This is a genomic window from Streptomyces sp. JNUCC 64, assembly GCF_054484115.1.
The window spans coordinates 3,166,594-3,224,264 of the sequence record NZ_CM137015.1 but is presented as its reverse complement, the minus strand read 5'-3'; the positions used below and the strand labels follow the sequence as shown (position 1 = coordinate 3,224,264).

The window sequence follows — 57,671 nt, the reverse complement described above, 5'->3', positions numbered from 1 at the left end:
GCCGGGACTGCAACCAGGCCAAGGCCGACCGCTTCCCCCTCACCATCGCCCTGCTCCTCGTCGCCGCTCACGGTGAGCGGCCGGTGCTCACGGCCGACGGTGTGAGCGCTCACGACGGCCCGGCCGTGCTCACGGACCGGCCCGACATGTTCACCGGGACGGCGGGCGTGTTCACGGACCGGCCGGTGGTGTTCACGGGAGACGGGTCCGGTGTTCACGACGGGCGGTGCGTGAGCGCGGTGAGCGCGCCGGGTGCTCACGGTGAGCGGCTCGTGCTCACGGACCCGCCGGACGCGTTCACGGGGACGCCGGGCGTGTTCACGGCGAACGGGTCCGGCGTTGACGGCGGGCCGTCGGCGCTCACGGTGAGCGCCGTGAGCGCCCGTGGTGAGCGGCCCGTGCTCACGACCGACACCGTGAGCGCTCACGGCGAGCGGCCGGTGCTCACGGACCCGCCGGAGGTGTTCACGCCGGTGCCGGTGCCGGGGCTGACGTTGGGGGTGTGGCGTCTTCTGGCGTGGCTCGCCCACGTTCACGAGTCGGCGGGCCCGCCGTTGTGGGGTGTCTCTGACCTGCGTGACCGTCCGCGTCACACCGTCCGTCACGCCTCCCGTCACGCCGAGTGTGACGCGTCCCGTGACGGTGTGACGGTGTCCCGTCCGGGCGGGTCACGCCCGGGGCGGTCCGGCGGCGCGGCCGGAGGGGCGGTGGCGGCGTGAACGGGGAGAAGGAGTCGGTGAACGCTGCGGCCGGGTCGGTGAACACGCGGCAGCCCGCCGCAGGACCGGGTGGTGGTGAGGGGAAGGCGCCTCCGGCGGCGGCGCGGATCGTGTCCATGGCGCGTGAGCGGTACCGGTTCGTCCTGTCGACGGACAGCCGCCCGTACGCGGTCGCGCTGGACGGTCCGAACGTGGCGTTGCCGCTGCGGGGGAAGGCCGGTCTGCGTCAGCGTCTGGCCCGCCTGTTCGCGGACGCCTATCCGGGGGAGGTGGCGTCGCAGTCGGCGCTGGCGGACGCGATGACGGTGCTGGAGGGCATCGCGGAGGACACCGACCCGGTGCCGGTGAACCTGCGGGTGGCCCGCACGCCGGACGGCGCGGTCGTGGTCGACCTCGGGTCTGCGGACGGCCGGGCGGTCGTCGTGTCCGGCACCGGCTGGAACGTGGTGGACCGGGCGCCGGTGCTGTTCCGCCGCTCCGGCGCGATGGCCCCGATGCCGGAACCCGTCCTCGACGGCGACGGCCTGGCCGCGCTGCACGGGCTGCTGAACATGGACGGGTCCACGTTCCGCCAGCTCGTGGGCTGGCTGGTCGCCGCGTGGATCCCCGACATCCCGCATCCGGCTCTGGTGTGCAAGGGCGAGCAGGGGACGGGGAAGTCGAAGGCCGCGCAGATGTTCATCAACCTGGTCGACCCCTCCCCGGCCGCGAAGAGGAGCCAGCCCAGGGACGAGAAGGCGTGGTCGCGGCAGGCGTTCAGCTCGTGGGCGCTGTGCCTGGACAACGTCTCCACCATCCCGCCGTGGCTGTCCGACACCCTGTGCAAGGCCGTGACCGGTGACGGCGTCGTAGACCGCGCCCTCTACACCGACGACGACGTCGTCGTCCTCACCTTCAAACGCGTCCTCGCCATGACCACCATCGACGCCGGAGCCCTCGCCGGGGACCTCGCGGAACGGGTCCTGCTGCTGGACCTCCAGCTCATCGACGACACCCGCCGCCGCTCTGAGGAGGAACTCGACCTCGCCTTCAAAGAGGCGCGGCCCGCCGTGCTGGGGGCGTTGTTCGACGTGCTGGCGTGTGCGCTGGCGGTGCTGCCGGGGGTGCGGCTGGAGTCGATGCCCCGCATGGCCGACTTCGCCCGCGTCCTCGCCGCGGTCGACCAGACGCAGGGCTGGAACACCCTCCGGGACTACCTCGCCACCTCCGCGAACGTCGCGACGGACGCGTTGGAGGGCGACCCGTTCGCCATGGCGCTGGCCGCCCTGGTCGACCGGGCGGGCACCTGGCAGGGCACGGCCGCACAGCTGTTGGACACGTTGCCGGTGCCGGGGCCGGTCCGGCCGCCGACCTGGCCCAAGGACGCCACCCGCGCCGGAGGACGCGTCAAACGCCTCGCCCCGCTCCTGCGGTCCATCGGCATCACCGTGGACGACACGCAGCGTAGTCCCGGCAGGCAACGCCACCGCCTCTACATCCTGGCCCGCGCCGAACCCGAACCCCCGCCGTCCGACCCCGGCCAACCGTCGCTGTGGCCTCAGACCGCCCCCATCGGCCAGGGCTACACCGTCCCTGAACAGCCCTGACACCCCGCCGGGTGGGGCCGCCGAGCAGCGGCCCCACCCGGAGAGGGCGCGGACGCTAGCGGCCCGCAGCGTCCGCCAGTGTCCGCACAGCGTCCGCACCTCACACCCCACCTGACCTGCGCAAACAAGCGCCGTCGGACGCTGGGACGCTGCGGACGCTGGAATACACCAACTCTCCAGGACCACCACCCCCGCACCCCGCTCCCACCGTCAGACGGACACGAGGAGTCACCCCGCCATGGCCAGCGACCGGCCCACCGACCCCCGCGCCACCCTGCGCGGCGGCCTCCCCGACCGCTACCTCACCCCCGAAGACCTCGTCACCATGTTCAGCCTCCCGAGCGTCGAAACCGTCTACGCCTGGCGCCGCAAACGCATCGGACCGCCCGGCTTCCGCGTCGGCCGCTACCTCCGCTTCAACCCCACCGCCGTCCACACCTGGGAGACCGAACAGACCGCCCTCGAACCCACCGACTGACCCGGACACCACCCGGCGCGGACGGCGGCGGTAAAGCCCCCGGGCCCTACCTCGGGCGCCACCACCAGGGGGCGCCGCGACCACCCAACGCCGCCCAACCCCGAAGCCCGGGTAGAGGCACCCCTCTACCCCGGTAGAGGGGTGGGCAATGGGCCCTGACCTGGCAGGTAGCGGGGGTAAAGGGGGGCCCGGACCCGCCCCCGTGAACCCGTCCACGGCCCTCGCTAGGTCTAGCGGCCCCGCCCGCTAGACCTAGCACCCCCACTAGCGGGGCATTAGGGCGCCGACCTGCGGCCTAGCACCTAGCACCCCCGCCCCCGCACCCCGTGCACAGCGGCCCCGGAGCTCCCGGCACGGGCGCCCGCCCCACCGCTAGACGACCCGCCGACCGCGCCCACCACCCCAGGGAGACGGCGCCGCCGGGCCCAGGGAGGCAGGGAGAACTCCCTCACCGCCTCCCTGCCCCGCCTCCCTCCCGACGACCTGCGTGAACCGCCCCTCAGGGAGGCAGGGAGCCACCCCGGAGGCCCCCGCCAAACCCCCTCCCGGCGGCCGTCCGCACACCTCCTCGCCGCCTCCCTCCGGGCCCCTGACACCTCCTGACAGTCACACCCGCCCTGACACCCAAACCCCTAGACGGGAGCGGGTGTCAGGGGCCGTGACACCCGCCCTGACACCACCGCCTGACACCCCCTGACACACCCACCCGACACCCCTCCGAAGGCAGACACAGCCCATGGCCGGCCACGTCCAGGACCGCTGGTACAAGACCGAGAAGAACACCGACGGCGAGGAGACCCGGACCCGCAGCGACCGCTACGGCACCGGACTCCGCTACCGCGCCCGCTACGTCGGCCCCGACGGCACCGAGAAGTCCAAGAGCTTCCCCGACGGACAGAAGCGCCTCGCTGAGAAGTGGCTGTCCGCCATCGAGACGGACATGGCCCGGGGCCAATACACCGATCCCCGCGCGGCGCGGACCACGTTCAAGCAGTACGCCGAACGTTGGGTGAAGACCCACACGGGGGAGATCAACAGCCGTGAGGCTGCGGAAAGGCGCCTACGACTGCACGCCTATCCCCATATCGGAACGCGTCCCCTCGGGTCATTCAAGCCCGAGCACATCCGCGAACTGATCGCCGAGCTGGACAAGACGGTTCCTGCGGAATCACATCGGCGGATCATCGTGGGGACCATCTCCGCCGCGTTGAACGCGGCCGTGGACGATGGGTTGCTGAACAAGAACCCGTGCCAGGCGCGGACTGTGCAGCTTCCCAAGTCCGGCAATCCTCACGTCACCCCGTGGACGGCGGACCAGGTGTTCCGAGTGCGGGCGGCCCTCGACCATCGCTTCCGGGCCACCGTGGACACCGGCGCGGGCTGCGGACTGCGGCAGGGTGAGATCTTCGGTCTGTCCGTCGATGAACTCGACCACGAGGGCGGTTGGCTTCACGTCGGGCATCAGCTCAAGCGCATTCGGGGCAAGTACGTGTTCGCGCTGCCCAAGGGCGGAAAGGCCCGAGACGTTCCGCTTCCCGGTGCTGTGTCGGCGGTGCTCCGGGATCACGCGAAGGTGTTCCCGGCGGTCGACGTGACCCTGCCCTGGCGTACCCCGGACGGTCCACCGGTCACGAAACGGCTCCTGTTCAGTGGTGTGGAGGGCAGGCACGTCCGCGTGAGCCACTTCAACGATTGCCACTGGAAGCCCTCTTTGGCCGCTGCGGGGGTCATCCCGGTGCCGGAGCCGGGCGCCCGTTACGCGTCGGCCCGCGAGCACGGCATGCACGCGCTCAGGCACTTCTACGCGTCCGTCCTGCTGGACGCGGGGGAGAGCATCCGGGCGTTGAGTGCGTACCTCGGCCACGCTGATCCGGGGTTCACCCTGCGTACGTACACGCACTTGATGCCCAGCAGCGAGGGGCGCACCCGGAAGGCCGTGGACGCCCTCTTCCTGGCCGCTGCTTCCCTGCTTTACGGCCCACAGACGGCCCCGGACGCCTGGCACGGCCCGAAGTAGCGGGAAACTCGCTGGTCAGAGCCCTGATGGTGCCGAGGGCACGAACTTCGTCTACTTCTGGCCCATCTACACGGCCCAGCCCATCCCCATCGACTCCTGGCGGGCCCGGATGTGGCTCGACACCTGGATCTGACGCCCGGCCGGACCGGGTGACGGGGGAAGTCGACGGTCGGCGGGCGGGGAACGGGGGAAGGAGGCGACGGGCGGCGGGCCATGGCGAAACGCCAGATTCGCCACCCCCGAAGCGGCTGCCTGCGGTTTCCCCTCCACACCCCCGTCACATCGGCACGGTTCGCGAAGGATTTCATGTAGATCGTCCGGATGCGCCCGATAAGAGAGTCGCGAACGACCGCTTGATGAAGCCGGGCGACTGCGGTTACCTCGTCTTCCGGCGGCACGCGCCTCCGCGGCTCGGTGGAGCCGCTGCCCCGCGGCCCGCCGCCGGGGCGGGGGCGCTCCTCCACAGCGGTCCTGGCTCCGGGATGCCGCCCGAAGCCAGGCCCGTGCGCGGGGGCGGAACGGGCCCGGCCGAGCATCCGTCGGCCGGGCCCGTTCCTCCGGTCCGGCCAGCCGTCCAGTCCCTTCCGCCGCGTCACATGAAGTGTCCGACGCGTCCCGCGATGGCGGTGATCGCCGAAGGAGCCGACACCGTCCGCCGGTCGTCGTCCGACCGGGCCCAACGGCTCGTCCTCCTCCTGATTCCCGACCTCTCCACCTGGTCCGGACTCCTCTCTCCCGGCCTCCCAACAGCGTTGGGACCTGCCGTGCGGCAGGCGCTCGTGAGGGGGTGAGGCGGCGGACTTCCGCAACCTATCGCCGCCCCGGCGCGCTCCAGCGCGGGATCCGGCGTTCGCCACTGTTCGCCACCCCGTCCTGGGAAAGCGCCACCTCCCACCGGGGGGGGGGCGACCGCCGGGGACCGGGACCACCGGAGGACGGGGACCACCAAGGGGCGACCGGGGAGGCGGATCGGAGGACCGGAGTCGGCCCCGCCGGAGCACCCGGCCCGGCCGACTAGGCTGGAAGGCCGGTCCGCCCCCGGCGGCGGCGCCGGTTCACCCCCGTGGCAGGAGCGAAATGGCAGTCAACCTCGTCAATGTCGAGTCCGTCGGCAAGGTGTACGGCACCCGTGCCCTGCTCGACGGGGTGTCGCTCGGCGTGAGCGAGGGGGACCGGATCGGCGTCGTCGGACGCAACGGGGACGGCAAGACCACCCTGATCCGGATGCTCGCCAAGCTGGAGGAGGCCGACACCGGACGGGTCACCCACAGCGGTGGACTCACCCTGGGCGTGCTGACCCAGCACGACTCCCTGGACCCGGCGGCCACCGTCCGCCACGAGGTGATCGGCGACCTCGCCGACCACCAGTGGGCCGGGAACGCCAAGATCCGCGACGTGCTCACCGGACTCTTCGGCGGACTGGACCTGCCGGGCTTCCCGGACGGCCTGGACACCGTCATCGGCCCGCTCTCCGGCGGTGAGCGCCGCCGGGTCGCCCTCGCCAAGCTGCTCATCGAGGACCAGGACCTCATCGTCCTCGACGAGCCCACCAACCACCTCGACGTCGAGGGCATCTCCTGGCTCGCCGCCCATCTGCGGGCCCGCCGCTCCGCGCTGGTCTGCGTCACCCACGACCGCTGGTTCCTGGACCAGGTCTGCACCCGGATGTGGGACGTCCAGCGCGGCACGGTCTACGAGTACGAGGGCGGCTACTCGGACTACGTCTTCGCCCGCGCCGAGCGGGAGCGGATCGCCGCCACCGAGGAGGTCAAGCGGCAGAACCTGGTCCGCAAGGAGCTGGCCTGGCTGCGCCGGGGCGCCCCGGCCCGCACCTCCAAGCCCCGGTTCCGGGTCGAGGCGGCCAATGAGCTGATCAAGGACGTGCCGCCGCCCCGGGACACCTCCGAGCTGATGAAGTTCGCCAGCTCCCGGCTCGGCAAGACCGTGTTCGACGTGGAGGACGTCACCGTCGAGGCCGGGACCAAGACCCTGCTGAAGCACCTCACCTGGCAGCTCGGCCCCGGCGACCGGATCGGTCTGGTCGGCGTCAACGGCGCCGGGAAGACGTCCCTGCTGCGCGCCCTCGCGGAGGCCGCCCGGACCGGGGGCGAGGTCCAGCCCGCCGCCGGACGGATCGCCGTCGGCAAGACCGTGCGGCTCGCCTACCTCTCCCAGGAGGTCGCCGAACTCGACCCGGAGCTGCGGGTCCTGGAGGCCGTCCAGCGGGTGCGGGAGCGGGTCGACCTCGGCAAGGGCCGGGAGATGACCGCCGGACAGCTCTGCGAGACCTTCGGCTTCGGCAAGGAGAAGCAGTGGACGCCGGTCGGGGACCTCTCCGGCGGTGAGCGGCGACGGCTCCAGCTGCTGCGGCTGCTGATGGACGAGCCCAACGTCCTCTTCCTCGACGAGCCCACCAACGACCTCGACATCGAGACCCTGACCCAGCTGGAGGACGTCCTCGACGGCTGGCCCGGCTCGATGGTCGTCATCTCCCACGACCGGTTCTTCGTGGAGCGCACCACCGACACGGTGTGGGCGCTGCTCGGCGACCTGACCATGCGGATGCTGCCGCGCGGCATCGACGAGTACCTGGAGCGCCGCGCCCGGGTGGCCAAGGCCGCGCCCGCCGCCGAGCGGTCCGCCGTCGCCGCCCAGTCCGCCCCCGCCCCCAAGGGCCCGTCCGCCGCCGAGACGCGGGCCGCGCAGAAGGAACTCCAGCGGATCGAGCGGCAGGTCGAGCGGATCTCCGGCAAGGAGACCGCGCTCCACGAGCGGATCGCCGAGCACGCCACCGACTTCGAGAAGGTCGCCACCCTCGACGCCGAACTGCGCGCGCTCGTCGCCGAGCGGGAGGACCTCGAAGCGCGCTGGCTGGAACTCGCGGACGAGGTCGGATAGTCCCTCCCCGGGGTTCAGCGGGCCCGGGCCCGGTCTTCATGTCCTCGGCTCGCTCCGGGCTCCGGGACCTGGTCCCGATCGCGCCACGGAGGTCGGACGGCGGCCGGACGATCCGGCCGCCGCGTCGTCCGCGCGCCCTTCCCGGTGGACCCCTCCGGTACACCTGGCGCACGGGTCGCGGAGGGGGCGTGAAGGGGGCGTAACAAGGGGATCACAGGGCCGTCCGCCCTTGGGCACAGGTGCTGTCCGGCCCGGGAGCGCCGGGACGCGTGGTGATAGAAAGAGCCACCGAGACCGGAAGCTGAGCACGTTCACGTACCGCCAGGCGCGCGGCACATCATGGGGGAGCGCTGATGAGTCAGCCGTCCGAGGACCGCACGCCCGCGGAGGGCTTCGGCCCGCCGCCGAACGATTCCGGCCAGCCGGGGCCCGTTCCCCCGCCGCCTCCGTCCGGTGCGCCCGGGCCCGGTCCGTCCGCGTCCGGTCCGGCGGGGTCCGGCCCGGCTGTGTCCGGTGCGCCTGACGCACCCGGTGGGCCCGCGCTTCCCGCGCAGCCGCCGTCTCCGCCCCCGGCGCCGGGGTACGGCTACCCGCAGGGCCCGCCCGCCGGCGGCCCGTACGCGCCGCAGCCGGGACAGCCCGCGCCGCAGCCGGGCCCGTACGGCGCCCCGGGCCCGTACGCCCAGCCCCCGCAGCACGCCCAGCCCGGACAACCCCAGCAGCCCGGACAGCCGGGCCACCCGGGCCAGCACGGCCCGTACGGTCAGCAGCCGCTGGGACAGCCGGGCCCCTACGCCCAGCCCGGTCCGTACGCCCAGCCGGGACCGTACGGCCAGCAGCCCGGCCACCCGGGGCAGCCCGGCCAGCCCGGTCCCTACGCCCCGCCGCAGCCGTACGGCCAGCCGGGCCCGTACGGTCAGCAGCCGTTCGGGGCCGGGGGCTACGGGCCGCCCGGCGGGCCGGGGCAGCCGTCCCCGGGCCCCGGCGGACGGAACCCCTTCCGGGGGAAGGCCGCGATGGCGGTCGCCGCCGCGGTCGCCCTGGTCGTCGTCATCGGCGGCACCGTGCTCGCCCTGCGGGACGGGGACGACGGACCCGCCGACCCGCCGGAGAAGGAACCCGTCGCGGGCGCGAGCACCGACCCGAAGCCCTCGCCGTCCGCCTCCGTGGACCGGGGCGACGGCACCGGCGCCGACGGCGGTGCCGACACCGTCGACGTCGGGGAGCTGAACGAGGGCCGGAAGGACGGCGAGGGCAAGGTGCTGTGGTACCGGCCCGCGCCCAAGGTCCCCGGCTCCGGCGCCGACGCCCCCGGCATGTGGGTCACCGACGGGCTCGTCGCCAAGGCCGCCTACAAGCAGGTCACCGGTCACGACGCGCGCACCGGAGCGCCCCGCTGGACGGTGGACCTGCCGCAGAAGGTCTGCGCGGTGACCCCGCAGACCACCCGTGACGACAAGGTCGTCGTCGCCTACATGAGCGGTGTCAGCAGCCGCGCCAAGTGCAACCAGCTCCAGCAGATCGACCTCCGTACCGGGGACCGGGGCTGGACGGCGAAGGTGTCCGAGGGCGACCTGTTCGACAGCGCGCTGTCCATCTCACTGAACCTCGTCGGGGACACCCTGGTCGTCGGCCGCTCCATGTCGGGCGTGGGCTACGACGCCCGCACCGGAAAGCGCCGCTTCGACCTCCCCAAGTACGGCGGGGACTGCTTCCCGGACGCCTTCACCGGGGGCGACAAGCTGCTCACCGTCGCCGGGTGCGGTGCCGGGGGCGACAACGCCCGCGACGAACTGCGCGAACTGGACCCCGCCACCGGCAAGGCGCGCTGGACCAAGCCGTTCCCCAAGGGCTGGAAGATCAGCCGGGTGCTGTCCCTGGACCCGGTGGTGCTGCACCTGACCAACGACGACAAGAAGCAGTGGAACATCACCGCGCTGAAGGACGGTTCGCCCACCGTCCGCTCCCAGCTCTCCCTGAAGGAGCCGCCGGAGCCGGAGTGCGGCTGGGCGGGCGTCGACCGCCAGCTCCAGGACTGCCTCGGTGTGGCCTCCGACGCCGACACCCTCTACCTGCCGTCCAAGGCCCGTGACGGCGCCAACGAGATGATCGCCGTCAACCTGGACACCGGCCGGGAGAAGTGGCGCGCCAAGTCCACCGGCGGCCGGACCCTGCTCCCGCTGCGGGTGGAGGACGGCCAGGTCATCTCCTACGAGAAGCCCACCTACGACGCGGGCGGCGCGGTCACCGCGACCCCCGTGGGCGGCGGCACCCCGAAGAAGCTGCTCCAGAACCCGGGCGGCGGGGCGGCCACCCTGGAACGCGGCTTCTTCCAGCGGCAGCTCGCCTACGAGGACGGCCGTCTGTACCTCTCCTCCACCCTGCTGACGAGCACCAAGAACGGCGCCGAGCAGAAGCTGATGCTGGCCTTCGGCCCGTGACCCCGTCCGCGACCCCGTCCGCGATCCCGTCCATGACCCCGCCCACGCCTCCGTCGGAGATCCCGCCCGTGGCCGCGTCCATGGCCGCGTCCGTGACTCCGCTCCCGGTCCGGTCGGCGATCCCGTCCGTGCCACCGCTCCCCTCCCCGCCCCCCCACCCCCGATTCCGTCGTCCCCGTTCACGAGGTAGACACGTCATGAGCCACCCGTCCCAGCCGACCGACCCGCCGGGCGAACAGCCCGGGAACGCGTCGCCCGAGCAGGGCGGTGCCGCGCCCGTGGGCTTCGGCAAGCCCCAGGACCCGCCGCCGCCCGGCGGAGGGTTCGGCGCCCCGCAGGACCCGCCCCCGGGCGGCTTCGGCGCGCCCCCGCCCCCACCGCCCGGCGGCTACGGCCCCCCGGCGCCCCCCGGCCCTCCGGCGCCCCCGACCGCTCCGGCAGCCCCGGCCGGTCCGGGGTACGGCTATCCGGGCCCGCAGCAGCCGGGCCAGCCCGGTCAGCCGGGTCAGCCCGGGCAGTTCGGCCAGCCCGGCGGGTTCGGCCAGCCCGGGCAGGCACCCGAGTATGGCCAGCCGGGGCAGTTCGGTCAGCCCGGCCAGCCGCAGCAGCCGGGCGCCTTCGGGCAGCCGGGTCAGCCTGGCGCCTTCGGTCAGCCCGGCCCGTTCGGCCAGCCGCAGGCCCCGGCCGCCCCGGGGTACGGCTACCCCGGCGCCGCCCCCGGTCAGCCGCCCGGCCAGGGCTACGGCTACCCGGGCGCGCCCGGTGGCCCCGGCGGCCAGCCCGGGTACGGCCAGGGACCGCAGCCCTACGGGCAGTACGCGGCGCCCACCGTGCCCGCCGCCCCGCAGCCCGTCGGCTCCCCGTCCGGGCGGTCCGGCGGACGCGGCCCGATCGCGCTGATCGTCGGCGCGGCGGTCCTCGTCATCGCGCTGATCGTCGGCGGAGGCATCGTCTACTCGTCGTCCAAGGACGACGACAAGGGCGGCGACAAGAACACCTCGGCGGGCGAGAAGGACGGCAAGGACGGGAAGGGTGAGAAGGGCGGTGACGGGTCCGGCTCCGGCGGGGGCGGCGCTCCGGCCGTCTCCGGCGGCGACCCGAAGGAGGAGGCGCCCTCCAACACCAAGGCGAAGCCGCTGTTCCAGGTGGCCGCGCCGGTCGTCAAGGACGACAGCAGCATCACCGTCGCCGGTTCCTGGCTCACCGACAAGGTGTACGCCAAGTCCGGGATCGCCGAGGTCGTCGGCTACGACCCGGCCGGTGGCGACAAGCGGTGGACGGTCGAGCTGACCGGCCCGGTCTGCGCGGCGTCCCGGCACGTCACCGCCGACAACACGACCGCCGTCATCGCCCAGCCCGCGATGCCCACCAAGGCCAAGCGCTACCACGGCTGCACCCAGGTGTCGGTGCTGGACCTCGACACCGGCAAGCTGCTGTGGACGAAGACCGCCAAGTCCGCCGACCGGGTCGTCTCCTTCGACGAGGTCACCATCGGCGGGGGCACCGTCGCGGCGGGCGGCTCGGCGGGCGGCGCGGCCTGGACCGCCGCCGACGGCGCCCAGCTGTGGGCGCCCAAGCTCGGCGAGTCCTGCTACGACGCGGGGTACGCGGGCGGGGAGAACCTGGTCGCGGTCCGCCGCTGCGGCAGCTTCGACAGCCGCCGTCTGGAGATCCAGAAGCTGGACCCGAAGACCGGCAAGCCGAAGTCCACGTACAAGATGGCCACCGGGATCAGCTACGCGAGCGTCGTGTCCACCAAGCCCCTGGTGGTCGCGGCGGACGTGGGCGACTCGGCGGGCGACGGCAGCGGGATCTCCGACTTCTTCGCCATCGACGAGGAGACCGGGCGGCTGCGCTCCAAGTTCACCGCCGAGGGCGACAAGTACGCGGCCCGGTGCGACGCGACCCGCGTCGAGCAGTGCAAGCTGGTCGCGGTCGGCGGCGACCGGCTCTACCTGCCGACCGAGAAGCACGACGGCTCCAAGGAGTTCACCGACACCAACGAGGTCGTCGCCTTCGACCTGAACACCGGCAAGCTCGTGGGCGCCCGTGCCGACGCGGGCGACGGCTACGTCATGACGCCGATCCGGATGGACGGCGGCAACGTCCTCGCCTACAAGCGGCCCCCGTTCGACAAGGGCGGTCAGGTCGTCAGCCTCGACGGGAAGACGCTCAAGGAGACCGTCCTGCTGGAGAACCCCTCCCAGGAGTCCTCCCGCAAGCCCGAGCGGTCCTTCATGCCGGAGTACGCGGAGTACGTCTTCGGCGGCGGACGCTTCTACATGAGCGCGCTGTACGTCAGGAAGCCGTACAGCTCGGACGACGACCTCTATCTGGCGATGGGATTCGGTACCCGCTGAACCGACGGCCGCCCCGCGTCCACGGGACCGCCACCCGCCCGAGCCCCCGTTCCCCGGCCACCCGCCGGGGAACGGGGGCTCAGGCGCGTCATGGGGGCGCACGGAGGTGCGCACCCGCGCACAGTCATCGCCGTGCGTACCGGGTGTTCGGGGCGATTCGGGCGTTCCGGTCCGGGTGGGAGGGTCCGGGGCGGGTCTCGTGGGCGTCGAGGGCCGCCGGGACGCCGTCGTCCGTGCGCACCGGGTGTCGGGACACGCTCGGAGGTATTACCGTCGGCTTCTCATCCGTAACGGCAACGTTCCGTCGAACAAGCGTGTAGCTTCCGGATGACGAGGGCAGGGGGTCCGGATCTGTGGGGGACCGGGCGGCGAAAGTGGGGGGTAACACTGTGGGTGTGCGGCTCATGGTGGTCGATGATCACAGGCTGCTCGCGGAGGCGCTCGCCTCCGCGCTGAAGCTGCGCGGCCACCGGGTCCTGGCCGCGGCGGCACCCGCCGCGGGTGCGGCGGAACTGGTGATCTCGCGGGCACCGGAAGTGTGTCTGCTGGGCACCGCGGCCCCGGCGGAACCGGGCGTCTTCGATCCGGTGGTCCGCATCAAACGGGACCGTCCGCAGGTGGCGGTGGTGGTCCTCGGGCCGGTGCCGTCGCCCCGGGGCATCGCGGCGGCCTTCGCCGCCGGAGCCTCCGGTTACGTGCGGCACGACGAACGGATCGAGGGCGTCGAACGGGCCATCATGAAGGCCCGCGCGGGCGAGTCGGCGGTGGCGCCGCAACTGCTCCAGGGCGCGTTCAGCGAGCTGCTGAACCCGGCCGCGCAGCCCGACGACGAGGGCCAGCGGCTGCTCCAGATGCTGACGCCCCGTGAGGTCGAGGTGCTGGTCCGGGTCGCGGACGGCGAGGACACCCGGCTGATCGCGGCGGGGATGGGCATCGCGCCCTCCACGGCGCGCACCCATGTGCAGCGGGTGCTGATGAAGCTCGGGGTCGGCTCCCGGCTGGAGGCGGCGGCCCTCGCGGCACGCACCGGACTCCTCGACCGGGCCGGACCGGTCGCCCCCTCGCGCGGGGCGACGCTCCAGCCGGGCACCTCCGGGCTCTGACACCCGCGGGTCCGGCGCCCGCTGGTCCGGCGCCCGCAGGTTCGGCTTCCGCTGGTCTGGCGCCCGCGGGTCCGGTGTCTGCTGGCCTGACGCCTGCTGGCCTGACGCCCACCGGTTCGGCGCCCGCTGGCCTGGCGCCCGCAGGTTCGGCACCGGTTGGCTTGACGCCGACCGGTCCGGCATCCGCCCGTCTGACGCCTGCCGGTCCCGCACCGGCTGGTGTCCGGTGCCCGCCGAGCCGACGCCCGCCGGTGTGTGACGCCCGTTCCGTTTCCCGGTTCTCCGGCCCGTGTACCCGGTGGTCTCCGTCGCCCCGGCACACGGGCCGGTGTCCGTTCCGGTTGGGTGACGCCAGGGGCGCGCGAACCGGCGCACGCGCCCATCCACGCGGTACCGCGCCCGGAATCCGTTCGCGTGGACGTTCGAGGGTGGGGGTGGCGGGGGAAGTGCGGGCGGGCGGAGGTCCGGACCCGGGAAAACGGTTCCGCGCGTCCGGGAGCGAGGTGGTGCCGTACCCGGCCGGGTGGTCCCGCGACCGGAAGCCCTTCCGTTCGACCGAGGCGCCCCGATGTCTCCGCGAGGGCATCGGCAGCCGTGCGAAGCCCGACGGAGAGTCCCAGCTCAGCCCGGCGCGAGCGCCCGGACGGCATGGTTCCGCGCTCCCGGGCGCCCCTCGAACACGCCCCGTCCGCGCGTCCGTCCACGCGTCCGTCCGGGACTTGTCCGGAGCCCCCGCCGGTCCCGGACGAAGACCCTCCCGCCCCCGTCGCGACACCGCGTCCGCAGGCGGCCCGAGGCTCTGAGCCCCTGTCACTCCACCCCCCGTCTTCTCACAGTTGTTTGATTATGGTGACCTAAATCCGCCTCTCCCTTGACGCTCCCGTTGACCCCATGGTTTATTGTGTTGAATTCTGTTGGATCACTCGGGGCTCGGCAGGGCCGCCGACGAGGAGCGCCGCAGTGAAGAAGACGTCGACCCGGCTGGCCGACGGCCGGGAGCTCATCTACTACGACAGCCGGGCCGACACGGTCCGTGTGACCAGCGACCCCCGCCCCCCGGCGGCCGTCGCGACCGCCTCCGAGATCCGCCACGACCCCCTGCTCGACGACCACGTCGTCATCGCCTCGCACCGCCAGGACCGGACCCACCTCCCGCCCGCCGACGAGTGCCCGCTGTGCCCCTCCACCGGCGACCGGCCCACCGAGATCCCGGACAGCTCCTACGACGTCGTCGTCTTCGAGAACCGTTTCCCCTCCCTCGCCGGGGACGCCGGACGCTGCGAGGTGGTCTGCTTCACCCCCGACCACGGCGCCCGGTTCGCGGACCTCAGCGACGAGCGGGCCGCCCTGGTCCTCGACGCCTGGACCGACCGGACCGCCGAACTGGCCGCGCTGGACTCGGTGGAGCAGGTCTTCTGCTTCGAGAACCGGGGCACCGAGATCGGCGTCACCCTCGGCCATCCGCACGGCCAGATCTACGCGTACCCCTTCACCACCCCCCGCACCGCCCGGATGCTGCGGTCCACCGCCCGGCACCGCGCCGCCACCGGCCGCAACCTCTTCGACGACGTCCTCGCCCGGGAACGCGCCGACGGCTCCCGGATGGTGCTGGAGACCGACGACTGGGCCGCCTTCGTCCCGCACGCCGCGCACTGGCCCTACGAGGTGCACCTCTACCCCCGGCGCCGGGTCCCCGACCTGACCGCCCTGGACGACGCCGCCCGCGCCGGTTTCCCCCGGGTCTACCTGGACCTGCTGCGCCGCTTCGACCGCCTCTTCGGCCCCGACGCGCCGCCGACCCCGTACGTCGCCGCCTGGCACCAGGCGCCGTTCACCGCGCCCGGGGAGCGGGACGACTTCGCGCTCCACCTGGAGTTGTTCACCGTCCGCCGCACCACGGGCAAGCTGAAGTTCCTCGCCGGTTCCGAATCCGGTATGAGCGTGTTCATCAACGACGTGCCGCCGGAGGAGGCGGCCCGCAGACTGCGAGAGGCGGCGGACGGGTGACCCCGGACCGGAACCGAGGACAGGACCAGCACCCGGCCCAGGACCAGGGCCCGGACCAGGCACAGGGCCGAGGCCCGGAACAGGCGCGGGCACAGCGTCAAGGCCCGGACCAGGCGCAGGTACAGGGCCAGGATCCCGACCAGGCACAGCGCCGATGCCCGGACCAGGCGCGGGACCGGCAGGGAGACGGTGGGGCGGCCCCGCCCCCCGGCCGCTACCTGGTCACCGGGGGCGCCGGGTACATCGGCGGTGCGGTCACCGCGCTGCTGCTGGCCGCCGGGCACCGGGTGACCGTCCTGGACGACCTGTCCACCGGCTTCCGGGCCGGGGTCCCTGCCGGGGCCGCGTTCGTGGAGGGACGCGTCCAGGACGCCGCCCGCTGGCTCGACGGCTCCTACGACGGGGTCCTGCACTTCGCGGCCTCCTCACAGGTCGCGGAGTCCGTCGCCCGGCCGGAGAAGTACTGGGAGAACAACGTCGGCGGCACGATGGCGCTGCTCGCCGCGATGCGGGACGCGGGCGTGCGGCGGCTCGTCTTCTCGTCGACCGCCGCCACCTACGGCGAACCCGTGCGGACGCCCGTCGCGGAGACCGACCCCACCGTCCCCACCAGTCCCTACGGCGCGACCAAGCTCGCCGTCGACCACATGATCGGCGGCGAGACGGCGGCGCACGGCCTCGCGGCGGTCTCCCTGCGGTACTTCAACGTGGCCGGGGCCCACCGCGCCCCGGACGGCACCCTGTACGGCGAGCGCCACGACCCGGAGTCCCATCTGATCCCGCTGGTGCTCCAGGTCGCGTCGGGCGGACGGGACGCCGTGCACGTCCACGGCGACGACTACCGCACCCCCGACGGCACCTGCGTCCGCGACTACCTCCACGTCACCGACCTGGCCCGGGCCCATCTGCTCGCCCTCGGCGCGGCCGTCCCCGGCGAGCACCTGATCTGCAACCTCGGCAACGGCAACGGCTTCTCGGTCCGCGAGGTGATCCGGACGGTCCGCGAGGTGACCGGCCACCCGGTGCCCGAGGTGCCGGGCCCGCGCCGCCCCGGCGACCCGGCCGTCCTCGTCGCCTCCGCCGCCACCGCCCGCGAACGCCTAGGCTGGCGGCCCGAACGCCCGGACCTGGCGGACATCGTCGCGGACGCCTGGGAGTTCGCCCACCGCGCCACGACTCCCGGGTCCGGCCCCACGGAAGCGGCCACGGAAGCGGCCACCGAAGCGGCCACCGAAGCGGCCACCGTAACGCACGCGCCTCACGCACCCGTGCCCGAAGCCGTCGCGCGGACCTTCGAGGCCCTGTACGGGCGGGCCCCCGAAGGGGTGTGGGCGGCGCCCGGCCGGGTCAACCTCATCGGGGAGTACACGGACTTCAACGAGGGGTTCGTGATGCCGCTCGCCCTGCCGCACACGGTGGTCGTCGCGGCGGCCCGGCGCACCGACGGGGTCCTCGCGCTGCACTCGGCCGGGGCACCCGACCCCGCCGAGCCCCCCGTGGAACGCCGCGCCGCCGAACTCGCCCCGGGCGACGGCCACGAGGGCTGGACGGCCTACCCCGCCGGGGTGCTGTGGGCGCTCGCGGACGCCGGGCACACCGCCGTCCTCGGGGGCGCGGACCTCCACTTCGCGTCCACCGTCCCGACGGGCGCGGGGCTCTCCTCGTCCGCCGCCCTGGAGGTGGCCACCGCCCTCGCCCTGGACGCGCTGTACGGACTGGGGCTCGACCGGCCGTCGCTCGCCCGGCTCGCGCGCCGCGCCGAGAACGCCTACGTGGGCGTGCCCTGCGGGATCATGGACCAGATGGCGTCCGCGTGCGGCGAGCCCGGCCATGTGCTGCACCTGGACTGCCGGGACCTGACCGTGACGCCGATCCCCTTCGACCCCGGCGCGCACGGACTGCGGCTGCTGGTGGTGGACACCCGGGTGCGGCACTCCCTCGGCGACGGGGCGTACGCCGACCGGCGCGCGGCGTGCGAGAAGGGCGCGCGGGAACTGGGCGTCTCCCATCTGCGCGACGTTCCCCACGACACGCTCCCCGAGGCCCTCGCGCGCCTCACCGACGAGCGGGTGCGCCGCTGCGTCCGGCACGTGGTCGGGGACGGCCGACGGGTCGCGGAGACCGCCGCCCTGCTCACCGAGGGCACTCCCGGGGCGCTGCGCGCGCTCGGCCCCGTCCTCAGCGAGGGCCACCGCTCCCTCAGGGACGACCTACGGGTCTCCTGCCCGGAACTGGACCTCGTGGTGAGCGCGGCGGAGACGGCGGGCGCCCTCGGCGCGCGGATGACCGGAGGCGGGTTCGGCGGCTCGGCGGTGGTCCTCACCGAGGTGGCCGACGCGGACCGGGTCACCGAAGCCGTACGGTCCGCCTTCGCCCGCGCCGGGTACACCGCCCCCCGGGTCTTCGAGGCGACCCCGTCCCCGGGCGCCCGCCGCCTCCGCTGACCCGCCCCGCCCCACGGCCCGCTCGCAGCCCGGGCCCCGTAGCCCGGGCCCCGTAGCCCGGGCCCCGTAGCCCGGGTCCCCGCAGCCCGGGCCCGTCCGACGGACGGCCCCGCCGGACGCCCCCAACACCGCACCCCCGTGATCGTCCTGACGAACGGTCACCTTGCGATTTGTCGACTTCTGTCTCAATACGAAACATCAGGCCCGCGTTAAACGGCGAGGTCAAACAGTTCTCCAAATCGGCTTCCCCTCCCGCCCGGCGGCCTTACCCTGATGGGCAGCGTCGGTGGGGGCCGACGCGGATCAAGGGGCGACAGTCGGGTACGACGCCCGAGGCGGGGGTAGCAGTCCAAGGCACGGCGGCGGCCGTGCGGCTGCGGCGTCCCGTGCCCGGACCGACCGGGTCCGGGTTCCCCTTGGGTGCCGCATCGTTCAGGCCGTCCCCCGAAGGGGGTTTTCTGTGGTTCGTATCCGAGTGCTGGTCGTCGACGACCATCGCATCTTCGCCGAGTCGCTCGCGGCGGCACTGGCCGCCGAGCCCGACGTCGAGGTGTCGGCGGCGGGAAGCGGTCCGGCGGCCCTGCGCTGCCTCGACCGCGCGGTGGCCGACGGGCGCCGGTTCGACGTCCTGCTGGTCGACGCCGACCTGGGCGCGGCGGCCGTGGGCGTGCTGCCCGGGGCCCGGCCCGCCGTGGTCGCCGACAACGGCTCCGACGGCGGCGGTGGCCCGGCGGCCGACGGGATCTCCCTCGTCGCCGCCGTACGGCAGGCCCAGCCCGGCGTCCGCACGGTGGTGCTCGCCGAGAAGGACGACCCGAGACGCGCGGCCCAGGCGCTCCAGGCCGGAGCCGGTGGCTGGGTCGCCAAAGACTGCTCGCTGTCCCGGCTGCTGAACGTCATCCGGGGCGTGCTCCGGGACGAGACACATCTGCCGCCCGCGCTGCTCACGGGCGTGCTGCGGGAGCTGACGGCCGCCCGCAAGCACCGCACGGAGAGCGAACGGCTGGTCGAGTCGCTCACCCCGCGCGAGCGGGAGGTGCTGCGCTGCATGGTCGCGGGGCTCGGCCGCAAGGCGGTCGCGGAGCGGCTGTTCCTGTCCCCGCACACCGTGCGCACCCATATGCAGAACGTGCTCGGCAAGCTGGGGGTGCACAGCACCCTCGCGGCGGTGGCCCTGGCCCGGCGGGCGGGCGTGGGCCCGGTCGACCTGGAGGCCGCTTCCTGACCGACCCGCCCGGGCCGGGCCCTGTTCCGGGCCGGTCCCGTCCTGTCGCGCCCGGGTCCCGTCCCGCTCCGGGCCAGGTCCCGGCCGGGGCCACCCGGACGGGGGCGGGGACGGGACCGCCTGATCGGAAGAGCCGTCCGATCAGCGGGCCCGGATCGCAGGGGGTTCCGGATCGCAGGGGTCCCGTATCGCAGGGCTCCGGATCGCACCGCCCGCCGGATCGGCGCGGGCCCGGCCGCCCGGACGGGGAGCCGCGAAGCCACGAAGCCGCGGATAACCGCCGTAGCGGCCATAGCGGCCGTAGCCCCGGGAACCGCCGGGTGACGGTCAGCCGGGGATGTTGTCGAACGGGGCGGTGAGCTGGCGCAGCAGCGCGGCCAGCTCGGCGCGCTGGGCGCGGGACAGCTCCGAGAGGATCGCCCGCTCCTGGTCGAGGAGGCCGGACAGCGCCAGGTCGGCGCGGTCCCGCCCCTCGGACGTCAGCCGGACGAGGACACCGCGCCGGTCCGTGGGGTCGGGCAGCCGCTCCACGAGGCCCTTCTTGGTGAGCCGGTCGATGCGGTTGGTCATCGTGCCCGAGGTGACCAGCGTCTGCGTCAGCAGTTGCCCCGGCGACAGCTGATAGGGGGAACCGGCCCGGCGCAGTGACGTGAGGACGTCGAACTCCCAGGGCTCCAGGTGGTGTTCCGCGAAAGCGAGTCTGCGCGCCCGGTCGAGGTGCCGGGCCAGCCGGCTCACCCGGCTGAGCACTTCGAGGGGTTCCACGTCGAGATCGGGGCGCTCCCGGCGCCACGCCGCGACCAGCCGATCGACCTCGTCCTCCATGGCGATCAGTGTAGTAGGTCTGTCGATGTGAAGTCTCTTGATGTCAAGATAGGCTGGTGGCGCGGGGGACGGTCCGCCGCTCCGCGAGGAGGTCGTCATGCCCGCCGCCCCCGTCTGGGACCCGCGCCAGTACCTGCGCCACGCGGACCACCGCGGCCGGGCCTTCGTGGACCTGCTCGCCCGGGTGCCCGAACCGTCCGTCGCCGGGCCCCTCCGCGTCGCGGACCTCGGCTGCGGCCCCGGCAACGTCACCACCCTGCTCGCCGACCGCTGGCCCGCCGCGCGGATCACCGGATACGACAACTCGCCCGAGATGCTCGACCGGGCCGCCGCGCTCGCCGGACCCACCGCCGGGGGCGGCACCCTCGACTTCGCCCACGCCGACGCGGAGCGGTGGTCCCCCGACCCGGCCGAGCCCTACGACGTGATCATCAGCAACGCGCTGCTCCAGTGGGTGCCCGGCCACACCGACCGGTTCGCCGACTGGATCGCGGGCCTGGCGCCCGGCGGCACCTTCGCCTTCCAGGTCCCCGGCAACTTCGGCGCGCCCAGCCACGTCCTGCTCCGCGAGGTGGCCGACGGCCCCCGCTGGCGGGACCGCCTCCACGGGGTGCTGCGCCACGGCGACGCGGTGCACGAGCCCGCCGCGTACCTGGACGTCCTCGCCCGCCTCGGCTGCGAGGTGGACGCCTGGGAGACCACCTACGCGCACGTGCTGACCGGGGAGGACCCGGTCCTCGACTGGGTCATGGGTACCGGGCTGCGCCCCGTCCTCGCCGCCCTGGCAGGCGACCCGCCCGCCCGGGACGCCTTCCTGGACGAGTACCGCACCGCCCTCCGCGCGGCGTACCCGGCCGCCCCGTACGGCACGGTCCTCCCGTTCCGCCGGATCTTCGTGGTCGCCCGCCGCGCCTGACCGCCGGAGGCCGCCGGGCCCCGGATGCCAGGCGGGCCGGGAGGCCGGGGGCCGACGCGAGGAGCGGCGCCACGCGCTCAGCCCCTCCCGGCCCTCCCCGGCGCGGGGCGCGGGGTCTCGGACCTCCCGCTGTGGCCCAGTTCGGGCCCGAGCCCGAAGTAGTGCCGGAAGTTGTAGATCAACGGACTCCACGCCCCCGGCTCGATGTGCTGGGTTCCCGGCACCACCAGCTCCGGGTCGGCGTGCACCGCCAGCACCCGGGCCTCGACGATCAGGAAGTCGCCGTCGCTGTCGTCCCCGACCCGGGAGGCCCGGGCCTCCAACTGGATCGGGCACTCGGCCACCCGGGGCGGTCGCACCGTCCGCGACGGCTGCGCCCGCAGACCGGCCGCCGTGAACTTGTCCGGCTCGTAGCGCGCCCGCCCCGGACCGCTCCCGGCCACCGGCGGCCGTCCGGTGAGACCGCCGAGCCGTTCGACGGCGGCCCACTGCGAGGGCCGGGGCAGGTTGATCACCAGCTCCGGCCGCTCCGCCAGGTTCGCTCCGGTCCGGCCCTCCTTCCCCAGCCCCATGACCACCACCCGCCCCAGGGCCCACGCCGAGGAGATCGGCGCCAGGTTGTACGTGCCGTCGGGGTTCTCGGTGGTCAGCAGCACCACGGGGGTGCCGAAGTAGAGGATGCTCGGGGTGATGGTCAGATGGCTTCCGGTGTGCTCGGACCGGATCGTCGCGGTGTTCATGCGGCGACCGTAGGACGCGGACGGTTCGGCCACTGCCGAACCGTCCGCGTGCGAGCATGAACGACGTGAACAGGGACGAGACGGACAGGGGCCCCCGGAGCGGGAACGGGCCGCACGGCGACGACGGACGGGGCCTCGCGGGCATCGCCGCGCTCCTCGCGGACCGCACCCGCGCGGCCTTCTGCCTGGCGCTGCTCGACGGCCGGGCCTGGACGGCGGGCGACCTCGCCCGGCACGCCGGAGTCGCCCGCTCGACCGCCACCGAACACCTCAACTCCCTGGTCGGCGCCGGTCTGCTGACCGAGGAACGCCAGGGCCGTCACCGTCACGTCCGGCTGGCCGGGCCGGAGGTGGCCGAACTGGTCGAACGCCTGGCCGCCCTCGCCGACGCGATGACGGTGACGGCGGCGACGGCTCCCGCCTCCCTCTCCGCGTCCGGCCGCCGCCGCGCCCTCGCCCGGGCCCGCACCTGCTACGACCACCTGGCCGGGGCGCTCGGGGTCGCCATCACGGACGCCATGACCGAACGCGGACTGCTCGACTGGACGCACGGCCTCACCCTCACCCCGGCCGGTACGGCCTGGCTCGGCGAACTGGGCGTCCCGGCCCCCTCCCCGGCCACCGGCACCCGCCGCCCGGCCGTCCGCTCCTGCCAGGACTGGACGGAACGCCGTCCCCACCTGGCGGGCGCGGTGGGCGCCGCCCTCTGCCACCACGCCTTCCAAGCCGACTGGGTGACCCGGGTCGGCACCACCCGCGCCGTCCGGCTCACCAGCACCGGACGCGAGGCGCTGGCCCGCCACCTGGGACTGACGGACACCCCGTAGGCCCGGGACCGGTCGTCAGCGCCCCGGGGACGTGCCGCGCGCCCGGCCGGTGCCCCGCTCGCCCCCGGCGACGAGGACGTGACGGGGACAGACGTGATGGGCGACGGACCCGCTGTACCCGATGACGACGGGAACGGTGGTCCAGCACCCGCAGACGTAGCAGTGGGCACCGGTCTCGGCGGGCGGACCGTCGAGGAGGGCGTCACGGATCACGCGGCGGCCGTCCCGGCCGCCCGGGCCCGCGCCTGGTGGACGCCTTCTCCCAGGCAGGGGTAGTCGTAGCCGCGTTCCGCGAAGGCGGTCGCGTAGAACCGTTCGCGTTGCTCCGGAGACAGGTACCGGGCTTCTTCGGCGCGGAAGACGGCGAGTGCTTCGGCTGAGCTGGGACCGGTCCAGGGCCGCCGCCAGGGGTCCGGTTCGGGGGTGGGGATGGATACGGGGACGGGCCGGGGTTCGGGTCGGGCGAGGTGGTCGGCGGTGTGCCGTCCGGGACGGACCCGGCGGGTCAGCGGCAGGCGTGCGAGCACCCGTACGAGGGCACGGGCGATACGATCGCGCATACGTCGGTCAGCTCCTATGCAAGCTGTCTTGGCGGAGCCCCGGGTGGACCGTTCGAGCGGTCCGCTCGGGGCGTTCGTGTGTGGTGGGTCAGGTGAGTGCTCGGCGGTGACCGTCGAGGAGTGCGGCGAGCGGGGTCCGCCGGAGGTTGCCGGTGGGGGTGTCGGGGGAGAGCGGGCAGCCGGTGAGGTTGCCGTTGGGCTGGACGGTGAGACGGCCCCGCGCGTGATGGGCGTAGGTCTCGTCCAGCCCCGGTCCGGGTGGCGCGTCCCGCCCTTCGCCCCAGGCGCGGTCGATGGCGACGCGGGTGACGCCGAGGTTCGTGAGGTCGGCGCGGGCCCAGCGGATGCGCTGGCCGTGGAAGGTGTCGGTGATCCGGGCCCGGAGCCGGACGCCGCGCTGGACGGCTTTGCGGATGTTGTGCCGGGTGTCGCTATGGCTGCCGGGGTGCCCGGTGAGGTGGTCGTGCTGGTGGGCGGAGTCACTGTGGTACCCGGTGGTGACACCGATCCCGGGCCGGGTGAGCAGCTCCCACCACCCGTCCCGGACGTGGACGAGGTCGGTGTACAGCTCGACGGTCATCCCCGACGACAACGCGAGGTCCACGAAGTCGGTCCAGTGGGGGTGGAGGGTCGGCTCCCCACCGATGAGCCGGAGGTGCGGAACGCCGAGAGCTGCGGCGTCGGTGATGACGCGCCGCCAGTCGTCGGGCGTCATCGTCCCGGGCACGGCCCACGGCTCCGGCTCGGACAGACAGTGCGCGCAGTGCCTGGGGCAGCGCCCGGTGATCTCCAGCTCCAGCGAACTGATCCCCGCGAACACCCTTCGCGGCGGGGACGGTTCATCAACCAGCGTCATGGGCGGTTCCTTGTCACTGTGTCAAGGTTGGGGGTTACGGTCACGGTGTCGGGCCGGGCGGTGAGGACGTACCGCTCGCCGAACTCCGCCGCGACGACTTGGACGGTGCCTCCGTCGCGCAGCCGCCGTATCGCGGGGGAGTGGTCCCCGCTCAGGGCCCAGGCGCGGAGGCGGGTGGGCGCGTCGCCGGGGAATTCGTGGTCCGGGAAAGGGATCTCGTTCAGCGCGTCCGGGTGGATCGGCCCAACGTCCGGGTCGGGGTCGAGCCCGTCAGCGATACGCACCGCCTGCCTGCGGAGCCAGCGCAGGGCCCGTCCCGGGTAGGGGCTGGTGAACGTTCCGAGGACCATCCGGGTGTCCCAGTCCCCGTAGACCGAGGACCACTCGGCCACCACCTCGGCCAGGTACCGGGGCGACGGCTCGGGAGGCTGGCTCACGTCGTGACCCCTGGCAAGGTACTCGGGTCGACGTCCTCCGGCGGGTCCCACTGGACCGTCTCGAACAGTGCCCGGTCGAACCGGCGATGACCCGTCTGCTGGAAGTGAACCTCCATCCACCGCGCCGCACCCTCGGCCGTACGGAACTCCGGACCGGGCGGCGGGATCGCGTCGCACTGGGGGCTACCGGAAACGCACTGCGCATACGCGCTCGCGCCCCAGAACTCCAACCGCCGCAGGCTCCACTCGGTATGGCGAAACCGCCTGCTCACGGCTACACACCTCCCCGACTGCTGTGAAGGTTCAGTTCGTTCAGCGCGGGGCGGATCTGGTCCAGGACCGTCGCCGGACGCACGTCCTCGCGACGCGCCGTCCACTCGACCCCACCGCCGGGCGGGCGGAGATAGACCGGACCCCAGGTGATGTCCATGACCCTTCCCACCACCCCACGCACGCTGTCGAACGCGAGGCCACCAATCGCGAGTTCGTCACCGCACATGACGTGCGCCCCCGTCTCTCCGCATCGCCTTCGACGCTTGCTTCATGGGTTCCCACCCTTCTGCGAGAGCTGGACAGGTGGACCATTCCACCGGTTGACCTGTCCAGTCAAGGAAGGCAAATGAAAACAACCCCTGCCGAAACAGGGGTTGTTGGGTGTGATGACGTATTTTCAGCCAGACCCGGTCACTCCGACCGCATGGCGTACTCCTCGGTCCGCGCCCATCGCCCGGAGGGTGTCACGCCCACCTCGTAGGCCAGCGGCTTGCCGTCCGAGTCGTAGGAGATGTGCCGCACCTCGGCGACTGCCTCTGGCCCGGTGAGCCCCAGAACGCGCAGCTCATCGTCGGTGGCGAGCCGTGCCGTCCACCAGTCGCGTCCCGTTTGCGGTCGTCGGCCGGTCTGCATTTCCACATAGCGGGTGGTGCCCTCCCGCACCCGCTCCCGCTGCAACAGCCGAGGCGCGGCGTCGGCCACCTCGGTCGTGAACCACGAGGTGGACATGGCCGAAGCCTTGTCGCCCTCGCGGGTGACGCGCTGGCGGCGTACGACGCTCGCCCCGGCCTCGACTCCGAGGGCAGTGGCGACGTGTTCCGGCGCCTCGGTGAGCTCCGCCACGAGGATCTCGGCGTACTCGCCCGCCGTGTAGATGTTCCCCGTCGCCACGGCGGTCTGGTACCGCTCGCCCGCGCTGCGCGCCAGCGGCACCCTCGGCTGAACCGTGGTTCCGACGCCCTGACGGGAGGCGATCAGACCCTCCTGCCGGAGGACCTGGAGTGCCCGGACGATCGTCGGGCGGGAGACGCTCCACCGGTCCGTCATCTCGCGTTCGCTCGGCAGGCTGTCACCCGCGTTGAGCTCGCCCCGCACGATGCGGCCCCGGATCTCAGCCGCGATCTGTTCGTACTTCGGCAGTGCCATGCTCGGATGCCCCTTGATGGTTGGCCAGTTGACTTGTCCAGTAGGTCATGGTGCCGCACTGCCGGGGAGGGAACCAAGCCGGTATCCCGGACACGAGCGGATACGGGGAGCGGGGTGAACAACACAGCCTCGGGCCGGAACGGACTCGCCCACCTGCGAAGCCGATGCCCCGGGCATGGGCCGGGCTTCGCGGAGGCATTCAGCGAGGCCCCACCATCCACGGCGTGACCGGCACCGTCCCCGTCCCGCGACTCCAAGGACCCCGAGCGGCCCCATGCTCCACCTCCGCGCCGATGCCCTCACCTCCTTGGTGATGGGCGTCAAGACCAAGACGCTCGACACCGTTCAGTCGCACCACGCGCGCACCCGCACGACCCCGCCGGTCCTGTCACCGGGAGCGGCAGGGCGGTCCCGATCTCCTGTACTCCTTCGGTACCGCGAACCCCGCACGGGCCGTCGCTGGCTGTGCCAGGCTCTACGCCATGCGGGAGATGTCGGAGGACGCGCGCGAGGTGCTGGTACTCGCCGTCGAGGTCGCGCGGCTGCGCGACGCCCCCGTGTGCACGAGCCGGGACGTGGCCCTCGCCGTGATCGCGTACCGGCTGATGCTGGCGGAGCGCGAGCCGGAGGTGCTTCTCCCCAGTCTGTCTCCCGAGGCCCTGCCGCTGGACCTCTCCTTGGAGGAACTGCTGAGCGGGACGCCGGGCGCCGTGCCGCTGTCCGAACTGCGGGAGTTGGCGCTCCGGGAGAACCCGGACTTCGCGGAGTACCTGGGAGCGTCCGGGGAGGACTCGTGATGATTCCGGAGGAGACCGTGAGGGAGGCCGTACGTGCGCTTGGCCGGTGAGGAATGGAGCCGTCGGTTCGCGGGGATCGCGCGCGAAGCCTGGCGGCTCGAAACCCTTCCGCAGTACCTCGTACCGCAGGAGGCGGAGGAGTTCTCGGCCTTCCGGGAGGGACGGCCGCTGACCCCGTACACCGCTTCCCCGTACACGGAACGGGTCGCGCGCCAGCGGGCCGAGGGGAAGCGGAACGGCCGGGTGCACATCGTGACGCGACCGCTCTCCGCCTACCTGCGGTTCGAGTTCAGCCGGTACTACGAGGTGCACGTCCGGGCGGGCGACGACATCCGGATCCTCGACGTGACCGGTCGGCCGAACCCTCTGGAGGGGGTCCAGGACTTCTGGATGTTCGACCGGTCGGAGGTGGTCCTCATGAACTACGAGGCGGACGGGACGCAGATCGACCGCGAACCGTACGACGGGGACGTCTCCCCCTTCGCCGGGTACCAGCGCACGGCGATCGCGGAGTCCGTCCCCTTCGAGGAGTACGTGAACGGTGGCGGTCGTCCGGTCTGACCGCCCCGGGACGCGCGCCGGGGGGCCGCGCACGGGAGGGTCCCGTACGCGGCCCCGCCGTCACGACTTCCGGTGACCCGTCAGCCGGGGCCTGGGCTCCAGGCCGTCCAGGCCGTGCCAGGCCAGGTTGACCAGGTGCGCGGCCACCTCCGCCTTGCCGGGGCGGCGGACGTCCAGCCACCACTGGCCGGTCAGCGCGACCATGCCCACCAGGGCCTGGGCGTACAGGGGGGCCAGCTTGGGGTCGAAGCCCCGGCTTTTGAACTCGCGGCCGAGGATGTCCTCCACCTGGGTCGCGATGTCCGAGATCAGCGAGGCGAAGGAGCCGGTGGACTGGGCGACGGGGGAGTCCCGGACCAGGATGCGGAAGCCGTCCGTGTACTCCTCGATGTAGTCGAGGAGCGCGAACGCGGCCTGTTCGAGGAGCTCGCGGGGGTGCCCGGCGGTGAGGGAGCCGGTGACCCCGTCGAGGAGCCGTCGCATCTCGCGGTCGACGACCACCGCGTAGAGGCCCTCCTTGCCGCCGAAGTGTTCGTACACCACCGGCTTGGAGACGCCGGCCTTCGCGGCGATCTCCTCCACCGAGGTGCCTTCGAAGCCCTTCTCCGCGAAGAGGGTGCGACCGATCTCCAGCAGTTGCTGGCGGCGCTCCGCGCCGGTCATCCGGGTGCGGCGGGCGCGCCGCGGCTTCTCGCTGGAGGTGCTGGAGTCGGTCGCCACGCCGTCCATCATGCCGCGTCGGCGGTTTCCGGCTGGCGCCGGGCGTCGATCCGGGACTCCGACGGCCACCGCACGTCGTACGCCCAGCCCAGCTTCTCGAACCAGCGGATCAGCCGGGCCGAGGAGTCGATCTGCCCGCGCAGCACCCCGTGCCGGGCCGAGGTGGGGTCGGCGTGGTGCAGGTTGTGCCAGGACTCGCCGCAGGACAGCACGGCCAGCCACCACACGTTGCCGGAGCGGTCCCGGGACCGGAAGGGGCGCTTGCCCACCGCGTGGCAGATCGAGTTGATCGACCAGGTGACGTGGTGCAGCAGCCCCACCCGGATCAGCGAGCCCCAGAGGAACGCGGTGAAGGCGCCCCACCACGACATGGTGACCAGTCCGCCGATCAGCGGCGGCAGCCCCAGCGAGACGATCGTCCAGAACACGAACTGACGGGAGATGCGGCGGATCGCCGGGTCCTTGACCAGGTCGGGGGCGTACTTGTCCTGCGGGGTCCGCTCCTCGTCGAACATCCAGCCGATGTGCGCCCACCACAGGCCCTTGACCAGCGCCGGGACCGTCTCGCCGTACCGCCACGGGGAGTGCGGGTCGCCCTCCGCGTCGGAGTACTTGTGGTGCTTGCGGTGGTCCGCCACCCAGCGCACCAGCGGACCCTCCACCGCGAGGGAGCCCGCGACGGCCAGGGCGATCCGCAGCGGCCGCTTCGCCTTGAACGAGCCGTGGGTGAAGTAGCGGTGGAAGCCGATGGTGATGCCGTGGCAGCCCAGGAAGTAGAAGAAGACCAGCAGTCCCAGGTCCAGCCAGCTCACCCCCCGCCCCCAGGTCAGGGGGACGGCGACGATCAGCGCGAGGAACGGCACGGTGATGAACAGCGCCAGGGCGAGCTGTTCGACCCTGCCCTTCCGGTCGCCCCCGAGGGTCGCGGAGGCGGGCAGCGGATCGGGTCCCCCGGGCGCCTCGGGGGCGTCTTCGAGAACGTCGGAGCGGGTGGTCATGGGGAGTTCCCTGAGGGGTCGGAGACGGGGGAGGGGGACGCGCGGGCCACGTTTCCTACGGTTGCGTAACCTACGGCGACGTAAGTATGGCAGCGCGCGGCCCCTCGGCAAGAGGCCCTTGGACCGCGCGTCCGTCCGGACACCTATCCTTGGAGACGGCCGGACAGCGTCGTCCGCTCTGTGTTCGACCCGGGCCCGTGAGCGGCGCCAGCCGCCCTCACCACCGACGACCCGGGTTCCCCTCCAGAAGCGCCTCAACCCGCAAGGAGCCGCACCTGTGAGCAGTGCCGACGACCGCACCCCCACCACCAGCCCCGAGCTGCGCGCCGACATCCGCCGACTGGGCGACCTCCTCGGCGAGGCCCTGGTCCGCCAGGAGGGCCCCGAGCTCCTCGACCTCGTCGAGCGCGTCCGCCGTCTCACCCGTGAGGACGGGGAGGCCGCCGCCGAGCTGCTCGGCGGCACCGAGCTGGAGACCGCCGCGAAGCTGGTGCGGGCCTTCTCCACCTACTTCCACCTGGCCAACGTCACCGAGCAGGTGCACCGTGGCCGTGAGCTGCGGGCCCGCCGCGCCGCCGAGGGCGGTCTGCTGGCCCGTACCGCCGACCGGCTCAAGGACGCCGACCCCGAGCACCTGCGGGAGACGGTCGCCAACCTCAACGTGCGCCCCGTCTTCACCGCGCACCCCACCGAGGCCGCCCGTCGCAGCGTCCTCAACAAGCTCCGCCGCATCGCCCGGCTGCTGGAGACCCCGGTCCTGGACTCCGACCGCCGCCGTCACGACGTCCGCCTCGCCGAGAACATCGACCTGGTGTGGCAGACCGACGAGCTGCGGGTGGTCCGCCCCGAGCCCGCCGACGAGGCCCGCAACGCCATCTACTACCTGGACGAGCTGCACGCCGGGGCCGTCGGGGACGTGCTGGAGGACCTCACCGCCGAGCTGGAGCGCGTCGGGGTGAAGCTCCCCGACGACACCCGCCCGCTGACCTTCGGCACCTGGATCGGCGGCGACCGCGACGGCAACCCCAACGTCACCCCCCAGGTGACCTGGGACGTCCTGATCCTCCAGCACGAGCACGGCATCAACGACGCCCTCCAGCTCGTCGACGAGCTGCGCGGCTTCCTCTCCAACTCCATCCGCTACACCGGGGCCACCGAGGAACTCCTCACCTCCCTCCAGGCCGATCTGGAGCACCTCCCCGAGATCAGCCCCCGCTACAAGCGGCTGAACGCCGAGGAGCCCTACCGGCTCAAGGCCACCTGCATCCGGCAGAAGCTGGAGAACACCAAGACCCGCCTCGCCAAGGGCACCCCGCACGCCCCCGGCCGCGACTACCTGGGCACCGGGGACCTGCTGCGGGACCTCGCCCTCGTCCAGACCTCGCTGCGCGAGCACCGGGGCGCATTGATCGCGGACGGCCGGATGAACCGCACCCTGCGGACCCTCGCCGCCTTCGGCCTCCAGCTCGCCACCATGGACGTCCGCGAGCACGCCGACGCCCACCACCACGCCCTCGGCCAGCTCTTCGACCGGCTCGGCGAGGAGTCCTGGCGGTACGCCGACATGCCCCGCGAGTACCGGGCCAAGCTGCTCGCCAAGGAGCTGCGCTCCCGCCGCCCGCTGGCGCCCACCCCGGCGCCGCTGGACGCCGCCGGACAGAAGACCCTCGGCGTCTTCAGCACCGTCAAGAAGGCCCTGGAGGTCTTCGGGCCCGAGGTCATCGAGTCGTACATCATCTCGATGTGCCAGGGCGCCGACGACGTCTTCGCGGCGACCGTCCTCGCCCGCGAGGCCGGACTGATCGACCTGCACGCGGGCTGGGCGAAGATCGGCATCGTCCCGCTGCTGGAGACCACCGACGAGCTGCGCGCCGCCGACGTCATCCTCGACGGCATGCTCGGCGACCCCTCCTACCGGCGGCTGGTCGCCCTGCGCGGGGACGTCCAGGAGGTCATGCTCGGCTACTCCGACTCCTCCAAGTTCGGCGGCATCACCACCAGCCAGTGGGAGATCCACCGCGCCCAGCGGCGACTGCGCGACGTGGCGCACCGCCACGGGGTGCGGCTGCGCCTCTTCCACGGCCGGGGCGGCACCGTCGGCCGGGGCGGCGGCCCCTCGCACGACGCGATCCTCGCCCAGCCCTGGGGCACCCTGGAGGGCGAGATCAAGGTCACCGAGCAGGGCGAGGTCATCTCCGACAAGTACCTGGTGCCGTCGCTGGCCCGGGAGAACCTGGAGCTGACCGTCGCGGCGACCCTCCAGGCGTCGGCCCTGCACACCGCGCCCCGCCAGTCCGTGGAGTCCCTCGCCCGCTGGGACGCGGCCATGGACGTCGTCTCCGACGCCGCCCACGCCGCCTACCGCTCGCTGGTGGAGGACCCCGACCTGCCCGCGTACTTCTTCGCGGCCACCCCCGTCGACCAGCTCGCCGATCTGCACCTGGGGTCCCGGCCGTCGCGCCGTCCCGACTCCGGCGCCGGACTCGACGGGCTGCGGGCCATCCCGTGGGTCTTCGGCTGGACCCAGTCCCGCCAGATCGTCCCCGGCTGGTTCGGCGTCGGCTCCGGGCTCAAGGCGCTGCGCGAGGCCGGGCTGGACACCGTCCTGGACGAGATGCACGAGCAGTGGCACTTCTTCCGCAACTTCGTGTCCAACGTCGAGATGACCCTCGCCAAGACCGATCTGCGGATCGCCCGCCACTACGTCGACACCCTCGTCCCCGACGAGCTGAAGCACGTCTTCGACGCGATCGTCGCCGAGCACGAGCTGACCGTCCGCGAGGTGCTGCGGATCACCGGCGGGGAGCGGCTGCTCGACACCCACCCGGTGCTCCAGCAGACGTTCGCCATCCGGGACGCCTACCTGGACCCGATCTCCTACCTCCAGGTGTCGCTGCTGGCCCGCCAGCGGGCCGCCGCCGAGCGCGGCGAGGAGCCGGACCCGCTGCTCGCGCGGGCCCTGCTGCTCACCGTGAACGGGGTCGCCGCAGGGCTGCGCAACACCGGCTGACCGGTCTCAGACCGTGACGACGGCCGCCGTCAGCAGCGCCAGCGCGGCGGCGGCCGTCGCCCACGCGGTCCGGGGCGCCCGGACGCCCCCCGCGATGATCACCGCGGCGAGCAGCAGCGCGCCGCCCAGCGGGACCCACGCCCGCAGCAGCCCGGAGGTGCCCGCGCGGACCACCTGATCGGTGTCCGGCTTCACCACCACCGCGATCCGCTCGCCCGGGTCGGCGCCCACCGACCCGTCGAGCACCACCCGCTCCCGGGCCCTCGACCCCGCCGACAGGGGGGCGTAGCTGCCCACGCACTCCTCCGCGTCGCAGCCCCCGATGGTCATGGTGCCGCGCTCGCGGCCCTTGGTGAGCATCACGTGCTGGGCGGTGCCCCAGGACGCCCACACCCCGGCGATCAGCAGCAGCAGCGCCACCACGCCCATCACGGTGCGGCCGGCCCAGGACACGGCGATCCGGCCGGGGTGACGGGAGGAAGCCCTGTGGCCCGTGCGGGCACGCGTCGCCATGGCCCGGATCTTTGGCCATCCCCGGGTGCCCGGTCAACCGCCTCCGGCGACTTGTCCGGGATGTCCGCCGAGGTCCGGGCCCTTCCCCCGTCCGGCGGGCCACCTCGGTCGTCGTACGGCCTTGGCCGTCGTGCGGACGGCCTCAGCCGTTGTACGTGCCCTGTGCCCGTTCCAGTCCCTCCGCCAGCAGGCACTCCACCGCGTCGGCGGCCCGGTCCACGAAGTAGTCGAGTTCCTTGCGCTCGGCGCCGGAGAAGTCCTTCAGCACGAAGTCGGCGACCTGCATCCGGCCGGGCGGCCGTCCGATGCCGAACCGGACCCGGTGGTAGTCGGGACCCATCGCCTTGGTCATCGACTTCAGCCCGTTGTGGCCGTTGTCGCCGCCGCCGAGCTTCAGCCGCAGCGTCCCGTAGTCGATGTCGAGTTCGTCGTGGACGGCGACGATCCGCTCGGTGGGCACCTTGTAGAAGTCCCGCAGCGCCGTCACCGGGCCGCCGGACAGGTTCATGTACGACAGGGGCTTGGCGAGGACCACCCGGCGGCTCGCCGGGCCGGGCGGGCCGATCCGCCCCTCCACCACCTGCGCCTGTCCCTTGGTCGCCCGCTTGAACGTGCCGCGCATCCGCGCGGCCAGCAGGTCCGCCACCATGAACCCCACGTTGTGCCGGTTCATCGCGTACCCCGGTCCGGGGTTGCCGAGCCCCACCACCAGCCAGGGCGCGTTGCCGTCGTCCGTCATCGTCTCCCGTTCCTCCTCGTGCCGCGCGTGCCCCGCGGGCCGCTACGGCCACAGCCGCCGCCCCGGGGGGACGACGGCTGTGGATCTGCTCGATGTGACGTCCGCCGGGGGCGGACGCCGTGCCCCGCCTGCGCGGGGCGGGTGGCTCACGCCTCGGCGGACTCGCCCTCGGCGGCCTCGGCCGGGGCCTCCTCGGCCTGCGCGGCCAGGATCTGGATGACCACCGCGTCCTCCTCGACGGCGAGGGAGACGCCGGAGGGCAGGACGACGTCCTTGGCGAGGATGGAGGCACCGGCCTCCAGGCCCGCCACGGAGACGGTGAGCGCCTCGGGGATGTGGGTGGCCTCGGCCTCGACGGGCAGCGCGTTCAGCACGTGCTCGACGAGGAAGCTGCCCGGGGCCAGCTCGCCCTCGGTGTGCACGGGGACCTCGACGCTGACCTTCTCGCCGCGCTTGACCAGCAGCAGGTCGACGTGCTCCAGGTGGCCCCGGACGGCGTCGCGCTGGACGGCCTTCGGGATCGCCAGCTCGTTGCGGCCCTCGATGTCCAGGGAGATCAGGACGTTGGGGGTGCGCAGGGCGAGCAGCAGCTCGTGGCCCGGCAGGGTCACGTGGACGGGGTCCGTGCCGTGGCCGTACAGGACACCGGGGACCTGGTGCTCACGGCGGATGCGGCGGGCGGCGCCCTTGCCGAACTCGGTACGGGTCTGGGCGGCGAGCTTGACCTCGGACATCAGCACTCCTCGTAGGGAAGAATCGATCACGGCCGTCACCCGGCCGTACGACTGGCCTGCTACGAAGAGCGCGTCGATAACGGACCGCCGCACATCAGAAGTGCGGCCTCCCTCGCCGAGCAACCTGGTCAGTCTACTCGGCGGGCGGGCCGCACTCCAAAAGGATCAACCGGGGCCGCGCCGGTCGCACCGGCCGGGACGTCCCGGGCGGCGTCCGCCGACGACCGGGACCGCCCCCCGGTCCACGGACCGGACGGGAGCACTGCCGGGCGGGGCGGTACCGGACGGGAGGCGGCGGACCCGCGGCGGCTCCCGCGGTCCGTTCCGGTGCCTCCCGCCCGGCCGGGTGCCTACTGCTCGTCGAAGAGGCTGGTGACCGAGCCGTCCTCGAACACCTCGCGCACCGCGCGCGCGATGGTCGGCGCGATGGACAGCACGGTGATCTTGTCCAGCTCCAGCTCCTTGGGGGTGGGCAGGGTGTCCGTCAGGACGAACTCGCTCACCTTGGAGTTCTTCAGCCGGTCGGCGGCCGGGCCGGAGAGCACGCCGTGGGTGGCGGTGACGATGACGTCCTCGGCGCCGTGCGCGTAGAGGGCGTCCGCCGCCGCGCAGATGGTGCCGCCGGTGTCGATCATGTCGTCCACCAGGACGCAGACGCGGCCCTTCACGTCACCGACGACCTCGTGCACGGTGACCTGGTTCGCGACGTCCTTGTCGCGCCGCTTGTGCACGATCGCCAGCGGGGCGCCCAGGCGGTCGCACCAGCGGTCCGCGACCCGGACCCGGCCCGCGTCCGGGGAGACGACCGTCAGCTTGGAGCGGTCGACCTTGGCGCCCACGTAGTCGGCGAGGACCGGCAGCGCGAACAGGTGGTCCACCGGGCCGTCGAAGAAGCCCTGGATCTGGTCGGTGTGCAGGTCCACCGCGAGGATGCGGTCGGCGCCCGCGGTCTTCATCAGGTCGGCGATCAGCCGCGCCGAGATCGGCTCGCGACCGCGGTGCTTCTTGTCCTGCCGGGCGTACCCGTAGAACGGCACGATCACGGTGATGCTCCGCGCCGACGCCCGCTTCAGGGCGTCGATCATGATGAGCTGCTCCATGATCCACTTGTTGATCGGAGCGGTGTGGCTCTGGATCAGATAGCAGTCGGCGCCACGTGCCGACTCCTGGTAGCGGACGTAGATCTCACCGTTGGCGAAATCGAACGCCTTGGTCGGCACGATGCCGACTCCCAGCTGGTGGGCTACCTCCTCGGCCAACTCGGGGTGGGCGCGGCCGGAGAAGAGCATCAGTTTCTTCTCGCCGGTCGTCTTGATCCCGGTCACAGCACAGTCTCCTCGACGTGTTCGCAGCTGCTCACCCGTCCGCGTCCCGCACCGACGAGTCAGCCGAATCAATGCCCCAATCCAGCGGAATGAGTGCACCTATCACGGTACGCGCTCCACGGCGTACCCGAATCCGGTCAGCTTTCGCCGTCGGCCTCGCGGGTAGCCGCCTCGGCCGCCTTCGCGGCGGCGCTCCCGGGCCGCTTGCGGGCCACCCAGCCCTCGATATTCCGCTGCTGACCACGGGCCACCGCCAGCGAACCCGCCGGTACGTCCTTCGTGATCACGGACCCGGCGGCGGTGTACGCCCCGTCCCCGATGGTGACGGGTGCCACAAGCATGTTGTCGGCGCCGGTGCGGCAGTGCGAGCCCACCGTGGTGTGGTGCTTGTCCTGTCCGTCGTAGTTCACGAACACGCTCGCGGCGCCGATGTTGGTGAAGTCGCCGATCGTCGCGTCCCCCACGTACGACAGGTGCGGCACCTTGGTGCCCTCGCCGACGGTCGCGTTCTTCATCTCGACGAACGAACCCGCCTTGGCCGAGGCCCCCAGCCGGGTGCCCGGCCGCAGATACGTGTACGGGCCCACGGACGTCCCGGCGCCCACCTCGGCGCCCTCCGCGACCGTGTTGTCCACCCGGGCGCCCGCGCCGACCACGGTGTCCCGCAGCCGGGTGTGGGGGCCGACCTCGGCGCCCTCCGCGATCCGGGTCGCGCCCAGCAGCTGCGTCCCCGGCCACACCACGACGTCCCGCTCGAAGGACACCGTCACGTCGATCCAGGTGGAGCCCGGGTCGATCACCGTCACGCCGTCCAGCATGGCCCGCTCCAGCAGCCGCGCGTTCAGCAGTCCCCGCGCCTCGGAGAGCTGCACCCGGTTGTTGATCCCGGCGATCTCCCGGTGGTCGGCGGCCACCGACGCGCCCACCCGGTGCCCCGCGTCCCGCAGGATGCCGAGGACGTCCGTCAGGTACTCCTCGCCCTGGCTGTTGTCCGTGCGCACCCGTCCCAGCGCGTCCGCGAGCAGCGTGCCGTCGAACGCGAACACCCCGGAGTTGATCTCCCGGACCGCCCGCTGCTCCGCCGAGGCGTCCTTGTGCTCCACGATCGCGGTCACCGCGCCCGAGGCGTCCCGCACGATCCGTCCGTAACCGGTGGCGTCCGGCACCTCGGCCGTCAGCACCGTCACCGCGTTGCCCTCGGCCTCGTGCGTCCGCGCCAGCTCCCGCAGGGTCGCGCCGGTCAGCAGCGGGGTGTCGCCGCAGACCACGACGACCGTCCCGGCCAGGGGGCCGCCCAGCTCCGCGAGACCGGTACGGACCGCGTGCCCGGTACCGTTCTGCTCCTCCTGCACCGCCGTGCGGGTACGGGGGTCCACCTCCGCCAGATGCGCGGTGACCCGCTCCCGCGCGTGCCCGACGACCACGACCAGGTGCTCCGGCTCCAGCTCACGGGCGGCGGCCAGCACATGGCCCACCAGGGAACGGCCGCAGATCTCGTGCAGGACCTTGGGTGTGGCCGATTTCATACGGGTGCCCTCACCCGCTGCGAGAACGACGACGGCGGCCGGGCGAATGGCGCTCACGGTATGCCCTTCGGCTTTCGGTGCGGTGCGGACCCCGGCAGGATACCGGGGCGTAGGGAGCCGGAAACGGGCGCGGGCCCCGAACCGTGGGGCCCGGGGCCGGACGGCCGGGACGGCCGGTGACTCCGCCACCGGACGGCCGGGGCGGCCAGTGGGCTCCGCCGGCTGGATTCGAACCAGCACTACAAGGCTTCAAAGGCCTGCGGGCTACCGTTACCCCACGGCGGATCACTGCCCCAGACCTTACCCGAGCCGGATGTTGTCCCCGGCACGTTTCCGGCCCGTCCCACCGCCCGTTGAGCGGTGGATGGCCGATCCCTTGCCACCGCGTGCCATCGGGCGACGGCACCGGAAATCCGCCGGGGCCACCGGCGCCCCCGCCCGTACGCTGGGGGCATGACCATGACGGGGGAAGAGCACCACGCGGCCGTGACCGGGCCGTGGTGGTGGGCGCGGCGGCGGAGCGCCGTGTTCGACGTGACGCTGGCGGTGCTGTCCAGCATGGAGTGCGCCAAGCAGGGAGCGGACTTCGCGGACTCCACCGGCCTGCCCACCATGGTGGGGCTGGTGTTCGGGATGCTGGCCGGCTCGGTGCTGCTGCTGCGCCGCCGCTGGCCGGTCGCGGTGGTCCTGGTGGGCATCGCGGTGACCCCGGCCCAGATGGGCTTCGTCCTGGGCATCGTCGGCCTCTACTCGCTCGCCGCCTCCGAGACGCCCCGCCGGATCATCGTCGCCCTGGCCGGATTGAGCATGCTCGGCGCGCTGATCGTGTCCTACGTCCGCACCGACCAGGAGGTCGCCTCGGGCGCCCTGCCCGGCGGGAGCTGGTTCGTCCTCTTCATCGCCCTGACGATGTCCCTGGGGCTGACGGCGCCCCCGGTGCTGCTCGGGCTGTACGTCGGCGCCCGCCGACGGCTGATGGAGAGCCTGCGGGAGCGCGCCGACTCGCTGGAGCGGGAACTCCAGCTCCTCGCGGAGCGCGCCGAGGAGCGCGCCGAGTGGGCCCGGAGCGAGGAGCGCACCCGGATCGCCCGCGAGATGCACGACGTGGTGGCGCACCGGGTGTCCCTGATGGTGGTGCACGCGGCGGCGCTCCAGGCGGTGGCCCGCAAGGACCCGGAGAAGGCCGTCCGCAACGCCGCCCTGGTCGGCGACATGGGACGGCAGGCGCTGAGCGAGCTGCGCGAGATGCTCGGGGTGCTGCGCACCGGCGACGGTTCGCTGACCGCCGCCGCCGGGGCCGGCAACCGGGGATCGGTGCCGCTGGCCTCGGTCGGCGCGGCGGCCGCCGCCGCGGCCTCCCGGGCCGCCGGGGCGGGTCCCGCGCCCGTCGCGGACGGGCCCTGCCTGGCTGACCTGGACGAGCTGGTGGGCCAGTCCCGGGTGGCGGGCATGGCGGTGGTGCTGTCGGTGGAGGGCGAGCCGTCCCCGTACGCGGCCGGTGTGGAGCAGACGGCGTTCCGCGTGGTGCAGGAGGCGCTGACCAACGTCCACAAGCACGCGGCGGGCGCCAAGACCTACGTACGGCTGGCGCACCGGGGCGCGGAGATCGCCATGCAGGTGGAGAACGAGGCGCCCCCGGTGGCCGGGGAGGCCGTCGGGGCGCGGTTGCCCAGCGGCGGCAACGGGCTGGTGGGGATGCGGGAGCGGGTGAGCGCGCTGGGCGGCGTCTTCGTGTCCGGCCCGACGGACGGCGGCGGGTTCCGGGTCTCGGCGGTCATCCCCTGCGGGGGGTGAGCACCCCTTCCCTCCCTTCTCCCTTCTCCCTCTTCCCCCTTCCCCCTTCTTCCCGGTCCCTCCCCGCTCCTTTTCCTCCCCGGCGGGTCAGTGGGCGGTGCTGAGGCGGGCGGGCTGGGCGCCCGTGACCAGGGTGGTGAGGGCCGCGTCCATGTCGGGGCCCAGGTACCAGTCCCCGGTGTGGTCCAGGCCGTACACCCGGCCCTCCGCGTCGATGGCGAGCAGCGCCTGGTGGTCGCCCTCACCGGGCGAGCCCCCGGTCAGCTCCTCGCCGAGCGGGCTGACCTCGGTGCCGAGGGCCCGGCCCAGGTCGGCGAGGGTGCGGGCCAGGTGCAGTCCGCGCAGCGGGTCGAGCCGGACGGCGGTCGGGGCGATCGGACGGCCCTGCCCCGGCGGCACGGGCCCCGGCGCCAGGCGCAGTCCGCCGAACTCGGCCCACGCCTCGACGGCGGCGGGGAACACGGCGTGCTCGTGTCCGGCGGGGGAGGTGTGGGCGCGCAGGGTGTCGGCCCAGAACTCGGCTTGTTTTATGTCCCAGCGGCCGGGTTCCCAGCCCGCCGCGCGCAGTGCCGCGTCGACGGGGACCGGGAATCGGGTGGTGGAGGTGCGGTCGGGCTGCATCTGCTCTCGTTCGTGCGTTCGTGGGGGTGGGTGCGGTGCCGTGCGGCTACGGGACGGGGCCGCGGCCGGTCCGGGCGGGCGCCCGGTGGCCGTCCGGTCGTCCCGGTCCGGTCATCTCGGTCCGATGACCCGTACGCCGAAGTGGCTGGCGAGGGCGGAACACGCCCGGCACGGGTGCGCGAACGTGCCGTGCAGCGGGTCGTCGTCCTCGCGGATGCGACGGGTGGTGAGCTTGGCGTGCTTGAGGGCCTTGCGCGCCTCGCCGTTGGTCATGGGCTTGCGCCGGGCCCGCTTGGAGCGTTCGGTGTCGGCGGCGGTGAGGTGCCGGGAGATCAGCAGGGTCTCCGCGCAGCGCCCGGTGTAGCGGTCGCGGCGGTCGCTGCCGAGGGCGTCGAGGAACTCCTGCACCAGCGGGTGCAGCGCGGGCGGACGGTCGCCGCGCGCCGCCGTGCCCGTCAGGGTCGTGCCGTGGACGGAGAGCGCGGCGGCGACCGTCGGGAGGATGCCGTCCCGGCGGTGGGCGAGGACCGGTGCGTGGAGCGCGCGTTCGCTGCTCCAGCCCACCCGGGGGTCTCCCGTGGCGGTGGCGGTCCCCGGGGTCGCGGCCGGAGCCGTGGCCGGGGCGGTCTGCCGGGCGGACGGGACCGGTCGGGTCGTGTGCGGTGCCTGTGGTGTTCTCATCGGGCCTGTGTTCCCTCCCCGCGGGAGGGTGCCTGGCTGGTGGTGGCCGCCCCGCGTGCGGTGTATCAGCCTGCCAAATTCGGGCGCCGCTGTGGTAGCCGCGGCGTTGCGCGGCAGGCTGGCTCGCGTGTCGCTCGTCGTACGGTCACGCCGGTGTGACACCAGGTCACCGAAGGCGTGGGCCGATGACCGGTCCCACGGTTCGGCATAGGCTGTCGCCGACCGAGTTCCGTCCGTATCGATGACATACATGATCACGCATCGATCCGACCCAGCGCCTCAGGGGGGCTATCGCCATGACGACAGGACGGCTCGGGCAGCAGGCCGCGCCGCCGAACGCGGCGTACGCCGGACAGCTCGTCCACTTCCCGGACCCGGTCCGGGCGGCCCGCCACCCCCGGGGCGTGCGGGTGGACGAGCGGGGGTATCCGGACTTCTCCCCGTACGCGCGGGCCGCCGCCGAGATCGCGGAGCCCCCGGCCGGTTTCGGGGTGGACGAACTCCGGCTGACGGACTACGTGTCGGCGAACGCGGTGCTCTCCGCCGAGCGCCACGCCCTCTGGGACGCGGTGCCCCCGGTGGCCACCCCGCACGGCTGGACCTGGCACCACGTGGCGGGCACCCGGCGGCTGGAGCTGGTTCCCGTCGAGGTCAAGGCGCTGCTGCGGCACCACGGCGGACTGGCGACCACCCCGGTGGACCAGGACAAGCGGGGCACCCGGCCGTTGCAGGAGACGCGGCCCGCGCACTTCGGGCTGCCGCGCGGCACGGTGGCCGTGTCGGAGGCGCAGGTCCAGTCGGTGGAGGAGGAGCTGGGCTACCGACTGCCCGGCGCCTACCGGTCGTTCCTGAAGGCGGCGGGCGGCTGCGCCCCGGTGGGCGCGGCGCTGGACGCCGAGTTGGGACTGCTGGTGGACCAGCCGTTCTTCACGGTGCGCGACGAGGCGGCGGTCAACGACCTCGTCTACATGAACAAGTGCCTGCGGGACCACCTGACCAAGGACTACCTCGGCGTGGGCTTCGCGCAGGGCGGTCTGCTGGCCGTCAAGGTGCGCGGCGGGGCCACCGGCTCGGTGTGGTTCTGCCCCTACGACGACGTCCGGGACCGCGACGGATGGTCCGTGGACGAGCGCGCGGGGCTGCTGCTGCCGTGCGGTGACGACTTCGACGCCTTCCTGTCCCGGCTGGCGGGCAGCCCGCCCGAGCTGGAGACGGTGGCGAATCTGATGGTGGACGGCGGGTTCGCGCGGTCGGTGCCGGTGGGCGGCGCCGACGCGGGGACGGCCCGGGCCGCCGGGGAGTGAGTTCTCGATGGTGACGTTCGCGCAGGCGCAGGAGCGCGGCGAGGAGTGGGTCAACGGCGAGGTCCCCGTCTACCAGCACCGGGAGGTGCGGGTGCGGGAGTTCGGCCTGGGCTTCGTGGTGTGGGCGGAGGACCGCCCGGACGGTCCCCGGGTGGACGGCGGCGCGCAGCGGCTGGTCATCGCCCGGGACAGCGGGGAGACCACGTTGTGGCCGGGGCTTCCGGTGGGCGAGGTGATCCGCCGCTACGAGGAGGAGTACGGGGTGGTCGGCGCGCCCGTGGACGCCACGGACGCCGTCGCGCCGCCGGAGCGGATCGATCTGCACCAGACCTCGTTCCTGTTGAGCCCGCCCGAGTGGCTCCAGGAGGCCGCGGACAAGCTGGGCATTCCGGATCAGCGGCGGGAGGCGGGCGGTACGGGTGGTACGGGGGCCAGCGGCGGTGCGGTTGGTTCTTCCGGTGGCTCTGGTGGCTCTGGTGGCTCCGGCGTCTCTGGTGGCTCCAGTTCCGTCGGTGGTTCCGTGGGCGCTTCCGTGAGTGGTTCCGTCGGCTCCGGCGGGCTCGGCGCTCCTGACGGTCCTGGTGGTTCCGGTGAGCCGTCCGCCTCCGCCAGTTCGGGCGTCTCGGCGGCTTCCGGTGAGACGGCCAGTCCGGCCGGGGCGTCCGGTGCGCTCGGGGCGCACGGTGCGTCCGGTGCGTCCGGCGTCTCCGGTTCCGGCGGTCCGGGTGGTCCGGCGTCGCTGGCCGAGACGGTGGCGGGTCCTTCCGGACTCGCGCACACGGTCGCGGGGCCCGGTGGGGTCGTCGACCCGTCGTCCGGTCCCGTCGACCCGTCGTCCGGTTCGGCCGGTCCGTCGTCCGGTTCCGTCGGCGTGCCGTCCGGCGAACGGGAGGCGTCCACCCCGCCGGGTGCCCCGGCGGGCGGGGAGACGCCCTGGGCCGGGACGGACACCTCGGGCGGTGCGGGCGAGGCCGGTTCGGTGCCGCTGCCCCAGACGGTGATCGCGGCGCCCGTCACCCTGGACCCCGCCGCGCCGTCCGTACTGCCGGACGCGCCCACGGCGCTGATCTCCGGGGGCAGCCAGCTGCCGCCGACGGCGGTCTCCCGGGCGCTCGACCCCACGGCTCCGCCGCCGGGGGCCACTCCGCCGCCGGGGGCCGCCCCGTCCCACGGCGCGACTCCGCCTCCTGGCGCGACCCCGCCGCCGTTCGCTCCGCAGTCCGGCGCGACCCCGCCTCCCGCGTTCGCTCCGCAGTCCGGTGTGCCGACGCCCTCGCCGGGGGTTCCGGCCGGGGCGGTTCCCGGTGCGCCGCCCGCCGTTCCCCCGACGCCGCCGCCGGGGGTTCCGCCGGTCCCGCCCGGTGTTCCGCCGACTCCGCCGCCCGGTGTGCCCTTCGGCGCGCCGCCCTCCGGCGGTACGGCCGGTGGCGCGTTCCCGGCCGGTGGGACCGGGGGCGCCGGTACCGGGTCCCCGTTGCCGCCCGGCGCGCAGGACATCGCCGAGGCGGCGACGAGCAAGGCGCAGCGTCCGCCGAGGGGCGCCCGGGGCGGGCCCTCGGCTCCGCCTCCGCCGCCGGGCGCGCCCGGGGTGCCCGGCGCGCGGCCGGGAGCGCCCGTGCCGCCCCCGCCCGCCCCCGGCGTCCCCGGGGCTCCGGGCGCACCCGGTGCCGCTGGGACTCCGGGTGTGCCCGGGGCTCCGGTGGGCGGGTACATCCCCACGCAGTTGACGCCGTCGCTCGGTCCGGAGGGCCCGGGCGGGTCCGGTACGCCGCCGGTCGGCACGGACCGGGCCGCCACGATGTTCGCCGGTCCGGGCGGTCCCGCCGGTCCGGGCGCGCCGCCGCCTCCGTCCCCGCCGCCGGGCGCTCCCGTCCCGCCCGGTCCGCCCGGCGCCCCGGGCGTTCCCGGAGGTCCCGGGGGCGGTGGTGTGCACCACGCCGCGACGATGCTCGCCAACCCGGGGCCCTCGGGTCCCGGCGTCCCGCCGCCTCCGTCTCCGCCGCCGGGCGTTCCCGGTCCCCCCGGCGCGCCCGGTGCGCCCGTCGGCCCGGCCGGTCCCGGTCCGGTGGCGGGGCAGCCCGCCTACGGGTACCCGCCCGCCGCCCCGGGGCAGCCGATGGTCGGCCCGGGGTACCAGGCGGTGCTGCGGTACCGGGCCGCCGACGGAACGGAGCAGCAGCTGATCCGGCGGTCCGCGCCGGGCACCCCCCACCCGGAGTGGCAGATCCTGCACGAGCTGCGGGCGCTGAACGTGCCGCCGCAGCAGGTGCTGGAGCTGCACACGGAACTGGAGTCGTGCGAGCTGCCGGGCGCGTACTGCGCGCGGATGATCCGCGAGAGCTGGCCGCAGGCCCGCATCACCAGCATCGCCCCGTACGGCACCGACCACGCGTCGCGCCGCCAGGGCATGCGGCAGCTGCTGGAGCACCAGGGCGAACTGCACCAGGTCGCGGACGGGCCCGCCCGCCCCGCGCCGGTGCGGGCGCCGGTGCCGCCGGTGCAGCCCGTGCCCCCGGCGCCGCCGGAGGCCGTCGCCCAGGAGCTGGCGGCGGTGTTCGGACCGGGCGTGTTCCGGTTCGACCAGCACGCGGTGTCACGGCAGGGAGTGCCGGAGGCGGTCGCGGTCACCCTGATGTGGGCCGGGCTGCCGGTCGAGGTGGGACCGTTCTTCTGGGCGCAGGCCCAGCCGGGACGACCCGTGCCGACCCTGGCGGAACTCGCCCAGGAGCGCGGGGTGGCGCCCGCCCCCGACGCGGGTTCGTACCTCGTCGTCGGCAGCGACTTCGGCAAGGCGCTGTGCGTGCAGTACGGGACGGCGAACATCGTCGCGGTGCCGGTCGAGGCAGGGCCCGGCGGCACGTCCGTGCCGCCCCAGTTCGTCAACTCCGGGCTGCCGGAGTTCGTGCGGTGCCTGGCGCTGCTGGGCCGGATGTGGCGGCTGCGGTACGGGCTCACCCAGGAGCAGGCGGGCCGCTGGACCGTCGACTTCCAGGCGCAGCTCGCGGCGCTCGACCCGGCGGCGCTTGCCTCGCCGGAGAGCTGGTGGTCCGTCCTGCTGGAGCAGATGTGGGACGGCCTGCTGTGACGCGGTGATCCCGTCCGCCCGGCCCGTGGTCCGCACCCCCGCTCCGTGGGGACACGGGGTGCGGGGCGGGCGGGTGGCCGGATGGCCGGACGAGTGGATGTGAGCGGAGAGGCGTTCGGCCCGGTACGGGTCGGGCGCCTCTCGGTTTTCCGTGGCTCTGGTGGCTCCAGTGGCTCTGGTGGTTTCCGTGACGCGCATGACTCGCGTGACCCGTGCGGTTCGTCGTGTGTGGAGGTGAGGTCCGTGCGTCCCGTGCGTCCGACGGGGGTGGCGGGCTGGTGGCGTACGGCACGCGGTGGGCGGCCCGTCGTGCGCGGGCGCGCGGAGCGGGAACGGGCGTGAGGGCGTGTGGACATGTGGTGTGGGTGTGGTGCGTGGGTATGGGAGTGACGACCCCGATTCCGACTTTTAGCCGCTTTTGGCGCATCCTTGGGCGAGCGGACGGGCGGAGTGCCGGGTTTGATCCGTTTCCCGGGGGACCTCCGGGAGCCCGGCCTCCGGTGGGTCCCGGTCGCGTCGAGAGAGGACTCACAGGTGAGCAGTGCAGCGGCGGCGTCGCCCCACGGCTTCGGAACGCAACGCGGTCGCGGCTACCGGCCCGAGCAGGTGGACCGCCGGATCGCGGAGCTGTCACGGCTGCGCGACGAGGCGTGGGAGCGGGCCGCGCGGCTGACCGTCCTGGCCAAGGAGATGGAAGTGGAGGCCGCCCGGCTCCGGGAGGAGGTCGCGCGCCTCGCCCCGCAGACCTACGAGTCGCTGGGGGAGCGCGCGGTGCTCATCCTGACCTCGGCGCGGGACGAGGCCGACGCGCTGCTGGAGGCCGCCCGGGAGGCGGCGGAGACGGCGACGGTCGAGGCGGCGGAGGCCGGACGGCTGCTGCGCTCCACCGCGGAGGAGCACGCCCGGTCGGTCCGTGACGCGGCCGTCGCGGCGGCCCGGGAGCGGGTCGCCGACGCGGGGACGGAGGCGGGAGCGGAGCGCGCGGCGGCGGAGGCGGACGCCGGGAAGCTGCGGGACGAGGCCGCCGCGCTGCTGGCCGAGACCGGGCGCCGGACGGCGGCCCTCCTCGTGGAGCAGGAGGGCGAGCTGGCGGCACGGGAACGCGCGGCGGAGGAGTCGGTCGTGGCACGGGAGGCGGCGGCGGACGCGGCCCGCGCGGAACTCGTCGAGCGGGCCGAGGCGGTCCTGGCGGAGGCGGAACGCGCCCATGGGCAGGCGGCGGCGGACGCGCGGCGGGTGACGGAGGAGGCGGACGCCGAGGCGGCCCGGATCCTCGGGAAGGCGGAGGCCCGGGAGGAGCGGATCGCCCGGGAGACGGAACGGGTGCTGCGTGAGCACGGGGAGCGGTGGGACGAGGTGCGGGCGCACATGGCGCACGTACGCGGCAGTCTGGCCGCGCTGACGGGGCCGGGTTCGGACGCGGACGCGGCGGCGGCGGGAGCGGGAGTGGAGTCGGGGGCCGGGGCTCCGGTTCCGGAAGAGCGGTAGGGGCAGAGGCAAGGGGTGGGGGCGGTCGGGGCTGGCGATCGACGTCGGCCACGGCCGCTGGACCCGCCTGTTCCGCTGGGTGGGACGCCGGTCTGGTCCGGACGGTCCGGGACGGGTGGCCCGGAGCGGGGGTGGTCCGGGGTGGGGTGGTCCGGACGGGGATGGTCCAGGCGGGGGCGATCCGGACGGGCGATCCGGGTCTGGCCGGTCCGGGGCGAGACGGTCCGGTACGGGGCGATCAGGGGTCGGGTGACGCGGTCCGGGTGGGCGGGACTTGACCTTCACGTCACGGGAGGGTGGAGGGTGGGTACCTCGAAAGGCGCGGTCGACCCTGAGACGTCTCCTCCGAGGGGGCGAGAACCCCTAGGGGTACCTCGGTAGGAGGGCCCGGTTCAGCGTCGTACCACCGGAGGAGGTGGGGAAGCGGCCCGGTCTTTAGATTGGTCTTACGCGGTGAGGGCGAGCGCCGGTCCGGGGGGACGGCGCATCGCTCGCGGACCGTTCTCCCCCGGGTCGCGTCGTCATGACGGGGCCCGAGGGGGCCGGGAGTTGGGGTCTGCTGTGGACCACAGGTCCCGGGGTGGGGTTTTCCCCAGGAAAAGACTGCGCCACGCACCAGGGCGCCCGACCCCCACCACGTTCGAGACTGGATCCACGACGGATCGACCGCACCGACCGCACCGACTGACCCGCACCGGATCGGCCGCGCACCCGCACCATCCGGGCCCACCGCCCGGCCCCAACGGGCTTCCGGGGGAAGCCCGTTATCTTCCGCTGACCGATATAGGAGACATACCGTGACAACGGCTGTGACCACCCCCAAGCACGGGGGTACGGGAGGGCGTACGGCCGTGGCCGCCCGGGCTCGGCAGGTCCTGAAGGCGTACGGCTCGGGGGAGACCCGGGTCGTCGCACTGGACCACGTGGACGTGGACATCGCCCGAGGGCAGTTCACCGCGATCATGGGCCCCTCGGGCTCCGGCAAGTCCACGCTGATGCACTGCCTCGCCGGCCTCGACACGGTGACGGGGGGACAGATCTACCTGGACGAGACCGAGATCACCGGCCTCAAGGACAAGAAGCTGACCCAGCTGCGCCGGGACCGGATCGGCTTCATCTTCCAGGCGTTCAACCTCCTGCCCACGCTGAACGCGCTGGAGAACATCACGCTGCCGATGGACATAGCGGGCCGCAAGCCGGACCGCGCCTGGCTGAACCGCGTGGTGGAGACGGTCGGCCTCGCGGGCAGGCTCAAGCACCGGCCGACCCAGCTGTCGGGCGGTCAGCAGCAGCGCGTCGCCGTGGCGCGGGCCCTCGCCGCCCAGCCGGAGATCATCTTCGGTGACGAACCCACCGGCAACCTGGACTCCCGCGCGGGCGCCGAGGTCCTCGGGTTCCTCCGCCGCTCGGTGGACGAGCTGGGCCAGACCATCGTGATGGTCACCCACGACCCGGTGGCCGCCTCCTACGCCGACCGGGTGCTGTACCTCGCGGACGGCCGCATCGTCGACGAGATGTACGAGCCCACCGCCGACGCCGTGCTCGACCGCATGAAGGACTTCGACGCCCGGGGGCGCACGTCATGACGGTCATGAAGACGTCCCTGCGCAACTTCCTGGCGCACAAGGGGAGAATGGCGCTGTCCGCCGTGGCGGTGCTGCTGTCGGTCGCGTTCGTCTGCGGCACCCTGGTGTTCACGGACACCATGAACACCACGTTCGACAAGCTCTTCGCCGCGACCTCCGCCGATGTGACGGTCACCCCGAAGTCCGCCGGACCCGCGGGTGAGACCAGCCCCACCGGCCGTCCGGAGACGCTTCCCGCCGCCGCGGTGGAGAAGGCCACGAAGGCCGAGGGCGCCCGGAGCGCCGAGGGCGCCGTCGTCTCCATGGGCGTCACGGTCGTCAACGCCGACAACGAGAACGTCGGCGCGACCGGGGGAGCCCCGACCATCGCGGGCAACTGGACGGGCAACGACGTCCGGTCCATGGAGGTCAGCTCGGGCAAGGCCCCGCGCGGCCCGACCCAGGTCATGGTCGACGCCGACACCGCCGAGAAGCACGGGCTGGAGCTCGGCGACGAACTGCGGACGGTCACCGCCACCGGCGACTTCACCGCGAAGATCTCCGGCATCGCCTCCTTCAAGGTCACCAACCCGGGCGCGGCCATCGTCTACTTCGACACCGCGACCGCGCAGCGGGAACTGCTGGGCGGGAAGAACGCGTTCACCCAGATCAACGTCACCGCGAAGGACGGCGTCAGCGACACCGACCTCAAGCGGAACGTCGCCCAGGTCCTCGGGGCGGACGCCTACAAGCTCCAGACCCAGAAGGAGGCCGCCGACGCCGGACGCGAGGAGGTCGGTTCCTTCCTCGACGTCATGAAGTACGCGATGCTCGGCTTCGCCGGGATCGCGCTGCTGGTCGGCATCTTCCTGATCGTCAACACCTTCTCCATGCTGGTCGCCCAGCGCACCCGGGAGATCGGCCTGATGCGGGCCATCGGCTCCTCCCGCAAGCAGGTCAACCGGTCCGTGCTGGTCGAGGCCGTCCTGCTCGGCGTCGTCGGCTCCGTCCTCGGGGTCGGGGCCGGGATCGGGCTCGCCGTGGGGCTGATGGAGCTGATGGGCTCCATGGGCATGGAACTCTCCACGGAGGACCTCACCGTCACGGCGACCACTCCCGTCGTCGGCCTGGTCCTCGGAGTCGTGGTCACGGTCTTCGCGGCCTACCTCCCGGCCCGCCGGGCGGGCAAGGTCTCCCCGATGGCCGCCCTGCGGGACGCGGGCACCCCCGCCGACGGCAAGGCCGGAGTCATCCGGGGCGCCATCGGCCTGCTGCTCACCGGCGCCGGAGCCGCCGCCCTGTACCTGGCCTCCCAGGCCGACAAGGCGAGCGAGGGCTCCCTGCTCCTCGGCCTCGGGGTGGTCCTCACCCTCATAGGCTTCGTGGTGATCGGCCCGCTGCTCGCGGGCGGAGTGGTCCGGGTGCTCAGCGCCCTGGTGCTGCGGATGTTCGGCCCGGTCGGCCGGATGGCCGAGCGGAACGCGCTGCGCAACCCCCGGCGCACCGGGGCCACGGGCGCGGCCCTGATGATCGGTCTGGCCCTGGTGGCCTGCCTGTCGGTGGTCGGCTCCTCGCTGGTCGCCTCCGCGACGGACGAGCTGGACAAGTCCGTCGGCGCCGACTTCATCGTCCAGTCCGACAACGGACAGGGCATCGTCGGCCAGGCCGAGAAGGCCATGCGGGCCAACTCCGACCTCGCCCACGTCACCCGCTACAAGCTGGTCGACGTCGAGGTCACCACCCCGGACGGCAAGAAGGAGAAGACCGAGCTGTCCGCCGCAGACCCGACGTACCCGAAGGACCTCCGGCGCGAGGTGACCGCGGGCGACCTCGACGCGGCCTACGGCGAGAACGCCCTCTCGGTGCCCGACGACTACGCCAAGGAACACGGGCTGAAGCCGGGCGACACGCTCACCGTCGCCTTCAAGAAGGGGAAGACGGCCAAGCTGGAGATCGCGGCGGTCACCAGCACCGACACCAGCATCGACACCAACTCCTGGTACATCAGCATCGAGACCGCCGAGCGGTACCTGGCGGCCGACCGGATGCCCCAGAGCGTGATGCTCTTCGGCAAGGCGAAGGACGGCGACGCCGACGCGGCGTACTCCTCGCTGAAGGAGAGCCTCAAGGAGTTCCCGCAGTACGTGGTCCGGGACCAGACCGACTACAAGGAAGAGCTCCAGGACCAGGTCGGCCAGCTGCTCAACATCGTGTACGGACTGCTCGCCCTGGCGATCATCGTCGCGGTCCTCGGTGTGGTGAACACCCTGGCGCTGTCCGTGGTGGAGCGCACCCGGGAGATCGGCCTGATGCGGGCGATCGGGATGTCCCGCCGCCAGCTGCGCCGGATGATCCGGCTGGAGTCCATGGTCATCGCCCTGTTCGGCGCGCTGCTCGGCCTCGGGCTGGGCATGGGCTGGGGCACCACCGCCCAGAAGCTCCTGGCGCTGGAGGGCCTCGGGGTCCTGGACATCCCCTGGCCGACGATCATCGGGGTGTTCATCGGCTCGGCCTTCGTCGGACTGTTCGCCGCGCTGGTGCCCGCCTTCCGGGCGGGCCGGATGAACGTCCTCAAGGCGATCGCCACCGACTGACCACCCACCGGCTGGCGGGCCACCCGGCCCGCCAGCCCCCCAACCGCCCCGCGCCCCTCCCAGGGCCGCGGGGCGTCCCCGTGCCTCCGGCCCCGGGGCTTCCCCCTCCGGCCGACACAACGCGGGCCGCTCACAGCCACCCGCGCCCCTAGGCCGGACCGCTGTCCGTCGCCGACCTCGGGTGCCCGATGATTGCTCGCGCAGTTCCCCGCGCCCCTGACGGGCGCCCACCAGGGTCGCGAGGAACCCCACGAGCCCCGGTCCGCCCTGGGCCCGCACACCGCACCCCACCAGAGCGCCCCGCCAGGGGCGCGAGGAACCGCGCGAGCAACCACCGCCCACCCGCACAGGACGACGCACCCGACAGGGGCGCGAACCGCGCGAGCAACCCTCCACCCACCGCACAAGTCCGACGACCCCAAGCCCCCGGACCCCCCGCCCCACCCCGCACACCACACCGCACCCCACCGGGGCGCCCCGACAGGGGCGCGGGGAACTGCGCGAGCAACCACCGTCCACCCGCACAGGACGACGCACCCCGGCCAAGACGCACCCGATAGGGGCGCGAGGAACTGCGAGACCAGCCCCCACCAACCCGCAGGCCGGCCCCGGCCCCGCCCCCACCCCGGTACCGGCCCCCGCCCCGCCCCCGCCCCGCCGCCAGCGAACCGGCGCGCGGGGCTTAGCACAGCCCCGCACCCCCCGCGCACCCGAGCCCGGAAACCGTGGCGGCCCGCGCCGGACGGCGTACGCTGGAGAGCCCCCGGTTCCCCGAGCCGGGGTGTTCGTGTTGCCCAACCACCGGGACGGAAACCCCTTCATGAGCCTGCACGGTCTGCTGGACGCGGTAGCCGAGGACCCGGCCCTCACCGAAGCGGTGCGGGCCGCCCGCGACGGCAACCGGCCCCATGTGGACCTGGTGGGCCCGGCGGCGGCCCGGCCCTTCGCGGTGGCGGCCCTCGCCAGGAACGCGGGCCGCCCGGTGCTCGCGGTGACGGCCACCGGCCGCGAGGCGGAGGACCTGGCCGCGGCCCTGCGATCGCTGCTCCCGGCGGACGGCGTGGTGGAGTACCCGTCCTGGGAGACCCTGCCCCATGAACGCCTCTCGCCCCGCTCCGACACCATGGGCCGCCGCCTCGCGGTGCTGCGCCGACTGAGCCACCCGGTCGCGGACGACCCCGAGGCGGGCCCCGTCTCGGTGGTGGTCGCCCCGATCCGCTCGGTGCTCCAGCCGCAGGTCAAGGGCCTCGGCGAACTGGAGCCGGTGGCGCTGCGCACCGGTCAGCGGGCGGACCTCGGCGAGATCGTCGAGGCGCTGGCGGCCGCCGCGTACGTACGGGTGGAGCTGGTCGAGAAGCGCGGTGAGTTCGCCGTGCGCGGCGGCATCCTGGACGTCTTCCCGCCGACGGAGGAACACCCGCTGCGGGTGGAGTTCTGGGGCGACGACATCGAGGAGATCCGTTACTTCAAGGTCGCCGACCAGCGCTCCCTGGAGATCGCCGAGCACGGACTGTGGGCACCTCCCTGCCGTGAGCTGCTGCTCACCGAGCAGGTGCGGGAGCGGGCGGCGGCCCTGGCCGAGGCCCATCCGGAGCTGGGCGAACTGCTCGGCAAGATCGCCGAGGGCATCGCCGTGGAGGGCATGGAGTCGCTGGCCCCGGTCCTCGTGGACGACATGGAACTGCTGCTGGACGTGCTCCCGGCGGGCAGCATGGCCGTGGTGTGCGACCCGGAGCGGGTGCGCACCCGGGCGGCGGACCTGGTCGCGACCTCGCAGGAGTTCCTCCAGGCGTCCTGGGCGGCCAGCGCGGGCGGCGGCGAGGCGCCGATCGACGTGGGCGCGGCGTCGCTGTGGGCCATCGCGGACGTCCGGGAGCGGGCCCGCGAGCTGGGCGTGATGTGGTGGTCGGTGTCCCCGTTCGCGGCGGACGGGAGCGCGTCCCCGGACGGGAGCGACACCCTGCAACTGGGGATGCGCGCCCCGGAGGCGTACCGGGGCGACACCGCGCGGGCGCTCGCCGACACCAAGGGCTGGCTGGCGGACGGCTGGCGCACGGTGTTCGTCACCGAGGGCCACGGCCCGGCGGCCCGTACCGTCGAGGTGCTGGGCGGCGAGGGCATCCCGGCCCGCCTGACCACCCTCGACGGAACGGGCAAGGGAAGCGGCGCGCTCGGCCCCTCGGTGGTGCACGTGGCGTGCGGTTCCGTCGAGTACGGGTTCGTCGACCCGGGGCTCAAACTGGCGGTGCTCACCGAGACGGACCTGTCGGGGCAGCGCACGGCGGGCAAGGACGGGCAGCGGATGCCCGCCCGCCGCCGCAAGTCCGTCGACCCGCTGACCCTGGAGACCGGCGACTACATCGTCCACGAGCAGCACGGCGTGGGCCGCTACATCGAGATGGCGCAGCGCACGGTCCAGGGCGCGACCCGTGAGTACCTGGTGGTGGAGTACGCGCCCGCCAAGCGGGGCCAGCCCGGCGACCGGCTGTACATCCCCACGGACCAGCTGGAGCAGATCACCAAGTACGTCGGCGGGGAGGCGCCCACCCTGCACCGGCTCGGCGGTGCCGACTGGACCAAGACGAAGGCCCGCGCCAAGAAGGCCGTCAAGGAGATCGCCGCCGACCTGATCAAGCTGTACAGCGCGCGGATGGCGGCGCCCGGCCACGCCTTCGGCCCCGACACCCCCTGGCAGCGGGAGCTGGAGGACGCCTTCCCGTACGCGGAGACGCCCGATCAGCTGACCACGATCGCCGAGGTCAAGGAGGACATGGAGAAGACGGTCCCGATGGACCGGCTGATCTGCGGCGACGTGGGCTACGGCAAGACGGAGATCGCGGTGCGCGCCGCGTTCAAGGCGGTGCAGGACGGCAAGCAGGTGGCGGTGCTGGTGCCGACGACCCTGCTGGTGCAGCAGCACTTCGGCACCTTCAGCGAGCGGTACGGACAGTTCCCGGTGAGGGTCCGGGCGCTCAGCCGGTTCCAGACCGACGCGGAGGCCAAGGCGACGCTGGAGGGTCTGCGGGACGGTTCGGTGGACGTGGTCATCGGCACCCACCGGCTGTTCGCCTCGGAGACCAAATTCAAGGACCTGGGCCTGGTCATCGTCGACGAGGAGCAGCGGTTCGGCGTCGAGCACAAGGAGCAGCTGAAGAAGCTGCGGGCCAACGTCGACGTGCTGACGATGTCCGCGACGCCGATCCCCCGGACGCTGGAGATGGCGGTGACCGGCATCCGCGAGATGTCGACGATCACCACTCCGCCGGAGGAGCGGCACCCGGTGCTCACCTTCGTCGGTCCGTACGAGGAGCGGCAGATCGGCGCGGCGATCCGCCGTGAGCTGCTGCGCGAGGGGCAGGTCTTCTACATCCACAACCGGGTGGAGTCCATCGACCGGGCGGCGGCCCGGCTGCGGGCGATCGTCCCGGAGGCCCGGATCGCGACCGCGCACGGCCAGATGTCGGAGCAGACGCTGGAGCAGGTCGTGGTGGACTTCTGGGAGAAGAAGTACGACGTGCTGGTGTCCACGACGATCGTGGAGTCCGGGATCGACATCTCCAACGCGAACACCCTGATCGTGGAGCGCGGCGACAACTTCGGGCTCTCGCAGCTGCACCAGTTGCGCGGCCGGGTGGGCCGGGGCCGGGAGCGGGGGTACGCGTACTTCCTCTATCCGCCGGAGAAGCCGCTCACCGAGACGGCGCACGAGCGGCTGGCGACGATCGCCCAGCACACCGAGATGGGCGCGGGCATGTACGTCGCGATGAAGGACCTGGAGATCCGGGGCGCGGGCAACCTGCTCGGCGGCGAGCAGTCCGGTCACATCGCGGGCGTCGGCTTCGACCTGTACGTACGGATGGTCGGCGAGGCCGTCGCGGACTACCGGGCGTCGCTGGAGGGCGGGGTGGAGGAGGAGCCGCCGCTGGAGGTGAAGATCGAGCTTCCGGTGGACGCGCACGTCCCGCACGACTACGCGCCCGGTGAGCGGCTGCGTCTCCAGGCGTACCGGGCGATCGCCTCGGCGAACACGGAGGCCGATGTCGCGGCGGTCCGGGAGGAACTGACCGACCGCTACGGCAAGTTGCCCGAGCCGGTGGAGAACCTGCTGCTGGTCGCCGGGCTGCGGATGCTGGCCCGGGCCTGCGGGGTCGGTGAGGTGGTGCTCCAGGGCACCAACATCCGGTTCGCCCCGGTGGAGCTGCGGGAGTCGCAGGAGCTGCGGCTGAAGCGGCTGTACCCGGGTTCGGTGATCAAGCCGGCGGCCGGGCAGGTCCTCGTCCCCCGCCCCAAGACGGCCAAGGTCGGCGGCAAGCCCCTGACGGGCCGCGAACTGCTGGCGTGGACCGGTGAGTTCCTGGCCTCGATCCTGGGTTCGTAGCGAAGGCCCCGAACGGGACCCGGCCGGGTCCCGTGACGGGAGGGCGGCCGGGACCGGGAGTCGTGGCCGAGGGCCGTGACCGAGGGCCCTGACGGAGCCGGACGGCGCGATCGGCGGCGGTGACGGACGGCACGGACGGCGGCGACGGACGACGGTGACGGGCAGCGGTGAGACGGTGGGACGGACCGGCCGGGCGACAGCCCGGGCGGCGGTACGGGGAGGACGGACATGGGGTACCGGAACGGACCGGAGCGGGACGCCGCTGGACCCGGACGGGGGCCCTGGGGGAGCCGTCGCCGGGTGGCGGCGCTGGGAGCGGTGGCCGCGCTGACGGCGACGGGGTGCGAGGTCCTGACCGAACGGCCCGCCCCGGACCGGCGGGCCGCCGCCCCGGACACCCGCTCCGTCAGCCCGTTGCGCAACCCGGACGGGACGCGTCCGGGGCTCGCCCCCGTCACCACGGACGGGGACCGGGCGGCTGCCCGGCGGCTGATCGACGGTCTGGAGGTCCGGGGCCGGGGGCCGCGCACCGGATACGAACGGGACGCGTTCGGCTACGCCTGGATGGACACGGCGGACGGCACGCCATGGGCGCGCAACGGCTGTGACACCCGCAACGACCTGCTGCGACGCGATGGGCGGCGGCTTGAGTTCCGGTCGGGTTCGGACTGCGTCGTCATCGCGATGGAACTGTTCGACCCGTACACCGGCCGCACCCTCGACTGGCGCAAGCGGGACGCCGCCGAGGTGCAGATCGACCATGTGGTGCCGATGTCGTACGCCTGGCAGTTGGGCGCGGCGCGCTGGGACCGGGAGAAGCGGGAACGGTTCGCCAACGACGCGCTGAACCTGTTGCCGGTGTCGGGCCGGACCAACGCGGCCAAACGGGACTCGGGCCCCGCCTCCTGGCTGCCGCCCGACCGCCGGGTCCGGTGCGCGTACGCGGTGCGGTTCGCCCAGGTCGCGGAGGAGTACGGGCTGCCGGTGACGGCGGCGGACCGGCGCGCGATGCGGGGGCAGTGCGAGGACTGACCGCCGCCGGGGCCACGTCCCAGGTCGGCTCGTCCCCGTCCGGGGCGGTCCGCCGGGCGATCCGCCGGACGGTGGCCGGGACCGTGCCCCGTGCGTGCGGTGCCGTGCCCCGGGCGGTCGTCGGACGGGCGCGGTGCCGTCGCCGTGGCCCGGACGCGGTGGCCGGGATCAGAAGTTGCCGTTCGAGATCAGTTCGCCCTCGGCGTCGTAGATCGTGACGAGCCCGCCGCCGCTGTCGGTCTTCTTCCAGTCCGCGAAGGCGGAGGCGAGCAGCTTCGCGGGCCCGGAGCCCGCGCCCATCATCCCGCCGGTGTAGTCGGTGTAGACGTCCACGCTGCTGAGGATGGAGTTGATCTCGTCCACGCCCTGCACCTTGGTGACGTGGGCGGCGGCCTCCTTCTCCTTGGGCGTGCCGTTCTTGTTCACGAACGCCTTGAACTGGTCGGCCGCCGACCCCTTCGCCGCGTCCTTCTTCTTGTCGCCGCCCTTCGCGCCGCCCTTGTCGTCCTTGCCGCCCTTGTCGCTCTTCTCGCCGGTGCCGCTGGACGCGGAGGTGCCGCTCTTCTTGGAGCCCGAGGTCTCGTCCTCGGGGGAGCAGCCCACGGCCGCGGCCGCGGTGATGCCGACGATGACGGCGCCGATGGCGAGCGTCTTCTTGATGCCCATGAAGGGTCCCCTCCCACAAGTGAAGGCCCCCGAACCCGAGGTGCCGTTCGTTCGATGGGTCAATAACAACAGAGGCTGTGAACCGAGTCAACATGAACTGAGAAATGATCGTTGATACACGGCGTGAATAGATGGGTTGCACGTGGCTGGGTATGCTCGCTGTCACACGGATGACGGGGATGAGGGAGGTCGAGCGCGTGCACGACAACGCCACGGAGGTGACCGCCGCCGGGATCGCGCGGCTCGCGGGGGTCGGTCGCGCCGCCGTCAGCAACTGGCGTCGTCGGCACGCCGACTTCCCCCGGCCGGTGGGAGGCACCGAGACCAGCCCGTCCTTCGCGCTCGCCGAGATCGAGGAGTGGCTGCGCCGCCAGGGCAAGCTCGCCGAGGTCCCGCTGCGCGAACGGGTCTGGCAGCAGCTCGCCGGTCACCCCGCCGGACCGGTCACCGCGCTGGTGCACGCGGGCTGCGCGCTGCTCCTGGTCCGCGACCGCCCCACCGACTGGCTGGAAATCGCCGCCGTCTCCGACCCCCGGATGGCGGAACTCCTTCCCGACGCCCTCACCAAGGTCGTCACCGCCCGCTTCGGTGCCCACCCTGCGGGGGGCGCCCCCCGGACCGACGGCGGTTCACAGTCCGGCCGGTCCGGCGCGCCCACCGTGCCCGGCGCGTCCGCGGCGCCCACCGGACCCGCCGCCGTCACGGTGCCCGCCCCCGGCGACCTCGCCCCCTCCGTCCCGCTGCTGCGCGGCGTCGCGGAACTCGCCGCCGAACGCGGTGCCCGTCAGACCTTCGAGTTCCTGCTCGGCCGTCACCTCGACGCCAACCCGCGCCAGTACACCCTCACCCCGACCGGCCCCGCCGAGCTGATGGCGGAACTCGCCGGCGAGGCCCGCACCGTCCTCGACCCCGCGTCGGGCACCGGCACCCTGCTGCGCGCCGTCCGCGCCCCCGCCGCCGTGTACGCGCAGGACGCCGTCCCCGAACTCGCCGCGCTGACCGCCCTGCGCCTCGCCCTGCACGAGGACGCCGAGGTGCACGCCCGGGCCGGGGACACCCTGCGCTCCGACGCCTTCCCGGGGCTGCGGGCCGACGCCGTCCTCTGCCACCCCCCGTTCAACGAGCGCAACTGGGGCCACGACGAACTCGCCTACGACGCGCGCTGGGAGTACGGCTTCCCGGCCCGTACCGAGTCCGAGCTGGCCTGGGTGCAGCACGCGGTCGCCCGGCTGCGCGACGGCGGCACCGCCGTGCTGCTGATGCCGCCCGCCGCCGCCTCCCGCCGCTCCGGCCGCCGCATCCGCGCCGATCTGCTGCGCCGGGGCGCGCTGCGGGCCGTCATCGCGCTGCCCGCCGGGTCCGCGCCCCCGTACAACATCCCCCTGCACCTGTGGGTGCTGCGCCGCCCCGTCGCCGGACAGCCCCCGGCCCGTCCGGAGGTGCTGCTCGTCGACGCGGCCGGGGAGACCTCCGACGGACGGCCCCGCCCCGGCTGGGACACCGTCCGGGACACCGTCCTCGACGCCTGGCGCCCCTACGACCGCACCGGCGCAGCCGAGGAGCGGCCGGGCGTCAGCCGGGGCGTTCCCGTCATCGAACTCCTCGACGACGACGTGGACCTCGCCCCCGCCCGCCACCTCCCGCCCCCGGCGGCGGGCGGCGGCGCCGCCGAACTGGCCGCC

The 57,671-nt window shown here is 73.6% G+C and carries 44 protein-coding genes, 1 tRNA gene and 1 pseudogene (2 of these 46 only partly in view); 26 read left to right on the top strand and 20 right to left on the bottom strand.

The genetic code is table 11. From position 1 onward, the window contains the following. The 5 genes from ACVWNX_RS13055 to ACVWNX_RS13035 form a co-directional block, all read left to right on the top strand. A protein-coding gene (locus ACVWNX_RS13055) for an HNH endonuclease (RefSeq protein ID WP_454414088.1) crosses the window boundary here: on the top strand, window positions 1-719 show its 3' portion. Its footprint begins 181 nt before the window's first position; the window shows 719 of its 900 coding nt (coding positions 182-900); its start codon lies beyond the left edge, outside the window; it ends in the stop codon at window positions 717-719. 116 nt (window positions 720-835) lie between these two features. Continuing rightward, window positions 836-2,305, top strand: coding sequence for an ATP-binding protein (locus tag ACVWNX_RS13050; protein ID WP_454414087.1), 1,470 nt, complete (start codon window positions 836-838; stop codon window positions 2,303-2,305). Window positions 2,306-2,543: 238 nt separating this feature from the next. Then, the gene (locus tag ACVWNX_RS13045; protein ID WP_454414086.1) at window positions 2,544-2,783 is read left to right on the top strand and encodes a helix-turn-helix domain-containing protein; all 240 of its coding nucleotides are present in this window, start codon (window positions 2,544-2,546) and stop codon (window positions 2,781-2,783) included. Window positions 2,784-3,519: 736 nt separating this feature from the next. Further along, window positions 3,520-4,800, top strand: a complete 1,281-nt coding sequence (locus tag ACVWNX_RS13040) for a tyrosine-type recombinase/integrase (protein ID WP_454414085.1) — start codon at window positions 3,520-3,522, stop codon at window positions 4,798-4,800. Window positions 4,801-5,877: 1,077 nt separating this feature from the next. After that, the gene (locus ACVWNX_RS13035) at window positions 5,878-7,698 is read left to right on the top strand and encodes an ABC-F family ATP-binding cassette domain-containing protein (RefSeq protein ID WP_454414084.1); all 1,821 of its coding nucleotides are present in this window, start codon (window positions 5,878-5,880) and stop codon (window positions 7,696-7,698) included. A gap of 311 nt (window positions 7,699-8,009) precedes the next feature. Here ACVWNX_RS13035 and ACVWNX_RS13030 read toward each other — a convergent pair whose 3' ends face one another. After that, the gene (locus ACVWNX_RS13030; RefSeq protein WP_454414083.1) at window positions 8,010-8,546 is read right to left on the bottom strand and encodes a hypothetical protein; all 537 of its coding nucleotides are present in this window, start codon (window positions 8,544-8,546) and stop codon (window positions 8,010-8,012) included. Between the two features lie 168 nt (window positions 8,547-8,714). Here ACVWNX_RS13030 and ACVWNX_RS13025 point away from each other — a divergent pair, with 168 nt between their 5' ends. From ACVWNX_RS13025 to ACVWNX_RS12995, 7 genes and pseudogenes are all read left to right on the top strand, one after another. After that, the gene (locus ACVWNX_RS13025; RefSeq protein ID WP_454414082.1) at window positions 8,715-10,139 is read left to right on the top strand and encodes an outer membrane protein assembly factor BamB family protein; all 1,425 of its coding nucleotides are present in this window, start codon (window positions 8,715-8,717) and stop codon (window positions 10,137-10,139) included. Between the two features lie 197 nt (window positions 10,140-10,336). Next, on the top strand, window positions 10,337-12,499 hold the full coding sequence (locus ACVWNX_RS13020) for an outer membrane protein assembly factor BamB family protein (protein WP_454414081.1): 2,163 nt from the start codon (window positions 10,337-10,339) through the stop codon (window positions 12,497-12,499). Between the two features lie 389 nt (window positions 12,500-12,888). Continuing rightward, window positions 12,889-13,602: a helix-turn-helix transcriptional regulator gene (locus ACVWNX_RS13015; protein ID WP_454414080.1), complete on the top strand. Its 714-nt coding sequence runs from the start codon at window positions 12,889-12,891 to the stop codon at window positions 13,600-13,602. A 960-nt stretch (window positions 13,603-14,562) separates the two neighbouring features. Continuing rightward, complete coding sequence (gene galT / locus ACVWNX_RS13010) at window positions 14,563-15,609, top strand: galactose-1-phosphate uridylyltransferase (RefSeq protein WP_454414079.1); 1,047 nt, start codon at window positions 14,563-14,565, stop codon at window positions 15,607-15,609. A 218-nt stretch (window positions 15,610-15,827) separates the two neighbouring features. Then, window positions 15,828-16,784 (top strand): annotated as a pseudogene (gene galE, locus ACVWNX_RS13005) (UDP-glucose 4-epimerase GalE); the annotation flags it as partial. A gap of 93 nt (window positions 16,785-16,877) precedes the next feature. Beyond that, a complete protein-coding gene (gene galK / locus ACVWNX_RS13000; protein ID WP_454414741.1) occupies window positions 16,878-18,053 on the top strand; it encodes a galactokinase in 1,176 nt (391 codons plus the stop codon). Window positions 18,054-18,513: 460 nt separating this feature from the next. Continuing rightward, complete coding sequence (locus ACVWNX_RS12995) at window positions 18,514-19,278, top strand: response regulator transcription factor (protein ID WP_454414078.1); 765 nt, start codon at window positions 18,514-18,516, stop codon at window positions 19,276-19,278. A gap of 327 nt (window positions 19,279-19,605) precedes the next feature. Here ACVWNX_RS12995 and ACVWNX_RS12990 read toward each other — a convergent pair whose 3' ends face one another. Continuing rightward, window positions 19,606-20,103, bottom strand: a complete 498-nt coding sequence (locus tag ACVWNX_RS12990; protein ID WP_454414077.1) for a MarR family winged helix-turn-helix transcriptional regulator — start codon at window positions 20,101-20,103, stop codon at window positions 19,606-19,608. Between the two features lie 97 nt (window positions 20,104-20,200). On the opposite strand from ACVWNX_RS12990, the gene ACVWNX_RS12985 reads away from it, so the two are divergent. Then, window positions 20,201-21,019 (top strand): trans-aconitate 2-methyltransferase, encoded by an 819-nt coding sequence (locus ACVWNX_RS12985; RefSeq protein ID WP_454414076.1) that lies wholly within the window; start codon window positions 20,201-20,203, stop codon window positions 21,017-21,019. Window positions 21,020-21,096: 77 nt separating this feature from the next. Here the strand turns inward: ACVWNX_RS12985 and ACVWNX_RS12980 are convergent, their stop codons facing one another. Continuing rightward, entirely contained in the window at window positions 21,097-21,759 is a 663-nt protein-coding gene (locus ACVWNX_RS12980) for a flavin reductase family protein (RefSeq protein ID WP_454414075.1), read from the bottom strand. A 65-nt stretch (window positions 21,760-21,824) separates the two neighbouring features. On the opposite strand from ACVWNX_RS12980, the gene ACVWNX_RS12975 reads away from it, so the two are divergent. After that, window positions 21,825-22,586 carry an ArsR/SmtB family transcription factor gene (locus tag ACVWNX_RS12975; protein ID WP_454414074.1) on the top strand — a complete coding sequence of 254 codons (762 nt, stop codon included), beginning with the start codon at window positions 21,825-21,827 and terminating at the stop codon, window positions 22,584-22,586. A gap of 15 nt (window positions 22,587-22,601) precedes the next feature. On the opposite strand, the gene ACVWNX_RS12970 is transcribed toward ACVWNX_RS12975, so the two are convergent. The 6 genes from ACVWNX_RS12970 to ACVWNX_RS12945 all read right to left on the bottom strand — a co-directional run bounded on the left by ACVWNX_RS12970 (window position 22,602) and on the right by ACVWNX_RS12945 (window position 25,858). Then, a complete protein-coding gene (locus tag ACVWNX_RS12970) occupies window positions 22,602-22,799 on the bottom strand; it encodes a hypothetical protein (protein WP_454414073.1) in 198 nt (65 codons plus the stop codon). Further along, window positions 22,796-23,146 (bottom strand): hypothetical protein, encoded by a 351-nt coding sequence (locus ACVWNX_RS12965; protein ID WP_454414072.1) that lies wholly within the window; start codon window positions 23,144-23,146, stop codon window positions 22,796-22,798. The genes ACVWNX_RS12970 and ACVWNX_RS12965 overlap by 4 nt, the downstream gene beginning before the upstream one ends. 88 nt (window positions 23,147-23,234) lie before the next feature. Next, window positions 23,235-24,002 carry a radical SAM protein gene (locus tag ACVWNX_RS12960; RefSeq protein ID WP_454414071.1) on the bottom strand — a complete coding sequence of 256 codons (768 nt, stop codon included), beginning with the start codon at window positions 24,000-24,002 and terminating at the stop codon, window positions 23,235-23,237. Continuing rightward, on the bottom strand, window positions 23,999-24,439 hold the full coding sequence (locus ACVWNX_RS12955) for a hypothetical protein (RefSeq protein WP_454414070.1): 441 nt from the start codon (window positions 24,437-24,439) through the stop codon (window positions 23,999-24,001). Before ACVWNX_RS12955 ends, ACVWNX_RS12960 begins: the two co-directional genes overlap by 4 nt. A gap of 274 nt (window positions 24,440-24,713) precedes the next feature. After that, the gene (locus ACVWNX_RS12950) at window positions 24,714-24,869 is read right to left on the bottom strand and encodes a hypothetical protein (protein ID WP_454414069.1); all 156 of its coding nucleotides are present in this window, start codon (window positions 24,867-24,869) and stop codon (window positions 24,714-24,716) included. 254 nt (window positions 24,870-25,123) lie between these two features. Beyond that, window positions 25,124-25,858: a GntR family transcriptional regulator gene (locus ACVWNX_RS12945; RefSeq protein WP_454414068.1), complete on the bottom strand. Its 735-nt coding sequence runs from the start codon at window positions 25,856-25,858 to the stop codon at window positions 25,124-25,126. Between the two features lie 482 nt (window positions 25,859-26,340). Here ACVWNX_RS12945 and ACVWNX_RS12940 point away from each other — a divergent pair, with 482 nt between their 5' ends. Beyond that, window positions 26,341-26,655 carry a hypothetical protein gene (locus tag ACVWNX_RS12940; RefSeq protein ID WP_454414067.1) on the top strand — a complete coding sequence of 105 codons (315 nt, stop codon included), beginning with the start codon at window positions 26,341-26,343 and terminating at the stop codon, window positions 26,653-26,655. Window positions 26,656-26,688: 33 nt separating this feature from the next. After that, complete coding sequence (locus ACVWNX_RS12935) at window positions 26,689-27,216, top strand: DUF6879 family protein (RefSeq protein ID WP_454414066.1); 528 nt, start codon at window positions 26,689-26,691, stop codon at window positions 27,214-27,216. A 60-nt stretch (window positions 27,217-27,276) separates the two neighbouring features. Here the strand turns inward: ACVWNX_RS12935 and ACVWNX_RS12930 are convergent, their stop codons facing one another. Further along, window positions 27,277-27,948, bottom strand: coding sequence for a TetR family transcriptional regulator (locus tag ACVWNX_RS12930; protein ID WP_454414065.1), 672 nt, complete (start codon window positions 27,946-27,948; stop codon window positions 27,277-27,279). Beyond that, on the bottom strand, window positions 27,945-28,934 hold the full coding sequence (locus ACVWNX_RS12925; RefSeq protein ID WP_454414064.1) for an acyl-CoA desaturase: 990 nt from the start codon (window positions 28,932-28,934) through the stop codon (window positions 27,945-27,947). Before ACVWNX_RS12925 ends, ACVWNX_RS12930 begins: the two co-directional genes overlap by 4 nt. A 277-nt stretch (window positions 28,935-29,211) precedes the next feature. Here ACVWNX_RS12925 and ppc point away from each other — a divergent pair, with 277 nt between their 5' ends. Next, on the top strand, window positions 29,212-31,944 hold the full coding sequence (gene ppc / locus ACVWNX_RS12920; RefSeq protein WP_454414063.1) for a phosphoenolpyruvate carboxylase: 2,733 nt from the start codon (window positions 29,212-29,214) through the stop codon (window positions 31,942-31,944). 6 nt (window positions 31,945-31,950) lie between these two features. On the opposite strand, the gene ACVWNX_RS12915 is transcribed toward ppc, so the two are convergent. The 6 genes from ACVWNX_RS12915 to ACVWNX_RS12890 form a co-directional block, all read right to left on the bottom strand. Further along, window positions 31,951-32,457, bottom strand: coding sequence for a hypothetical protein (locus ACVWNX_RS12915; protein ID WP_454414062.1), 507 nt, complete (start codon window positions 32,455-32,457; stop codon window positions 31,951-31,953). A gap of 142 nt (window positions 32,458-32,599) precedes the next feature. Further along, complete coding sequence (gene pth, locus ACVWNX_RS12910; RefSeq protein WP_454414061.1) at window positions 32,600-33,196, bottom strand: aminoacyl-tRNA hydrolase; 597 nt, start codon at window positions 33,194-33,196, stop codon at window positions 32,600-32,602. Window positions 33,197-33,342: 146 nt separating this feature from the next. Next, window positions 33,343-33,930: a 50S ribosomal protein L25/general stress protein Ctc gene (locus tag ACVWNX_RS12905; RefSeq protein ID WP_454414060.1), complete on the bottom strand. Its 588-nt coding sequence runs from the start codon at window positions 33,928-33,930 to the stop codon at window positions 33,343-33,345. A 350-nt stretch (window positions 33,931-34,280) separates the two neighbouring features. Beyond that, complete coding sequence (locus ACVWNX_RS12900; RefSeq protein ID WP_454414059.1) at window positions 34,281-35,255, bottom strand: ribose-phosphate diphosphokinase; 975 nt, start codon at window positions 35,253-35,255, stop codon at window positions 34,281-34,283. A 137-nt stretch (window positions 35,256-35,392) separates the two neighbouring features. Continuing rightward, complete coding sequence (gene glmU, locus ACVWNX_RS12895; protein ID WP_454414058.1) at window positions 35,393-36,838, bottom strand: bifunctional UDP-N-acetylglucosamine diphosphorylase/glucosamine-1-phosphate N-acetyltransferase GlmU; 1,446 nt, start codon at window positions 36,836-36,838, stop codon at window positions 35,393-35,395. A gap of 156 nt (window positions 36,839-36,994) precedes the next feature. Next, window positions 36,995-37,066, bottom strand: a tRNA-Gln gene (locus ACVWNX_RS12890). A 168-nt stretch (window positions 37,067-37,234) separates the two neighbouring features. Here ACVWNX_RS12890 and ACVWNX_RS12885 point away from each other — a divergent pair. Next, on the top strand, window positions 37,235-38,575 hold the full coding sequence (locus tag ACVWNX_RS12885; protein WP_454414057.1) for a sensor histidine kinase: 1,341 nt from the start codon (window positions 37,235-37,237) through the stop codon (window positions 38,573-38,575). 87 nt (window positions 38,576-38,662) lie between these two features. Here the strand turns inward: ACVWNX_RS12885 and ACVWNX_RS12880 are convergent, their stop codons facing one another. Then, window positions 38,663-39,196, bottom strand: coding sequence for an SUKH-3 domain-containing protein (locus ACVWNX_RS12880; protein WP_454414056.1), 534 nt, complete (start codon window positions 39,194-39,196; stop codon window positions 38,663-38,665). A 111-nt stretch (window positions 39,197-39,307) separates the two neighbouring features. Further along, the gene (locus tag ACVWNX_RS12875) at window positions 39,308-39,877 is read right to left on the bottom strand and encodes a YwqJ-related putative deaminase (protein ID WP_454414055.1); all 570 of its coding nucleotides are present in this window, start codon (window positions 39,875-39,877) and stop codon (window positions 39,308-39,310) included. A gap of 296 nt (window positions 39,878-40,173) precedes the next feature. Between ACVWNX_RS12875 and ACVWNX_RS12870 the strand changes: the two genes are divergently transcribed. The 7 genes from ACVWNX_RS12870 (at window position 40,174) to ACVWNX_RS12840 (ending at window position 55,323) form a co-directional block, all read left to right on the top strand. Then, entirely contained in the window at window positions 40,174-41,181 is a 1,008-nt protein-coding gene (locus ACVWNX_RS12870; protein ID WP_454414054.1) for an SMI1/KNR4 family protein, read from the top strand. A 7-nt stretch (window positions 41,182-41,188) separates the two neighbouring features. Beyond that, entirely contained in the window at window positions 41,189-44,266 is a 3,078-nt protein-coding gene (locus ACVWNX_RS12865) for an SUKH-4 family immunity protein (RefSeq protein ID WP_454414053.1), read from the top strand. 534 nt (window positions 44,267-44,800) lie between these two features. Continuing rightward, window positions 44,801-45,754 carry a coiled-coil domain-containing protein gene (locus ACVWNX_RS12860; protein ID WP_454414052.1) on the top strand — a complete coding sequence of 318 codons (954 nt, stop codon included), beginning with the start codon at window positions 44,801-44,803 and terminating at the stop codon, window positions 45,752-45,754. A 797-nt stretch (window positions 45,755-46,551) separates the two neighbouring features. Continuing rightward, window positions 46,552-47,340: an ABC transporter ATP-binding protein gene (locus tag ACVWNX_RS12855; protein ID WP_454414051.1), complete on the top strand. Its 789-nt coding sequence runs from the start codon at window positions 46,552-46,554 to the stop codon at window positions 47,338-47,340. Further along, window positions 47,337-49,913, top strand: a complete 2,577-nt coding sequence (locus ACVWNX_RS12850) for an ABC transporter permease (RefSeq protein ID WP_454414050.1) — start codon at window positions 47,337-47,339, stop codon at window positions 49,911-49,913. Before ACVWNX_RS12855 ends, ACVWNX_RS12850 begins: the two co-directional genes overlap by 4 nt. Before the next feature lie 820 nt (window positions 49,914-50,733). Further along, window positions 50,734-54,291 (top strand): transcription-repair coupling factor, encoded by a 3,558-nt coding sequence (mfd, locus tag ACVWNX_RS12845; protein ID WP_454414049.1) that lies wholly within the window; start codon window positions 50,734-50,736, stop codon window positions 54,289-54,291. 300 nt (window positions 54,292-54,591) lie between these two features. Beyond that, window positions 54,592-55,323, top strand: a complete 732-nt coding sequence (locus tag ACVWNX_RS12840; protein WP_454414048.1) for an HNH endonuclease family protein — start codon at window positions 54,592-54,594, stop codon at window positions 55,321-55,323. Between the two features lie 168 nt (window positions 55,324-55,491). Here ACVWNX_RS12840 and ACVWNX_RS12835 read toward each other — a convergent pair whose 3' ends face one another. Further along, the gene (locus tag ACVWNX_RS12835) at window positions 55,492-55,989 is read right to left on the bottom strand and encodes a hypothetical protein (protein ID WP_454414047.1); all 498 of its coding nucleotides are present in this window, start codon (window positions 55,987-55,989) and stop codon (window positions 55,492-55,494) included. A 170-nt stretch (window positions 55,990-56,159) separates the two neighbouring features. Here ACVWNX_RS12835 and ACVWNX_RS12830 point away from each other — a divergent pair, with 170 nt between their 5' ends. Next, window positions 56,160-57,671 carry the 5' portion of an N-6 DNA methylase gene (locus tag ACVWNX_RS12830; protein WP_454414046.1) on the top strand. The gene runs 741 nt beyond the window's last position, so only the first 1,512 of its 2,253 coding nucleotides appear in the window; its start codon is at window positions 56,160-56,162; its stop codon lies off the right edge, out of view.

What these genes read in the sequence shown, in the direction of transcription:
- ACVWNX_RS13050 (WP_454414087.1), top strand. Translation starts at nt 836, where the DNA reads ATGGCGCGTGAGCGGTACCGGTTCGTCCTGTCGACGGACAGCCGCCCG.
- ACVWNX_RS13045 (WP_454414086.1), top strand. Translation starts at nt 2,544, where the DNA reads ATGGCCAGCGACCGGCCCACCGACCCCCGCGCCACCCTGCGCGGCGGC.
- ACVWNX_RS13040 (WP_454414085.1), top strand. Translation starts at nt 3,520, where the DNA reads ATGGCCGGCCACGTCCAGGACCGCTGGTACAAGACCGAGAAGAACACC.
- ACVWNX_RS13035 (WP_454414084.1), top strand. Translation starts at nt 5,878, where the DNA reads ATGGCAGTCAACCTCGTCAATGTCGAGTCCGTCGGCAAGGTGTACGGC.
- ACVWNX_RS13025 (WP_454414082.1), top strand. Translation starts at nt 8,715, where the DNA reads ATGGCGGTCGCCGCCGCGGTCGCCCTGGTCGTCGTCATCGGCGGCACC.
- ACVWNX_RS13020 (WP_454414081.1), top strand. Translation starts at nt 10,337, where the DNA reads ATGAGCCACCCGTCCCAGCCGACCGACCCGCCGGGCGAACAGCCCGGG.
- ACVWNX_RS12990 (WP_454414077.1), bottom strand. Translation starts at nt 20,103, where the DNA reads ATGGAGGACGAGGTCGATCGGCTGGTCGCGGCGTGGCGCCGGGAGCGC.
- ACVWNX_RS12985 (WP_454414076.1), top strand. Translation starts at nt 20,201, where the DNA reads ATGCCCGCCGCCCCCGTCTGGGACCCGCGCCAGTACCTGCGCCACGCG.
- ACVWNX_RS12980 (WP_454414075.1), bottom strand. Translation starts at nt 21,759, where the DNA reads ATGAACACCGCGACGATCCGGTCCGAGCACACCGGAAGCCATCTGACC.
- ACVWNX_RS12965 (WP_454414072.1), bottom strand. Translation starts at nt 23,146, where the DNA reads ATGCGCGATCGTATCGCCCGTGCCCTCGTACGGGTGCTCGCACGCCTG.
- ACVWNX_RS12960 (WP_454414071.1), bottom strand. Translation starts at nt 24,002, where the DNA reads ATGACGCTGGTTGATGAACCGTCCCCGCCGCGAAGGGTGTTCGCGGGG.
- ACVWNX_RS12950 (WP_454414069.1), bottom strand. Translation starts at nt 24,869, where the DNA reads ATGGACATCACCTGGGGTCCGGTCTATCTCCGCCCGCCCGGCGGTGGG.
- ACVWNX_RS12945 (WP_454414068.1), bottom strand. Translation starts at nt 25,858, where the DNA reads ATGGCACTGCCGAAGTACGAACAGATCGCGGCTGAGATCCGGGGCCGC.
- ACVWNX_RS12940 (WP_454414067.1), top strand. Translation starts at nt 26,341, where the DNA reads ATGCGGGAGATGTCGGAGGACGCGCGCGAGGTGCTGGTACTCGCCGTC.
- ACVWNX_RS12930 (WP_454414065.1), bottom strand. Translation starts at nt 27,948, where the DNA reads ATGATGGACGGCGTGGCGACCGACTCCAGCACCTCCAGCGAGAAGCCG.
- ACVWNX_RS12925 (WP_454414064.1), bottom strand. Translation starts at nt 28,934, where the DNA reads ATGACCACCCGCTCCGACGTTCTCGAAGACGCCCCCGAGGCGCCCGGG.
- ACVWNX_RS12915 (WP_454414062.1), bottom strand. Translation starts at nt 32,457, where the DNA reads ATGGCGACGCGTGCCCGCACGGGCCACAGGGCTTCCTCCCGTCACCCC.
- pth (WP_454414061.1), bottom strand. Translation starts at nt 33,196, where the DNA reads ATGACGGACGACGGCAACGCGCCCTGGCTGGTGGTGGGGCTCGGCAAC.
- ACVWNX_RS12905 (WP_454414060.1), bottom strand. Translation starts at nt 33,930, where the DNA reads ATGTCCGAGGTCAAGCTCGCCGCCCAGACCCGTACCGAGTTCGGCAAG.
- ACVWNX_RS12885 (WP_454414057.1), top strand. Translation starts at nt 37,235, where the DNA reads ATGACCATGACGGGGGAAGAGCACCACGCGGCCGTGACCGGGCCGTGG.
- ACVWNX_RS12880 (WP_454414056.1), bottom strand. Translation starts at nt 39,196, where the DNA reads ATGCAGCCCGACCGCACCTCCACCACCCGATTCCCGGTCCCCGTCGAC.
- ACVWNX_RS12875 (WP_454414055.1), bottom strand. Translation starts at nt 39,877, where the DNA reads ATGAGAACACCACAGGCACCGCACACGACCCGACCGGTCCCGTCCGCC.
- ACVWNX_RS12870 (WP_454414054.1), top strand. Translation starts at nt 40,174, where the DNA reads ATGACGACAGGACGGCTCGGGCAGCAGGCCGCGCCGCCGAACGCGGCG.
- ACVWNX_RS12865 (WP_454414053.1), top strand. Translation starts at nt 41,189, where the DNA reads ATGGTGACGTTCGCGCAGGCGCAGGAGCGCGGCGAGGAGTGGGTCAAC.
- ACVWNX_RS12850 (WP_454414050.1), top strand. Translation starts at nt 47,337, where the DNA reads ATGACGGTCATGAAGACGTCCCTGCGCAACTTCCTGGCGCACAAGGGG.
- mfd (WP_454414049.1), top strand. Translation starts at nt 50,734, where the DNA reads ATGAGCCTGCACGGTCTGCTGGACGCGGTAGCCGAGGACCCGGCCCTC.
- ACVWNX_RS12835 (WP_454414047.1), bottom strand. Translation starts at nt 55,989, where the DNA reads ATGGGCATCAAGAAGACGCTCGCCATCGGCGCCGTCATCGTCGGCATC.